General features: G+C 53.5%; 42 protein-coding genes (2 of these 42 only partly in view). 11 read left to right on the top strand and 31 right to left on the bottom strand.

The window, feature by feature from the left end; translation table 11 throughout:
- The 14 genes from AC4G46_RS08175 to AC4G46_RS08110 form a co-directional block, all read right to left on the bottom strand.
- A protein-coding gene (locus AC4G46_RS08175; protein WP_491127492.1) for a carbohydrate ABC transporter permease crosses the window boundary here: on the bottom strand, nucleotides 1–497 show its 5' portion. It extends 385 nt beyond the left edge of the window; the window shows 497 of its 882 coding nt (coding positions 1–497); the start codon lies at nucleotides 495–497; the stop codon falls past the left edge of the window.
- A gap of 27 nt (nucleotides 498–524) precedes the next feature.
- Entirely contained in the window at nucleotides 525–1,478 is a 954-nt protein-coding gene (locus AC4G46_RS08170) for an ABC transporter permease (RefSeq protein ID WP_039871186.1), read from the bottom strand.
- 31 nt (nucleotides 1,479–1,509) lie between these two features.
- Nucleotides 1,510–2,631 (bottom strand): glycoside hydrolase family 5 protein, encoded by a 1,122-nt coding sequence (locus AC4G46_RS08165; protein WP_491127491.1) that lies wholly within the window; start codon nucleotides 2,629–2,631, stop codon nucleotides 1,510–1,512.
- A 54-nt stretch (nucleotides 2,632–2,685) separates the two neighbouring features.
- A complete protein-coding gene (locus AC4G46_RS08160) occupies nucleotides 2,686–2,853 on the bottom strand; it encodes a hypothetical protein (RefSeq protein WP_491127490.1) in 168 nt (55 codons plus the stop codon).
- Nucleotides 2,854–3,153: 300 nt separating this feature from the next.
- Nucleotides 3,154–4,050, bottom strand: a complete 897-nt coding sequence (locus AC4G46_RS08155) for a metallophosphoesterase (protein ID WP_491127489.1) — start codon at nucleotides 4,048–4,050, stop codon at nucleotides 3,154–3,156.
- 115 nt (nucleotides 4,051–4,165) lie between these two features.
- Nucleotides 4,166–4,402 (bottom strand): hypothetical protein, encoded by a 237-nt coding sequence (locus tag AC4G46_RS08150; RefSeq protein WP_491127488.1) that lies wholly within the window; start codon nucleotides 4,400–4,402, stop codon nucleotides 4,166–4,168.
- 47 nt (nucleotides 4,403–4,449) lie between these two features.
- Complete coding sequence (locus AC4G46_RS08145; protein WP_491127487.1) at nucleotides 4,450–5,025, bottom strand: hypothetical protein; 576 nt, start codon at nucleotides 5,023–5,025, stop codon at nucleotides 4,450–4,452.
- Between the two features lie 19 nt (nucleotides 5,026–5,044).
- Nucleotides 5,045–5,725, bottom strand: a complete 681-nt coding sequence (locus AC4G46_RS08140; protein WP_491127486.1) for a hypothetical protein — start codon at nucleotides 5,723–5,725, stop codon at nucleotides 5,045–5,047.
- A 343-nt stretch (nucleotides 5,726–6,068) separates the two neighbouring features.
- Nucleotides 6,069–6,917 (bottom strand): carbohydrate ABC transporter permease, encoded by an 849-nt coding sequence (locus tag AC4G46_RS08135; RefSeq protein ID WP_491127485.1) that lies wholly within the window; start codon nucleotides 6,915–6,917, stop codon nucleotides 6,069–6,071.
- Between the two features lie 16 nt (nucleotides 6,918–6,933).
- Nucleotides 6,934–7,812, bottom strand: coding sequence for a carbohydrate ABC transporter permease (locus AC4G46_RS08130; RefSeq protein WP_068727966.1), 879 nt, complete (start codon nucleotides 7,810–7,812; stop codon nucleotides 6,934–6,936).
- 82 nt (nucleotides 7,813–7,894) lie between these two features.
- Entirely contained in the window at nucleotides 7,895–9,217 is a 1,323-nt protein-coding gene (locus AC4G46_RS08125; RefSeq protein WP_491127484.1) for an ABC transporter substrate-binding protein, read from the bottom strand.
- A gap of 136 nt (nucleotides 9,218–9,353) precedes the next feature.
- The gene (locus AC4G46_RS08120; protein WP_491127483.1) at nucleotides 9,354–10,640 is read right to left on the bottom strand and encodes a hypothetical protein; all 1,287 of its coding nucleotides are present in this window, start codon (nucleotides 10,638–10,640) and stop codon (nucleotides 9,354–9,356) included.
- A gap of 4 nt (nucleotides 10,641–10,644) precedes the next feature.
- The gene (locus AC4G46_RS08115) at nucleotides 10,645–11,751 is read right to left on the bottom strand and encodes a response regulator transcription factor (protein WP_491127482.1); all 1,107 of its coding nucleotides are present in this window, start codon (nucleotides 11,749–11,751) and stop codon (nucleotides 10,645–10,647) included.
- The gene (locus tag AC4G46_RS08110; RefSeq protein ID WP_491127481.1) at nucleotides 11,729–13,561 is read right to left on the bottom strand and encodes a sensor histidine kinase; all 1,833 of its coding nucleotides are present in this window, start codon (nucleotides 13,559–13,561) and stop codon (nucleotides 11,729–11,731) included. Before AC4G46_RS08110 ends, AC4G46_RS08115 begins: the two co-directional genes overlap by 23 nt.
- Nucleotides 13,562–13,759: 198 nt before the next feature.
- On the opposite strand from AC4G46_RS08110, the gene AC4G46_RS08105 reads away from it, so the two are divergent.
- The 3 genes from AC4G46_RS08105 to AC4G46_RS08095 all read left to right on the top strand — a co-directional run bounded on the left by AC4G46_RS08105 (nucleotide 13,760) and on the right by AC4G46_RS08095 (nucleotide 18,993).
- Nucleotides 13,760–14,749: a LacI family DNA-binding transcriptional regulator gene (locus AC4G46_RS08105; protein WP_491127480.1), complete on the top strand. Its 990-nt coding sequence runs from the start codon at nucleotides 13,760–13,762 to the stop codon at nucleotides 14,747–14,749.
- Between the two features lie 35 nt (nucleotides 14,750–14,784).
- Nucleotides 14,785–17,067 carry an alpha-galactosidase gene (locus AC4G46_RS08100; RefSeq protein ID WP_491128818.1) on the top strand — a complete coding sequence of 761 codons (2,283 nt, stop codon included), beginning with the start codon at nucleotides 14,785–14,787 and terminating at the stop codon, nucleotides 17,065–17,067.
- Between the two features lie 213 nt (nucleotides 17,068–17,280).
- Nucleotides 17,281–18,993 carry a methyl-accepting chemotaxis protein gene (locus tag AC4G46_RS08095; protein ID WP_491127479.1) on the top strand — a complete coding sequence of 571 codons (1,713 nt, stop codon included), beginning with the start codon at nucleotides 17,281–17,283 and terminating at the stop codon, nucleotides 18,991–18,993.
- Between the two features lie 88 nt (nucleotides 18,994–19,081).
- Here the strand turns inward: AC4G46_RS08095 and AC4G46_RS08090 are convergent, their stop codons facing one another.
- Nucleotides 19,082–19,573: a pyridoxamine 5'-phosphate oxidase family protein gene (locus AC4G46_RS08090; RefSeq protein ID WP_491127478.1), complete on the bottom strand. Its 492-nt coding sequence runs from the start codon at nucleotides 19,571–19,573 to the stop codon at nucleotides 19,082–19,084.
- A gap of 136 nt (nucleotides 19,574–19,709) precedes the next feature.
- Complete coding sequence (locus AC4G46_RS08085; RefSeq protein ID WP_491127477.1) at nucleotides 19,710–21,230, bottom strand: glycoside hydrolase family 31 protein; 1,521 nt, start codon at nucleotides 21,228–21,230, stop codon at nucleotides 19,710–19,712.
- A 114-nt stretch (nucleotides 21,231–21,344) separates the two neighbouring features.
- Here AC4G46_RS08085 and AC4G46_RS08080 point away from each other — a divergent pair, with 114 nt between their 5' ends.
- From AC4G46_RS08080 to AC4G46_RS08060, 5 genes are all read left to right on the top strand, one after another.
- Nucleotides 21,345–22,214 carry a helix-turn-helix domain-containing protein gene (locus AC4G46_RS08080; protein WP_491127476.1) on the top strand — a complete coding sequence of 290 codons (870 nt, stop codon included), beginning with the start codon at nucleotides 21,345–21,347 and terminating at the stop codon, nucleotides 22,212–22,214.
- A gap of 111 nt (nucleotides 22,215–22,325) precedes the next feature.
- Nucleotides 22,326–24,698 carry a helix-turn-helix domain-containing protein gene (locus tag AC4G46_RS08075; RefSeq protein WP_491127475.1) on the top strand — a complete coding sequence of 791 codons (2,373 nt, stop codon included), beginning with the start codon at nucleotides 22,326–22,328 and terminating at the stop codon, nucleotides 24,696–24,698.
- 260 nt (nucleotides 24,699–24,958) lie between these two features.
- Nucleotides 24,959–26,590 (top strand): extracellular solute-binding protein, encoded by a 1,632-nt coding sequence (locus tag AC4G46_RS08070; protein WP_491127474.1) that lies wholly within the window; start codon nucleotides 24,959–24,961, stop codon nucleotides 26,588–26,590.
- Between the two features lie 76 nt (nucleotides 26,591–26,666).
- On the top strand, nucleotides 26,667–27,626 hold the full coding sequence (locus tag AC4G46_RS08065) for an ABC transporter permease (RefSeq protein ID WP_491127473.1): 960 nt from the start codon (nucleotides 26,667–26,669) through the stop codon (nucleotides 27,624–27,626).
- A gap of 12 nt (nucleotides 27,627–27,638) precedes the next feature.
- On the top strand, nucleotides 27,639–28,520 hold the full coding sequence (locus AC4G46_RS08060; RefSeq protein ID WP_491128817.1) for a carbohydrate ABC transporter permease: 882 nt from the start codon (nucleotides 27,639–27,641) through the stop codon (nucleotides 28,518–28,520).
- A 91-nt stretch (nucleotides 28,521–28,611) separates the two neighbouring features.
- Here AC4G46_RS08060 and AC4G46_RS08055 read toward each other — a convergent pair whose 3' ends face one another.
- From AC4G46_RS08055 to AC4G46_RS08030, 6 genes are all read right to left on the bottom strand, one after another.
- Nucleotides 28,612–29,460 carry a carbohydrate ABC transporter permease gene (locus AC4G46_RS08055; RefSeq protein ID WP_491127472.1) on the bottom strand — a complete coding sequence of 283 codons (849 nt, stop codon included), beginning with the start codon at nucleotides 29,458–29,460 and terminating at the stop codon, nucleotides 28,612–28,614.
- A 5-nt stretch (nucleotides 29,461–29,465) separates the two neighbouring features.
- Nucleotides 29,466–30,368, bottom strand: a complete 903-nt coding sequence (locus AC4G46_RS08050; RefSeq protein WP_039871141.1) for a carbohydrate ABC transporter permease — start codon at nucleotides 30,366–30,368, stop codon at nucleotides 29,466–29,468.
- Between the two features lie 66 nt (nucleotides 30,369–30,434).
- Complete coding sequence (locus AC4G46_RS08045; protein WP_491127471.1) at nucleotides 30,435–31,787, bottom strand: ABC transporter substrate-binding protein; 1,353 nt, start codon at nucleotides 31,785–31,787, stop codon at nucleotides 30,435–30,437.
- A gap of 167 nt (nucleotides 31,788–31,954) precedes the next feature.
- Entirely contained in the window at nucleotides 31,955–33,514 is a 1,560-nt protein-coding gene (locus tag AC4G46_RS08040; protein ID WP_491127470.1) for a response regulator transcription factor, read from the bottom strand.
- The gene (locus tag AC4G46_RS08035) at nucleotides 33,507–35,264 is read right to left on the bottom strand and encodes a cache domain-containing sensor histidine kinase (RefSeq protein WP_491127469.1); all 1,758 of its coding nucleotides are present in this window, start codon (nucleotides 35,262–35,264) and stop codon (nucleotides 33,507–33,509) included. Before AC4G46_RS08035 ends, AC4G46_RS08040 begins: the two co-directional genes overlap by 8 nt.
- Nucleotides 35,265–35,447: 183 nt before the next feature.
- Nucleotides 35,448–36,800, bottom strand: coding sequence for a sodium-dependent transporter (locus AC4G46_RS08030; protein WP_491127468.1), 1,353 nt, complete (start codon nucleotides 36,798–36,800; stop codon nucleotides 35,448–35,450).
- A gap of 267 nt (nucleotides 36,801–37,067) precedes the next feature.
- Here AC4G46_RS08030 and AC4G46_RS08025 point away from each other — a divergent pair, with 267 nt between their 5' ends.
- Complete coding sequence (locus AC4G46_RS08025) at nucleotides 37,068–40,466, top strand: S-layer homology domain-containing protein (RefSeq protein WP_491127467.1); 3,399 nt, start codon at nucleotides 37,068–37,070, stop codon at nucleotides 40,464–40,466.
- 398 nt (nucleotides 40,467–40,864) lie between these two features.
- Here AC4G46_RS08025 and AC4G46_RS08020 read toward each other — a convergent pair whose 3' ends face one another.
- Both AC4G46_RS08020 and AC4G46_RS08015 read right to left on the bottom strand, forming a co-directional pair.
- Complete coding sequence (locus AC4G46_RS08020; RefSeq protein WP_491127466.1) at nucleotides 40,865–41,575, bottom strand: DNA alkylation repair protein; 711 nt, start codon at nucleotides 41,573–41,575, stop codon at nucleotides 40,865–40,867.
- A 372-nt stretch (nucleotides 41,576–41,947) separates the two neighbouring features.
- The gene (locus AC4G46_RS08015) at nucleotides 41,948–42,856 is read right to left on the bottom strand and encodes an ArsR/SmtB family transcription factor (protein WP_491127465.1); all 909 of its coding nucleotides are present in this window, start codon (nucleotides 42,854–42,856) and stop codon (nucleotides 41,948–41,950) included.
- A 171-nt stretch (nucleotides 42,857–43,027) separates the two neighbouring features.
- Between AC4G46_RS08015 and AC4G46_RS08010 the strand changes: the two genes are divergently transcribed.
- On the top strand, nucleotides 43,028–44,524 hold the full coding sequence (locus tag AC4G46_RS08010; RefSeq protein ID WP_491127464.1) for a glycoside hydrolase family 43 protein: 1,497 nt from the start codon (nucleotides 43,028–43,030) through the stop codon (nucleotides 44,522–44,524).
- A 1,164-nt stretch (nucleotides 44,525–45,688) separates the two neighbouring features.
- Here the strand turns inward: AC4G46_RS08010 and AC4G46_RS08005 are convergent.
- From AC4G46_RS08005 to AC4G46_RS07975, 7 genes are all read right to left on the bottom strand, one after another.
- A complete protein-coding gene (locus AC4G46_RS08005; RefSeq protein ID WP_491127463.1) occupies nucleotides 45,689–47,953 on the bottom strand; it encodes a helix-turn-helix domain-containing protein in 2,265 nt (754 codons plus the stop codon).
- Nucleotides 47,954–48,026: 73 nt separating this feature from the next.
- A complete protein-coding gene (locus AC4G46_RS08000; protein WP_491127462.1) occupies nucleotides 48,027–49,664 on the bottom strand; it encodes an extracellular solute-binding protein in 1,638 nt (545 codons plus the stop codon).
- Nucleotides 49,665–49,733: 69 nt separating this feature from the next.
- Nucleotides 49,734–50,630 carry a carbohydrate ABC transporter permease gene (locus AC4G46_RS07995; RefSeq protein WP_491127461.1) on the bottom strand — a complete coding sequence of 299 codons (897 nt, stop codon included), beginning with the start codon at nucleotides 50,628–50,630 and terminating at the stop codon, nucleotides 49,734–49,736.
- On the bottom strand, nucleotides 50,624–51,583 hold the full coding sequence (locus tag AC4G46_RS07990; protein ID WP_491127460.1) for an ABC transporter permease: 960 nt from the start codon (nucleotides 51,581–51,583) through the stop codon (nucleotides 50,624–50,626). Before AC4G46_RS07990 ends, AC4G46_RS07995 begins: the two co-directional genes overlap by 7 nt.
- A gap of 297 nt (nucleotides 51,584–51,880) precedes the next feature.
- The gene (locus AC4G46_RS07985; protein WP_491127459.1) at nucleotides 51,881–53,419 is read right to left on the bottom strand and encodes a glycosyl hydrolase family 28 protein; all 1,539 of its coding nucleotides are present in this window, start codon (nucleotides 53,417–53,419) and stop codon (nucleotides 51,881–51,883) included.
- Complete coding sequence (locus AC4G46_RS07980) at nucleotides 53,400–56,030, bottom strand: exo-rhamnogalacturonan lyase family protein (RefSeq protein ID WP_491127458.1); 2,631 nt, start codon at nucleotides 56,028–56,030, stop codon at nucleotides 53,400–53,402. Before AC4G46_RS07980 ends, AC4G46_RS07985 begins: the two co-directional genes overlap by 20 nt.
- The gene (locus tag AC4G46_RS07975) at nucleotides 56,030–57,088 is read right to left on the bottom strand and encodes a glycoside hydrolase family 88/105 protein (protein ID WP_491127457.1); all 1,059 of its coding nucleotides are present in this window, start codon (nucleotides 57,086–57,088) and stop codon (nucleotides 56,030–56,032) included. The genes AC4G46_RS07980 and AC4G46_RS07975 overlap by 1 nt, the downstream gene beginning before the upstream one ends.
- 149 nt (nucleotides 57,089–57,237) lie before the next feature.
- Between AC4G46_RS07975 and AC4G46_RS07970 the strand changes: the two genes are divergently transcribed.
- Nucleotides 57,238–57,671, top strand: the 5' portion of a protein-coding gene (locus AC4G46_RS07970) for a helix-turn-helix domain-containing protein (protein WP_491127456.1). 430 nt of this gene lie beyond the right edge of the window; only the first 434 of its 864 coding nucleotides appear in the window; its start codon is at nucleotides 57,238–57,240; its stop codon lies off the right edge, out of view.

The raw sequence follows: 57,671 nt of genomic DNA, 5'->3' as shown, positions 1-57,671 counted from the left end.
GGAAGCTGCTGAAAGAAGCTGCGGATAATGATCAGGTTAAAGGCGCTGATCGCACCCGGCAGCAGCAGCGACCAGTACGTATCGAGCATGCCAAGCTCTTTTACGACCAGGAACGTCGGGATCATCCCGCCGCTGAACAGCATCGTAAAGATGATCAGAAGCTGGATCGGCGAGCGGAAATCCATATCCCTGCGGGACAGCGGATAAGCCATTAGGCAGGTTAGCGTAATATTGATCAGCGTGCCGACAACGGTGATGAAGATGGTGACCCCGAGACTGCGCATCAAGGTGCTGGTCGAAAAGATATATTTGTATGCTTCCAGCGAGAATTCGGTCGGGAAGAGAATAAACCCTTTTTCCAGCAGCTCCCGCTGGGTGGCAAATGAGCCTGCAACAACATAGATGAACGGAATAATAGTGACCAGCGCGATTACTGCCAGAACGATGATGTTACAAATATCGAACAGCCGGCTGGCCCATGATGTTTCTTTTACCACAATTCTACCTCCTTTCGGATGATTTGCTTAGAGAATTCCTTCCTCGCCAAAACGTTTGGCTATAAAGTTGGAGCCGAATACCAGCACCAGACCGACCACGGACTTGAACAAGCCGACCGCTGTACTGTAGCTGTACTCTCCCTGCGATATCCCGGTGGTATACACATAGGTATCGAACACTTCACCGACCTCACGGTTGAGCGAGTTCAGCATCAGGAAGATTTGCTCAAACCCCGTATCGAGAAAATTCCCCAGCCGCAGGATCAGCAGAATAATAATGGTGGAGCGGATGGCCGGAAGGGTGATATGCCAGAGCTGGCGCATGCGTCCTGCCCCGTCGATTTTGGCAGCTTCATAGAGCTGTGTATCTACTCCGGCCAGCGCCGCAAGGAAGATAATCGTGCCCCACCCGGTTTCTTTCCACATCACTTCACCCGTTATGAACGTCCGGAACCAGCCGGGACTAAGCAGGAACTGGACCTTTTCCCCGCCCATGGAGGCAATCGCCTCATTGACCAGACCGCCTTCGGTGGTGAAGAACAGATAGGCAATCGAAACGATGACGACCCAGGACATAAAATGCGGGATGTAGACCATCGTCTGAATCCATTTTTTGTAGGCCTGCGAGCGCAGCTCGTTCAGCATCAGCGCCAGAATGATCGGCAGCGGAAAGAAGAACAGGATGTTGTAGGCGGCCAGAATGAACGTATTGCTGAGCAGCTTCCAGAACAGCGGATCCCCGAAAAAGCGGTTAAAATGCTTCAGCCCCACCCACTCACTGTCCACAAAGCCCAGAAAAGGCTGGTAATTCTTAAAGGCGAGCAGCAGGCCGTACATCGGTACATATTTGAAAATAATAAAATACAGCAGCCCGGGCAGAAGCATGATATACAGCCATTTATTGCGGACCATCCGTCTCAGCCTCTGCCTGCGGTACACATTTGTTATTGTCGGCTTGGAAGCCGCGATAGGATTTCCCATGTTCCTTCCCCATTTCCAGCATTGCTAAGGATCAATTGCCGGGATACAGCACCTGATCCTTCAATGCGTTGAATTGCCCGGTCGAGCGGTTATAGATCTGATACCAGCCGTTGTCATCCCATACCGAGAAGGCAAATCCCCCCGAGACCGCTTTACTCGCAATCTGCCGGTAGGAATCTAGCAGCGTATCGGTGATAACACCCCGGTGCTCGTACCCGAATTCGCCCATATATACCGGAATGTCGTGCACGTCTGCGAACTCTCTTTTTACATCGTCTACCCGCTTCAGATGGTCTGCCAGATTCGGATAATACGAGTGGTAGGTGCCGATGACAAAACGGTCCTCTCCCTCACCCGGCAGGTCCAGCGGATTGCGGTACGTATCATACAGGCCCCAAGCGCTGTTGTAGTTGTATCCGCCAAAAATAAGATTTCGCTGAGCGTGCGGCTGCGTGCCGTTAACGGTGAAGCTGCGGATTGCCGCATACGCCCGTTTGTTGAGCTCGATGACACTTGCCTTGGCCGCCGCCCCGGTGTTCATGCTCAGATGCGGCTCATTGAACAGCTCGAACAGCAGCGTCTCCGGCGCATCCTTGAACAGCCCGGCGATTCCCGTCCAGATCGTCTCCAGCCTCTGCATATTGCTCTCAAAAGCAGGCTCCCCCTGCAGCGCGCCCATCGCCCATTCTTCATGATGCGTGTTGATGATCAGGATGATTGGCTGTTTGTTCTGGCTCTGCCGTACGGTATTTACATCATTCAGGACATAATCCACCAGTTGTTTTACCGTTGCTACATTCGGGGCACTGGCTGAGAAATGCCCCTGCTCATCCGCCGTCGAAGCGTATTTCGTTCCCCGTCCGCCCCAGTTCACCGGAATCCGGATGTTCGTGTAGCCCGCAGCGATAAAAGCGTCCACCGTGTTCTTCACATCCTGATAACTCTGGCTGTTCCAGTTCCCTTCGAACGTGTTGCCGAGATTGGTTCCCCTGCCCATCAGGGCCACCATCGGCTTCGCTTCTATAGACTGAAAAGCTACCGTTCCCGGCGTCCCTTCGGCACTTGCCGCACCGCCGCTTATCAATAATGAAAGGAGCAGGCTCGCGCACAGGAACCACATCAGCGCAAGGCGTTTTTTTAGAATAGATACCATTGATACAGCCTCCTTGGATTGGGATTTCACCTCATCATGTACAGGAAAGCGTATTCATTTGAAAGCCGCACAGACAGGATCCTCTTTCTGTACAGCACCTTCGGGCAGCAGCTGCTTGCTCTGCCACCAATATAGTTTAGCTGCGGAATTGCCGTCTATAGTCATCTTACTACCAGTCTGAAACCCTTGCTGCTGCTGGCTTTGCGGTGCAGGATTGTTCATTTCAGACCCTCCGGTTGTCATTTTGGCGGATCGTTAAGGGCACATTGTTTAACCGGAAAAAGCAAAAAAAGCCGCAATCTGAGGTTCTCGTGGATGCAGACTCAGGTACTTTGCGGGAACGCCATTTTCTTCAATAAAAAAAGCCCCGCATCGCGGAGCTTGGGTTCAGTAGATATTGTTAGGTACGTATAGTTCGGCAATTATAGTTCAGTACATATAGTTCGGGACAGATAGTTTGGGACATATAGTTCGGGACATATAGTTCGGGACATATAGATCAGTACATATAGCCGGCCTGCATCATACAGTTACTCTATACGCATCCACTGTGACAGCGGAGCCGTTAATGCTCAGTGTCCCATTGTAATACCCCCGGTCGCCGGTCGGCTTACATTTATAATCGCCGGAGCAGCCGGTCACGAAAAATTTGGTCTTGGTGAAGCCCGGGTAAATATTGCTCAGCTTGCGGAAGAACTTGTGGCCGTGATGGGTGAAAATAGCCAGCACCTTATCCCTCGCTTTATCCGGTATCGCCGCAAAAAATTTCGCCGTCTCCGCGGTGCTAAGCACATGGCTGGGTTCCACTGTAATCCCGCTGATCTGGAGCGGCCAGTGAAAGTCGATTATATAATAGTAGCGGTCGTCCAGGTTTTTGAGCAGATTGATGCTATCGGCCGAAAAGCTCCCCAGCGCGCAATCCAGCCACACATACCGGACCAGCCCCTGAGTTCCCGGAAAATTCATTCTCCCTGTTACCGCTCCCAAATACTTCGTGAACAGCGGACGGGTGCTGGCCTCCCAGTTTCCGATAGATGCTTTGTAGGGAGTGCTGCCGAGTGTAGCGGTGACTGTGTTTTTAAAATCGCTGTAATATGCATCCGCATTATTCCCGTGATTCGCCCCGGCCTGCGTATTATCTCCGCCAAAAATGAAAAACCGTTTATTCCCGCTCCCCGCCGCCTTCGGCAACAAGTCTTTGAAGATAGCTGAGCTGTTCGCATAACCCACATGGCTGTCTCCGATCACGGCAAAATCCACGGTGTAGGCCTTTGCTGTGCGCTTAGGATTTGGCTTGGGTTGTCCGGGCCGTGGAGGAGAGCTGCTCCGTTTCTTTTTTAAGCCGGCGTTTAACCTGGAAATTAACCGTGTCCCCGGCTGCCGGGTACGCCGCTTCCCCGCTGCTGACTTCCGCTTCATTTATACCACCTCTTCAATTGTAGATTGAATATAGTAGCATGGTATTCGGCTCAGCGGCGAAGCTCTTGGACTAGACTGTATTATATAGAAGGAAAAGATTACGGCTTGGCCGGCTTTAGGCCGAATCAAGGGCATTTTTGCCCTTCATTTCGGCATCCGGCCGAGTTTCAGCCGAATCAGAGGCATTTGTGCCTCTCATTTCGGCGTCTGGCCGACTTTTGGCCGAATCAGAGGCATTTGTGCCTCTCATTTCGGCGTCTGGCCGACTTTTGGCCGAATCAAGGGCACTTTTGCCCTTCATTTCGGCGTACGGCCGAGTTTCAGCCGAATCAGAGGCATTTGTGCCTCTCATTTCAGCGTACGGCCGAGTTTCAGCCGAATCAGAGGCATTTGTGCCTCTCATTTCGGCATTTGGCCGACTTTTGGCCGACTTTTGGCCGAATCAGAGGCATTTGTGCCTCTCATTTCGGCATTTGGCCGACTTTTGGCCGAATCAGAGGCATTTGTGCCTCTCATTTCGGCATTTGGCCGACTTTTGGCCGAATCAGAGGCATTTGTGCCTCTCATTTCGGCGTCTGGCCGACTTTTGGCCGAATCAGAGGCATTTGTGCCTCTCATTTCGGCATTTGGCCGACTTTTGGCCGAATCAGAGGCATTTGTGCCTCTCATTTCGGCATTTGGCCGACTTTTGGCCGAATCAGAGGCATTTGTGCCTCTCATTTCGGCGTCCGGCCGACTTTTGGCCGAATCAGAGGCACTTTTGCCCTTCATTTCGGCGTACGGCCGAGTTTCAGCCGAATCAGAGGCATTTGTGCCTCTCATTTCGGCGTCCGGCCGACTTTTGGCCGAATCAGAGGCACTTTTGCCCTTCATTTCGGCGTACGGCCGAGTTTCAGCCGAATCAGAGGCATTTGTGCCTCTCATTTCGTCATCCAGCCGAGTTTCAGCCGAATCAGAGGCATTTGTGCCTCTCACTTTGGCGTCCGGCCTCACTCTACCATATTCCGTTATCCATCATAGAAGGAATGTACTCATATCGGCAGACCCTGCTGCTTCCGCTAGCCGGGACAGGCCTTAGTTTCCCCTTTTCACACAACCGGGTTAAGGATTTACGGACAGTGCGCGGATGAACCCCCAGCCCTCTTACCAGATCTGCAGGACGGATTAGCCCGTCCCAACGTACCGCTATACGCATAATCTCTTTTTCCAGTCGGGTGTATTGATGGTCTAACTCATCAGTATTTATCAGCAGACTTGGAGCCAATAAGGACTTAAACAGCGAGATTGTCAATTCCGGTGCCGATTCTAAATCATCATAGGGAACCGAAACTACCTGATAACCCGCTATCTGCAGATAAGTTTCCCGGTTGAGCTCCTGCCTGTACCTCGTCCGGTCCATTTGCTGCACATGCGGGCCATAGCCTTTTACCTCTATAGCTACCTTGATCTGCCCCCGTTTCCACACAAAATCAACAAAGTACGGCCTTCCCCGCCAGTCCGAGACCTCATACTCAGGATGCAGATCATTCATATGACCAAAAATCGGCCACCATACCTGCTCAACAAACATCTTTTCACCGTGCCCGTGTCCACGCACAAGGCGGTCCAGTCTTTCACCGCTCCTGCCCTTCTTATGAAAATCAATCCATTTTAAATGCTCCTCCGAAAATCCCATTATCCCTTTCTCCTCTCCAACAAAAAAAAATCCCGCACCCCAATAAGCTTGGAGTACGGGACGTTCTTCGACCGTTTGGTTTGATTATAGATTTGGCGTTTCCCGTCGTCAAGGTGATTTTTTGTAGCAAAGGCGATATTCTCTATGACCGGTAGCTTTGGTTGGGATAGGAATTGGTCGGGGGTTGGGGTTGGGGTTGGGGTTGGGGTTGGGGTTGGGGTTGGGGTTGCGTCCAGGGTCAGCAGCAGCGGGGCTTCAACAAAAAAACCGGACCTTAAGATCTCCCAATCTTAAAGTCCGGCTATTAACTTTATAGTCCAGCAACTCTACTCTGCGGGAACAATCAGCCTTTTACCGCCGACCCCACCGTCATCGCCCGCTCCACCTGCTCACTGAGCAGCAGATAGACGAGCACCATTGGAACCGAAGCAATCGTCATGACCGCCCCCATCGCTCCCCAGTCCGTGCTGTAGGAGCCCTGGAAAAAGAGCAGTCCCAGCGGCAGTGTCTTCATATTTTCATCCGAAATAAGAATATACGCCAGGGTAAACTCGTTCCAGTTGTTCAGGAATTGGAAAATCGCAATCGTAGCGATCGCCGGCAGCGCCAGCGGCAGGATGACCTGGCCGAACAGCCGGTAAATACTCGCTCCGTCGATGCAGGCAGCCTCCTCTATTTCCCGGGGAATGCTCACCAGAAACCCGTAGAACACCATTGTTGAGAACGGAAGACCGATAGCAATGTAGGGGATGATAAGCGCCCCATAGGTATTTGTAAGGTGGAAATCACGCACCAGAATGGCCAAAGGAATCATAATAACCTGCAGCGGCATAAACATCCCGACAATCATATACGTTCTTACCGCCGAGCGGAACTTCCACTGCATCCGGGCTACAGCAAATGCGAACATCAGCGCCAGCAGCAGAATGCACAGTGTAGATATAATGGAAACGATGAAGCTGTTCATAAAATAGCGCGGAATATTAAACTGTGTCCAGGCATTAACATAGTTCTCAAACCGGAAATGGGTCGGGAACCCGAACGGGTTGGTAACGAAGATTTCGTCATTATTTTTCAGAGAATAGGAAATCATCCAGAACAGCGGGTACACCGATACGATAAAATACAGCCACAGCGGAATTTGCAGCAGGAAACTGCCGATGGACCGGAATGTTGTTGTTTTTGGGTTCATGTTGTGCTCCTTTCCATTAGGCGTGCTGTCCGCGGTCGAATACTTTGTTGATTACAACCGTCGCCACAAGCGAGATCATCACGAGCAGGACTGATACGGCGCAGGCATAACCATAGTTACTCTCCATAAAAGCATACCGGTAAATCATAAAGGTCAGCGTGTAGTTGGTCGTGCCCGGGCCGCCGTTGGTCATGATCAGCATCTGCACGAACGCGCCGATCCCGGAGGTAATGGCGATGGTGAAGCAGAATTTGAATGTCTCGCGCATCAGCGGAAGGGTAACATGCCAGTGTGCCCGCCATTTACCGCAGCCGTCAATCGTCGCAGCCTCGAAGTAATCCTCAGGAACAGCCTTCACGCCGGCATACAAAAGCGAGAACTGATAGCCCATGAACTGCCAGGCGTTGACAAAAGCGATCGCAATAATCGACTGTGTCGGCGAAACCAGCCAGTTCTGCTGATAAGGGATGCCCAGTACATCGAACAGCTTGTTCACAAGCCCGTTCGTCGGGTCATACATGGCGATCCACAGCTGGCAGACAACGGTAACCGACAGGACCACGGGGATAAAATACGCCGTTTTGAGCAGCTTGCGTCCGCGAACCCGCGGATTCGCGCACACAAGCGCCAGAATGGTGCCGAGTCCAATCTGAAACACAGCCAGTACCAGGGCAAACAAAGCCCCGTTCTTAAGCGAAGTTCCCAGCAGCGGATCACTGAACAGCTCGCGGTAATTCGCCAGGCCAGCAAAGGTAGCAGTACTCAGACCGTCCCAGTCATAAAAGCTGCGGAATACGGTCTGCAGTACAGGATAGATCAGGATAACACTGTATAATAACAGGGCAGGGAGCAGAAAGAGCGCCAATGCCGGTTTATTTCCCAAATACTTATTCATGCGGTTCGTTCCCTCCTTGTTCCGTTACAGCCAGACCCCGGGGCATGGGCCACAGGGTCGGGACTGCATCAGAATAACTAAATTACTGATTTTCTTTGCTAAGCGTCCGGTTCAGGTTGGTGATAAAATCTTCTGCGGTAAATCCGTCTACCAGCAAATTCTGGGTGTTGTCGTTCACTGCGTTCTGGATCTGGGTGTTGCTCAGCAGCTTCGCATATTCTTTGGCATTTGGCAGCAGCTCATCAGCAATCCGCTGCATCATAACCGGCACATCGGACGCGATCGGCTTGTCGGTTTTAGGCGAAACGATCGGGCTGCCCAGCTGGGTATATTTATACTCTGCCGATTTGGCTGCCAGGAAGGCGGCTACCTTTACTGCAGTTTCCTTGTTTTCGCTTGCCGGAGATACTGCATAGCCCTGCGGGGATCCAGCTCCGGCGATGTTGTATTTGGATGCCTCGTAGGTTGCTTCGTCCTTAGCCGGCCAGTACATCCAGTCTACCTGGTCACCGAGCTTTTCAGCCGAGCTGTAGATTTCCCATTGGCCGTTGACGAACATTCCTGCACGCCCCTGGTAGAACTGGGAAGAAGCCTGGTCATAGTTGGTATTCGTTGCGTTGGCGTCAAAGAGTCCGGCCTGCTGCAGCTTTTCCATCTGCTCTGCTGCGGTCACGAATGCCTGCGGCAGCTCCGTGAGCCCCTGCTGATCCAATGCGCCAAATCCGGCAGCATCCTCACGGGTTACGAGACCGTTGTAGAACGCGGAGGTAATCCATTTTTCTTTGGCAAAAATCGACATCGGCACATAGCCCGCTGCCTTCAATTTACCGGCTGCAGCAGCCAGCTCATCGTAGGTCTTGATCGGAGTGGCAATGCCTACTTCATCAAAGATGGTTTTGTTGTAATAGATCACCTGGAACTCGATGCCGGTGTCAGGATACGCGTACACATGTCCGTCCGGGGCAATCAGGCGGGATTCCACGCCCGGGTTCAGGCTGTTTTTGTATTCGGTGGTGGCTTCGTAATCATCCAGAACTTCTACATTTTGGGATTTGGCAAAAGTCTGCAGTGTCGCCCAATCCGTGAAGTAAATATCAGGCATGTTGCCGGTTGCGGCATAGGTCTTCAGCTTCTGGTTGCCGTCCTGCACCGCCGGATCCAGCTCGATCTCCACCTCCGGCATTTCCTTCTTCAGCTCTGCTACTGCATAGTCAAACGGACCCTTTGTATCATCGTCAAAATGCTGGGCGTATACCTTCAGTTTTACTGCGCCGCCCTCAGCAGGCGTATTGGCAGCGGCATTGTTTTCAGAAGCTGTATTGTTGCCTCCTCCGCAGGCTGAAAGCACCAGTGTCATGGAAAGCGTTATCATTAGTGCACTTAAACCTTTGCGCTGTTTGTTCATAGTTGAATCCCCCTCGTACGAATATATGTCTTGAGGCTATCCTGTCTTTGCCACATTCACATTATAGCCCCGGACCCCGGCCGATCTTAAGGCACTAAACGGGCCTAACCCGTAAAAAACGGGACAAAAAAGAAAGTCACCCCTGTGAGGGTGACGGAATGCAATGCTTGTAAAGGTTGAGCGCACATACTGTGCCTATCATCTCGCCTACTTGCCCGCTTTCAGCAAAATCAAGGGCATTTTTGCCTCTCATTTCGCACGTTTGCCCGCTTCCGGCGAAATCAAAGGCTTTTTTGCCTCTCATTTTGCCCGTTTGCCCGCTTACGGCAAAATCAAAGGCATTTTTGCCTCTCATTTTGCCCGTTTGCCCACTTCCGGCGAAATCAAAGGCATTTTTGCCTCTCATTTTGCCCGTTTGCCCGCTTCCGGCGAAATCAAAGGCATTTTTGCCTTTCATTTCGCCTACTTGCCCGCTTTCGGCGAAATCAAAGGCATTTTTGCCTTTCATCTCGCCTACTTGCCCGCTTCCGGCGAAATCAAAGGCATTTTTGCCTCTCATTTCGCCCATTTGCCCGCTTTCGGCAAAATCAAAGGCATTTTTGCCTTTCATCTCGCCTACTTGCCCGCTTCCGGCGAAATCAAAGGCATTTTTGCCTCTCATTTCGCACGTTTGCCCGCTTACGGCGAAATCAAAGGCATTTTTGCCTCTCATTTCGCACGTTTGCCCACTTCCGGCGAAATCAAAGGCATTTTTGCCTCTCATTTCGCACGTTTGCCCGCTTCCGGCGAAATCAAAGGCATTTTTGCCTCTCATTTCGCCCATTTGCCCGCTTCCGGCGAAATCAAAGACATTTTTACCTCTCATTTCGCACGTTTGCCCGCTTCCGGCGAAATCAAAGGCATTTTTGCCTTTCATTTCGCCCATTTGCCCACTTCCGGCGAAATCAAAGGCATTTTTGCCTCTCATTTTGCCACTGGCACCAGGCTCTACAATCACTTTGTCCCTGTCACAGCTCCGGCCGGATTCATAGGTCCCCTCCCCCCCCAGTCTCCGTGCCCGCAAGCTCCCCAGCCAGCCCGCTTGCCTACCGAATGACCAGACAACTAATCTGCCGCTTTCATCGCCTGCCTGCCGTCCGGCCAGACAACGCACCCGCCGCTGCCATCGCCTGCCTGCCGTCCGGCCAGACAACGCACCCGCCGCTGCCACCGCCTGCCGTCCGGCCAGACAACGCACCCGCCGCTGCCACCGCCTGCCAACCCGGCCAGACAACGCACTCGCCGCTGCCACTGCCTGCCAACCCGGCCAGACAACGCCCCCGCCGCTGCCACCGCCTGCCTGCCAACCCAGCCAGACAACGCACCCGCTGCTGCCATCGCTTGCCTGCCAACCCGGCCAGTAGATGCACCCGCCGCACCGCACAAGGCTATTTCCTCACCAGCTGCTCATATTCGGTCGGCGTCACGCCGAAGCGCTTTTTGAAGCTTTTGCTGAAATAGTTAGGGTCCGCGTAGCCGACACTCTCAGAGATATCAGCCAATCGGCGGTTGCCTTCCAGCAGCAGGGCCCGTGCTTTTTTCATGCGGATATGGGTGATGTGGTCAACAATGGAGTGGCCGGATTCCTTGCGGAAGATGCGGCGCAGATAGCTGGAATCGACATAGACGCCGCCCGCCACCTGTTCGGCTGATAAGTCTGCATCCGCATAATGCTGCTCGATATACCGGATAGCAGCGCTGAACAGGCTGGACGCCTTCGTCGGCTTCACATCCTCCGTCAGCTGGATCACCCTGCGGTACAGGGCGATCAGCCAATCCTCTGCCTCGTCCCAGGTTGCACAGGCCTTCAACCTGTCATACGGCGCCTGATCTTCCCCGCTGTCCCACACCCGGCTGTACGCAAAGCCGCGTTCCCCCGCAAACGTTAACGCCAGCGACAGCAGCCCCATCATCATCGCATCCGCATATTCGCCTCCCCAGGTGCTGCTCCGCAGCCGGCCTACGGCTTTGCGCACCTCATCCAGCACGTCAGCATCCTTCATTCGCAGCCCAAGCACGATTGCGTCGCGTACCGCGCCTAGCTCCTGCGCCTCCTGTCCGGTACGGCCCTCCGTCCCGCTGTCCTCTACTTGCGGGCCGGCCTCGCGGCCGCCGGACAAGCGCGGCAGCTTCGGCCGGATGCGCTCCAGCATCTCGGTCATCTCCGCTTCGTTGAACGGCTTGAGCAGATAATCCTGCACGCCGGTGCGTACCGCCTTCTGCACATACTCAAACTCATTGTGCCCCGAAATGAACACAATCACGATCCGCTCAAAGCGGTCCTTCAGCTTGACCGCCAGCTCAATGCCGTCCATAAACGGCATATTGATATCTACCAGCGCCAGGTGCGGCTGATGCTTCTCCGCTTCCGCCAAAGCCTCCTGCCCGTTCCTCGCTTCACAGCATACCTGGAAGCCGTGGCGCTGCCAGTCCATTTTGAGCCTGAGAAAATCGCGGAACAGCGGCTCGTCATCAACAATCATCACCTTGTACATCGTGCACATCCCTCTTTTCGTTTCCAAGCAGCGGCAGCGACAGCTCCACTACCGTTCCTTCACCCGCAGTGCTGCGCACCGTCAGCCCGTACTCCTCGCCGAAATACAGGCTCAGCCGCTGCCGTACGCTGTAAGTTCCGATCGACCGGGTCTCCTCTTCAGGAGAATGCCCGGACATGATCGCCTCGATCCGCTCTTCATTCATGCCCACCCCGTTGTCTGTTACCTGAACAACCACCTTCCCTCCGGCAACACCGGCCTGAATCCGGATGAAGCCTTTGCTGCCTTTCTTTTTCAGCCCGTGATAGATCGCATTCTCCACCAGCGGCTGCAGCGACAGCTTCGGAACCGGCGTGCCTGACAGCTCGGGCGGAATGTCGATTTCATAGCGGAATACGTCAGGGTAGCGGATCTGCATAATCGCCAGATAATCGTCGGTGATCTGGGCCTCTTTTTCCAGAATAATCAGCTCTCTGCCCTTGTTGAGCACCATCCGGTAAAAATCCGCCAGCGCCTTGGTCGTATCCCGCGCCTCCTCATTGCGGTCCAGCTCATTCAGCACATAAATGGTATCCAGTGTGTTATACAAAAAATGCGGCTTAATCTGTGCGCTGATCAGCGCCAGCTCATACTCCCGCTTGCGGTTCTGCTCCTCCGTCACCGTGACCAGCAGCTCGCCGACCCGGCCGACCATAAAATTAAACGCCTCAGCAATCGTCCCGATCTCATCCTCTGTTCTCGCTGCAGCAACCGGCCGCAGATCACCGCTCACCACCTGCCGCATGGCCCGGGTCAGGCGCTCCAGCGGACCAGCCACCATCCGGGAGAGCAAATTGGCCCCGAACAGGGAAAAAATCAGACAAAGTGCACCGACCAGCGCAGTCAGCCGTACATTCTGCTGCACATCTGCCGTCAGCAGCTTCAGCGATACGACATTGATCAGCTCCCAGTCCATCCGGCCGTAAGGGCTGACAGTAACCAGATTGCCGCCCTCCTGATAGGAAAAGCTCGCTTCCCCGTCCGATCCGCCGGCTTCTGCGATTTTGGCAGCCACTGCAGGCTCTGCCGGCTGTAGCAGGCTGTCCTTATCCGCTGCAGCCACGATGCGCCCGCGCTCATCCACGAAGTAATAGGCTTTGGGTGCTGCCGGATCACTCGACTGCAAATAAGCTGACAGCTGCTCCTCCCTGATCATTAAAAATAGAGTGCCCAGCGTCTCGCCGCTGTCGATATTTATGACCATTTTGCCAAGTGTCAGGACCGGGGCCGCCGGGTCGGGAGTCAGAAAATTGCGCTGTTCCATCCCGAACCAGCGGGACACGCCGTAGCTGCCGGAAGCCTGTACCTTCTCCAGCATACCGCTTGCAGCAATTCCTGCTTCCTCACCGCCGGAGGCATAGGACGGGTAGACCGTACCGTCTTTGCCGACGAAGACCGCGGCATCCACCTCCCGGAAAATGGACAGGTCTGTAGACAGCCGGCTCTGCATCAGATTGGCAAAACGCACCTCCTCCAGCGGAAGCGTCCGGGCAGCGGGATAGGATTCATATAGCCGGTTGATATTCGTGACCATAATATTGGCCGCAGTCTCTGCACTGCGCAAAATATAATCTGTGCGCGATAGGATCAGCTGGGATTCGTCCGCAACATTGCGCGTCGTCCGCTCAATCAGCGAGCGGCTGAATAAATGGCTGGACAATACGCCCAGAATAAGCAGAGACAAAATCAGCAGGGGCAGAAAAATCGCAATCACCTTGCTTTTAAAGCGGAGCCGTCCAAACCAATTACCGATAAATACTGGAATTCTCAAGCCAGTTCTCCTCCGCCCTCCAATGAATATTCAACATGGTAACATAATCCCCCAGGCTTTAGAAGCTGTCAGCGTAGCAGGCCTGTCTCCCCATTCTCCGCGAAAAGTCTGCTTGAAAGTTCATCGTCCGGGTGATAGGATAAAAGCGTAATTATTATTTAGTAAATTTATTAACTAAAACAAGAAGGCGGGAGCAGCTTGGCCACGATTAAAGATATCGCCCGTGAAGCGGGAGTATCCGCAGCTACAGTATCGCGGGTATTAAATAACGACCTGACCCTGGCTGTCAGCGAGGATACGCGGACCCGGATCTTTGCCGTCGCGGAGCAGCTTGACTACAAGCCTGCCCGGCTGAAGCAGCTGAAGAGGGACAACGAGCTCGGCAGCAAAACTGTCTCACTCCTGCTCTGGTGCTCCCCCGAGGAAGAACGGGATGACCCGTATTACGGCTCCATCCGCCGCGGAGTGGAGCTGCGCTGTGAGGAACTGGGCATGCGGCTCGGCCAGACGCTGCGCGGCCGGGCGCCGCAGCATCTGCTCCGGCCCGGCGACGGCCTAATCGTTGTCGGCGGCTTCGATCTCAAAGACATCGAAGGGCTGCATGCCGATCCCGACACTATAGTGCTGGTTGACCAGTACCGGGAACGCTCTGACTATGATTCTGTGCGGACGCATTTCCGGCAGGCGGTGGACCAGGCACTCAGCCACCTGTTTGCCCTCGGCCACAGGGATATTGCCTTTATCGGCGGGGGTGACAGCGGGGAACGCCGGGCTCATCATTTCGGGCGGGTTATGCAGCAGCAGGGCTGTTACGATCCCGCGCTGCTCCGCACCGGCAGCTGGAGCAGCGCCGATGGCTACCGGATGATGGACGAGCTGCTGGCGGGCACAAAGCGGCCGACTGCCTGCTTCGCGGCCAGCGACCCGCTCGCGGTCGGGGCCCTGCGCGCCCTGCATGAGCACGGGGTCCAGGTGCCGCAGGAAATGGCTATCATCGGCTTCGATGATATCGAGATGGCGGCTTATGTCCAGCCGCCGCTGACCACAATCCGCGCTTATCCCGAGCAGATGGGCAAGGCTGCCGTTCAGCTGCTTGCCGAACGGTTCGAGGGCCGCGAAGCACCGTCGCATACGATTATCGGCACGAAGCTGATCGTCCGCGGAACGTGCGGAGCGGCAGCAGATTAATCTTACATTGACAAGGAGAGAATTAAGGTATGAGCATGAACATTTACGTTGACGAATCGCTTGGCCTGTTCCATCTTCAATCCAAAGGTACCAGCTATATTATCCAACTCATCGAAGGCTATCCTTCCCACGTTTACTGGGGATCACGCCTCCGCCATGACAGCACCCTGACCGATGCGCTCCAGATCCGCGAGCGTTCATCGTTTTCTCCGAATCCGGTGCCGGGCAAACCGTCCCTTTCGCTGGATGCCCTGCCTCAGGAGTATCCGCAGTACGGCACAAGTGATTTCCGCCGTCCCGCTTACCAGGCCCAGCTTGCCGACGGCAGCCGGATTACAGAACTGAAATATGCAGGTTATGCTATTACTTCCGGCAAGCCGGTTCTTGAAGGACTTCCCGCTGTCTATACTGAGAGCGATGATGAAGCACAGACGCTGGAGCTTACCCTGAAGGATGACTACGCGGGGCTTACCGTTAAGCTGCTGTACACCGTTTTCGCTGATCACAGCGCGATTGCCCGTTCCGTACACTTCGAGCATGGCGGCTCGGAGCCGCTGCGGCTGGAGCAGGCGCTGAGCGCCTCGGTTGATTTTGCCGACTCCGCCTATGATACCCTTCACCTCAGCGGAGCCTGGGTAAGAGAGCGTCACATCCAGCGCCGTGCACTTGTGCCGGGCGCCGCAGTAGCGCTGGAGAGCCGCCGCGGCTCAAGCAGCCATCAGGTTAACCCGTTCATGGCCCTGCTGCGCCACGGAGCGGATGAAGACCACGGTGATGTATACGGCTTCAGCCTGGTCTACAGCGGCAGCTTCGCTGCTGTTGCCGAGGTGGAGCAGTTCGGCACAACCCGTGTGAACATCGGGATTAACCCGTTTGATTTCTCCTGGCTGCTGGAGCCGGGCCAGACCTTCCAGACGCCGGAAGCGGTACTGGTCTATTCCGGCGAAGGGCTCGGCGGCATGTCTCGCACCTATCACCGCCTGTACCGGACCCGTCTGAGCCGCGGCGTTCACCGCGACAAAGCCCGTCCGATCCTGGTCAACAACTGGGAAGCCACATATTTTAACTTTGACGCCGATAAAATCACCGCCATCGCCAAAGAAGCCGGTCCGCTCGGCATCGAGCTGTTCGTGCTCGACGACGGCTGGTTTGGCAAGCGCGACAACGACGACAGCTCGCTCGGCGACTGGTTCGAACACAGCCGCAAGCTGCCCGGCGGTCTTGCTGACCTGGCCGGCCGCGTAAATGCAGAAGGCCTGCAGTTTGGCCTGTGGGTGGAGCCGGAGATGGTCTCGCCGGACAGCGAGCTGTACCGCAAGCACCCGGACTGGTGTCTGCATGCTGAAGGGCGCCGCCGTACCGAGGCGCGCAACCAGCTGATTCTTGATCTTTCACGTCCGGAGGTCTGCGAATACCTGTATGAAACCTTGAGCGCAGTTTTCGCCAGCGCACCGATTACGTATGTCAAGTGGGATATGAACCGCAACATGACCGAGATTGTCTCTGCTGCGGCAGCTCCTGAGCGGCAGAAGGAAACCGCCCACCGCTACATGCTCGGTCTCTATAATCTGATGGAGCGCCTGACCTCGCGCTTCCCTGAAATCCTGTTCGAGAGCTGCTCCGGCGGTGGCGGCCGGTTCGATCCGGGCATGCTGTTCTACATGCCGCAGACCTGGACCAGTGACGATACCGATGCCATCGAGCGTCTGGCGATCCAGTACGGCACAAGCATTGTGTACCCGGCCAGCAGCATGGGCGCACATGTCTCCGCTGTGCCGAACCATCAGGTTGAGCGCACAACCTCGCTTGCGATCCGCGGCGACGTGGCGATGAGCGGCAACTTCGGCTACGAGCTGGATCTGACTGCCTTCACCGAAGCAGAAAAGAACCTGGCTGCCAAGCAGATAGCCCAATATAAAGAGATCCGTACACTTGTCCAGCAAGGGGATATGTACCGGCTGATGAGCCCGTTCGAGGGCAGCGGCGATACAGCCTGGATGTTTGTCAGCGAAGACAAGACAGAAGCATTCGTAGCGTACTTCCGTGTACTCGCCAAGCCTAATGCTCCAATAGCACGGCTTGTGCTTAAGGGACTTAATCCTGAGCTGGATTATGTGCTGGAGACCGGGGCAGCCGACAATACAGACAGCCATGGAGGTGCGGCTACAGTAGCAGCCGACAGCACAGCCCCGTTCCAGCCGGCCTTCGGCGGAACGCCTTACGGCGGCGACCGCCTGATGCGCATCGGGCTCGTCGTCTCCGATCTGCGCGGCGATTTCTCCAGCTGCACCTACCGCCTGAGAGCGGTAAAGCGTTAAGGTTTCTTGCAGCAGCCAGTCTTCTAATGCAGCTATAGCAGCACTCAAGAAACGGGTATTCATCTCCGCCCGGGGGATGGATACCCGTTCTCTTTTTATCCACTACAGAAGCCCCGGAATTCTCCTCTATCTGCTCAACAATCAGCTGTAATCTGACGATATATATTTTGTTAAAATAATTGACATTATAGAGAAACAAAGGGGACATCCTGTATGAGACTGTTAAAAAACCTGGGTATTGCAAAAAAGCTTATGATTCTCATCCTGGTGAGTGCAGCATCTCTGCTTACCATCGGAACAATCGGGCAGGTCTACACGAATATAATGGCCGATAAATCTACATTAATGTACGAGGAGAATCTTATCCCGCTCAAAACCGTTATGCAGATCCGGATCAACGCCAGAGCAAGTGATGCCTATACACTTGAGCTGCTGACAACCAAAAATACTGACCGTATAAAAGAATTAAATGAAGAAATTATTTCCGCTTGGGCTGAAATTAATGACATGATCGGCGAGATTGAAGCGACACATCTCCGGGAAGCGGAGCGTCAGCTTATAACCCAGTATCATGAGCAGGCAGCAGCACTGGAAGCTTCGAGACTTCAGGTCATTGAATTAGCCTCACAGAATAAAAATGAGCTGGCCTATATAGTCTATACAGAAGAGGTGGAATCTCAGCGCAAGCTGGTCAATGATACACTAAAAGCCCTGCAGCAATCCAAGGTTGAAGGAGCCGGGGCAATTAATGCTGAGAATCAGAGCCGTGCCACCCGGATTACGGTTATAGCCTCATCCGTCATGATGGCTACACTCCTGCTGCTTGTTTTCCTCGGCCTGCTGATTTCGCGCATGATTGTCAGACCGGTCAAAGAGGTAAGAAGCCTGCTGCTGCAAGCCGAGCATGGTGACTTTACCGTAAAAAGCAGCTATGTCTCCAAAGACGAGATCGGCGGGCTATCCGCCTCCTTTAATGAAATGACCGGCAAGCTGCAGTCTATTTTCAGCACCGTTCAGGAATCCTCCCATTTTGTCGCCTCAACCTCCGAAGAGCTCAGTGCAAGCGCAGAACAGAACAGCCATGCAAGCGGGCATATCGCGGAGACGGTTCAGGAGCTTGTATCCGGTACCGAGAAACAGGCAGATATTGTCGGGGACACCTCGGTATCTATTTCAGACATGACAGGCTACACCCGGACCATTGCTGATCATACGGAACAAATGAAGCAGGATGCACTGCATGCCTCCAGGATGTCGCTGGAAGGTAATCAGGCTATCACAGAGGTTACGTCGCAGATGAATTCGATCTCCACGAACGTAACCAGCCTATTTGAAGCGGTTAACAGCCTTAATAGCCGCTCTGTTGAAATCGGGGAGATCATTAGTGTCATCTCCGGAATTTCAGCCCAGACCAATCTGCTCGCGCTGAATGCATCGATTGAAGCAGCCAGAGCAGGAGAGCATGGCCGAGGCTTCGCGGTCGTAGCCGGTGAAGTACGCAAGCTGGCCGAGCAGTCGAACAAATCAACTGAGCAGGTTACGCAGCTTATCCATCTCATCCAGCAGGATACAGAAACAACCCTGCATACGATGGATACCGCTTCAAAAGAAGTGCATGCCGGGCTAAACGTCGTAAATGATGCCGGCAGCTCCTTCCGGAAGATTGATGAGGCGGTTAGCCGGTTCGTTGACCAGATCGGAGACATTTCCGAGGCTCTGCAGAAGCTGGCCGGCGGTGCCGTGAACGTGAATACCTCTATTGAAGAGGTTAGCAGCGTGGCCAAGGATTCTGCTTCCCTCTCGCAGAACATCTCTGCTGCAACTGAAGAGCAGCTGGCTTCCATGCAGGAAATTTCTTCATCAGCCCAGGCATTAGCCAGTCTGGCTGATGATCTCCAAAAGATCGTGAATCAATTCAAAATCTGAGACGGATAAAGTATACCGTCCCGAACCAAACAGAAGGAGCCCCGCTGCGAAAGCGGAGCTCCTTCTTGTCATGCTGTCCTGTTCAGTGCTATTCCAGTTCAACGGTCTGGTTGAGGTTAGAATGTTCAGTGTCCTGATTGGTTATTCTTTTGAACATATAGGTTACTTTCTCAGCCAGGTTGCCGCTCTTCCAATACTCTGCCGCTTCCGCATGCACCTGAATCAGAATGACCTCCGGATCATCATAGCTCGTCTTCAAAAAGGCTTCATAGCCCGGATTCCAGTACTCCTTCTTCTTCGCTACATCCGTTACAATCCGGGCTACACCGCGGATGGAGACATAGGATTTATCAGCGTATACGACGTTAACCCGCGGGTCGTGCAGGATCTCATCAAACTTGCTGGTATCCCGCTTGGTCAGAAACCACAGATCCCCGTCAAACTCTACCTCCTGCGTCTTCATCGGCCGGGACACCAGACCTTCAGGTGAAATCGTGGTGAACATCGCCGTATCAATGTCCTTAATCAGCTTGCGGACCGTCTCGACGGCCTCCTGATGGCTATTGTTCAAAGTTGACATGCTTATCGCCTCATTTCCTCCGTGTTAGGTAATAGGTTGTCCAAAGACATACCATTTATTAACCAAACCACACGGGCGGCTATCTGTGAATTGTTCTACGGTCATTTACAGCTGCTGCGCAGCAGCCCGGGAAGAGTCAGCCCCTCCGGTAATAAGGCAGCCGGCTGAGCGGCACGTCGATTTCCAGCTCGGCCGGGCCGGTAACGATGCTGCCGTCATCTCCTGTCCAGGTGCCCTCCGGGAATATTACACGGCGCTGTCTGCCTCCCTTTTGGATGACCGGGGCAACCAGTACAGAGCTGCCAAGCATGAACTGGTTCTTAACGGCCTCCAGGCCCTGGCCCGGGAATTCATACGCCATGTGGCGCATAATCGGCTCGCCCGTGACGGAGGCGTGCCGGGCCAGCTCCAGAATTTCGCCGCCGAACTGAGTATGCAGCCTTGCTGCCTCTACACAGATGGCCAGATGCTCCTCATCCAGCACCCGCCACGGGGCAGCGGAATACTGCATCATCGGGAACAGCGCAGAGCACTGGGCATACCGGACGAATAATTCGGGATCGATCATGGCTGAGGTCAGGCTGCCGATTTCCCCTCCGCCGATCATATCGGGGCAGGTGTACGCATAGCCCAGCAGGCCTTGGGCCAGCCCGTCCGGAATCAGTGCGCCCAGCCCGTTCCCGTCCCAGTCATGGCCCTTATCCTTCAGCCGCTGAACCAGCGGCTGTCCGGCCAGCTTCCAGCAGGCCCGGTACTCGTTCAGCCTGTATTTCAGGCCGGCTCTGGCCCAGGCCTCGCTGTGTCCGCTGCGTGTGGACGGAACAAAAGCCTGATCATCCGGCTCATAGAACTCGGTGTCGCCGGCATCCAGCTTGAACCCGTCGATTCCGTACTCCCGCTGCAGGGTATCCAGCTGCTCCTGAATCCATTTCACCGCATCAGGATTTGTACAATCCAGAACCGCACTATAGCCGTTCCACCATTTCCGCAGGGCAGTCTTGCCTTCCCGGTCCTTCAGCAGAATGCCGGCAGGCTCAAGCTGGCGGAATGTGCGCGAATCCGGGCTGATGAACGGGCAGACCCACAGCATGACTTTGAAGCCAAGGTCATGAAGCTCCCGGGCCATCCTGCCCGGATCAGGGAACCTTCCGGAATGAAAGGTCCAGGTGCCGTAAGGCTCATGCCAGTTGTCATCGATCATGATGACACCCGGCGGCAGTCCGTGCTCGAGCACCTTGCGGGCATACTGCAGCACCTTTTCCTGGGTCGGCTCGTACAGCAGCTCGATCCACAGATTATATTGCGGAGCGGTGAACAGCAGCTCTTCGGGGATGCCGGCGGCTGGCGGAAAATAGCTGCGGGATACATGCTCAAACGCCCCTTTTAAGCTGCCGCAGCCCTCTCCGGCTATCAGCTCCCCCTTCCCGGTTACCGTTACAGACCCGTCCTCAAATAGAAATTCAAAGGGTTCTTCACTCCAGATATATCTCCCCAGGCTTGAGAGCAGCAGCGGGCTGGCCTGGTTTCCGTAATGATGCTCATCCAGATCCGCCCGGAACAGCTCAGTCCCGTAAGGCATGCTTTTACCGTCTGCGGCACGTCCGCCCCACCAGTATTCACCCGGAAGCAGCCTGATAAGCTGTTCATGCGTTGACATTGAAATCACTCCTTTTTCTAATCCGATCTTACCTGCGGGGCTGGCCTGAGACAATCTAAAAGTTGTGCGCTATAATATAACAAAATTGACTTTTTTGGTTTAGGAGGACGAATGATGAATGAGCCTTCAGCATTTGCATTTCATAATGACGATACCTCAATCTTGATGCTAAGCTCTATCGGATGGCAGAGAATCCGCAACGCTGAATACAGCTTTGACGGCAATGAGCGCCCGGACTCGGGGCATGTCATTTTTCAATATACGCTCAGCGGTCAGGGCTGGATTGAGGCGGACCAGAAGCTTATTCCCCTCACCAAAGGCTCGGGCTTCCTGATCAAGGTTCCCGGCAATTATCGCTACTTTTACACACCGGACAGCCAGCCCTGGGAAATTCTCTGGCTGAATATAAGAGGGGCTGAAGCAGCCCGGATCTGGGATATGGTTATCGCCCAGGAGGGCCATGTCATCCGCAGAGAGCCGGATTCCCCGCTGATCACAGCGTTATGGGGGCTGCTGCGGGCCATCGGCGAGGACAAGGTGACCGACAAATATCTGCTCTCCGCCCAGGTCTACAGCTGGCTGCTGACTCTGATCCGGACGAGCGGTGAGAGCACCAAGGATATCAGCGCGGCTACCAGCTCGATTATTCTAAAGGCCAAAAAATACATGAGGGCGCACTACGCCGAGCCGCTGACTCTGGACCTGCTTGCAGAGCATTGCGGGGTCAACAAGCATCATCTGTGCCGGCTGTTCCAGAAATCGGAGCAGACCTCCCCGCTCGCCTATCTTAGGGAACGGCGGGTGGAGGCGGCCGTCTCCCTGCTCCGTACCACCGATCACTCTATACAGGAAATCGGCCGTGAGTGCGGCTTTGACAGTCCCAGCTATTTCGGCAAGGTATTCCGCGAATATATGTCCATGACCCCGAAGGATTACCGGCTGAAAAAGCTGGAATTTCCATATGATGCGATTTATTATGAGTGAACCTTGCCTGCACTCCGGCAGAATTGCCTACAGAATGTCAATTGTAATCAGCCGGATGTCCCTGTACAATAAACCGTGTCAAAGAATGGAAGCACCGACAGGAGAATGCTGATGGGGACTACACAAAAAAAACGGTGGTGGGGCAGCCGGAGCGTGCTGCTCACCTGGACTTTATCTTATCTGGCCGTGCTGCTGCTGCCGGTCGCGCTGAGCTCAATCGTCTATTACCAGTCCAGCAAGATGCTGGCTGACGAGATCCATCTGGCCAACAATTCCTTGCTCAGGCAATTAAGAGAGCTGATGGACAAGCAGATTGAAGCGGTTAACCGGCTCGATTTCGAGCTGAACTGGAATACCAAATTCCGGGAGCTGGTCGATCAGCACAAGTACGCTATTTTTCCTGAAGAATATATGTATGACCTTTACGATGCCACCAAGGACATGTCCCTCTATCAGTCGGCTTACGGCGAGACCGACCTGTTCTATATCTATCTGGCGGCCAGGGATACCGTCCTGCTTCCCGGTGTATACCGGAGTGCAAGGTTTGCCTACAATGAGCATCATAGTTCCAGTATGCTCAGCTTTGAGGAATGGACGGATATTCTGCAGCGCCAAAAGTTCAAGGGCTTCGTGCCCGTAAAGCGCAACAATGAGAACGGGGTTTCCGTGGATGCGCTCGCCTATGTAAGCACCTATGATTACGAGGAGGGCAAGCCTTCAGGTGCCAATGTTATCCTGATCGACAAATCCAATATCCTTACCTCCCTGCTTAACATCGAGGCTTTCAGCAAGGGGCATGTACTGATTGCAGACGCCGATAACAATGTGCTGGTATCCAGCTCAAGTGAGGAGCTTCCCGCCAGGCTTCCCTTCGATACCCAGTCCGGCGGTATGTTCATCTGGGAGTCGGGAGGCCGGCAGTACGAGGTGTTTTCCATCCAGTCTGCGGTATCCAGCCTCAAATATATATCTATCGTTCCCAGTGAGGTGTATTGGAAAAAGGCGGAGCTTGTCCGCAAGCTCACTTATATCAGCATTTTGGCCAGCCTGCTCGGCGGCGGATGCCTGACCTACATCTTTCTGCGTAAAAACTACAATCCACTGCGGAAAATTGTACACGCTTTCAATAATAAAGCGGCTCTCCGGGAGAAAGGAACGAACGAATTTCACTTTATCCAGCAGGCCGTAGACAGCACACTGAACGACTTGGACAACATGATGCTGGAAATGAAAAAGCAGCATTACAGCCTCCGCTCGAATTACATCATGAAATTGCTCAAGGGTAAGCAGGACCGGGAGCTTCCGCTGGCCGAAGCCCTTTCCGCTTTTGATATGGAGCTGCTCTCTGCGGATTTCGGGATTCTGCTGTTCTACATGGAGGATGTGGATATTTTTCTGGAAAGAGTTCAGGGAAAGACGGCTGAGGAAAAGCTGCGGCTGCTGCATTTTATCGTGCGCAACGTTGTGGAGGAGCTGGTCAATGTCCGGCACCGCGGCTACCTGGTTGAAAATGATGAGGCTATGCCCTGTTTAGTCAGTCTGTCTGAAGGTTCCCCGGAAAATCAGGCGGAGGATCTGCTCCAGGCGGCCCGCTCCGCCCAGGAGTTTCTTGCACAAACATACAGCATTTATATTACGGTATCCGTCAGCCGGGTTCACCATGGTCTGGAGCATATTCCCCAGGCCTATCAGGAAGTGCTTGAAGCCATGGAATATAAGCTGGTGATGGGCAAGCAGGAGATTCTCGCCTACGAGGATATTCAGCGGTACAGCATCCAGGCCGACACGGATTCCGGCTATTATTACCCGCTGCAGAGTGAACAGCAGCTGATTAACCACGTCAAGGTCGGGGATTTCCCGGCTGCCAAAGCCGCGCTGGATGAGATCATACGGACCAACTTCTCCGCCCATCCGGTCAGGCTGCCGCTGGCCCGCTGTCTGATTCTCGACCTGGCCGGTACGCTGATCAAGAGTATGGGAGAACTCGGAGCCGGGCGGGATAACATCCTGATCCAGAACCCCAAAATGATCGACAGGCTCTCCTCCTCCGAGACGCTCTCGGAAATGCAGGAGCAGCTGGAGAGTATGCTGAGGGAGGTCTGTGATTACGCTGCAGCCAGACGCCTGCAGAATGTGCAGGAGAACCGCCAGCGGGCATTGATGGAGCTGATCGGCGAGGTATCCGCTTTTATCGATAACCATTATAAGGATCCCGGCTTGAACGTTTCTCTGCTCGGACAGCAGTTTGATATGAAGCCCACTTACCTGTCGCGGCTGTTCAAGGAGCAGTCCGGTGAAGGGCTGCTCGATACGATCAACAAGAAACGGATTGACTGGTCCAAGCAGCTGATCGCAGATAAACGGCTGACCGTCCAGGAGGCGGCGGAGCAATCCGGGTTCAATGATGTCGGCACTTATATCCGTACCTTCAAGAAGCACGAGGGCATCACCCCCGGCAAATATAAAGAGACGATCGATGGTTAACGCCTCCCTTCCCTGCCTGCCATCCTGTATGGCGGGCGGGGATTTTTTATACTGTTTTAGGCGGAAAAAGGCCCCAGAACCCCATTCGCCTATCCATTTGTCTATTTTGCCGATGCTGAACCTGCAGGTTTCAATCCCATTGGATATACTGCGCATGTACACTTACGCCGGGCGGACCTTATAGTTAGGGCATGAGCCGCCGCTGCACGGCAGGTTCAGAAAGATAAGCTCAGAAAGCACATTCAGGGAGGTTAACAAGAATGAGAAGAGCAAGCAGAAGGATCATGTTTTCGCTCATGACATTCCTCTTGGCGGGTAGCGCGCTTACAGGATGCTCTGGCAACAACCGGAACAAGGAGGCAGCCCCATCCACGGACTCGTCTACAGAAGCTGCGGCAGTGACGTACCCGATTGAGACAGATAAGACGCTTACGTATTGGGGAGCACTGCCGAATGCGCTGACCGGGGTAAGATCAGAGCATGCTGAGGTTCCCTTCTATCAGGAATGGCAAAAGCAGACGGGGATCAAAGTAGATTTCACTGCCCCTCCAACCAACCAGATCGATGAATCCTTTAACGTCATGCTGGCATCGGGTGAGCTGCCGGATATGCTGGAATATAACTTTTTCGGCTTCCCCGGCGGACCGGAGAAAGCAATCAAGGACGGCTACATTCTGGAGCTGAATGACCTGATTGACAAATATGCTCCGAATTACAAAAAGTATCTGCAGGAGCATCCCGAGGTTGAGAAAATGGTCAAAACCGATAACGGAAGCTATTATGCCTTTCCTTTTATCCGCGGGGATGAATCCCTCCTGACCTTCCAGGGCCCGGTCATCCGCAAGGACTGGCTGGATGAGCTGGGTCTGCCTGTGCCAGAAACGATCGATGAATGGACAGCAACCTTGAAAGCGTTTAAAGAGAAAAAGGGGGCAGCCGCACCGATCTCCTTCGTCGGCAAGCCGCGTGTATTCAATGAACTGGGCAACGGCGCTTTTGTAGGTGCGTTCGGCGTTACCCGTGACTTCTATTTGGAGGACGGAAAGGTTAAATTCGGCCCTGCCGAGCCGGGCTATAAGGATTTCTTGAGCCTGTTCCGCCAGTGGTATGCCGAGGGGCTGCTGGATAAAGATGTGGCTACAGTAGATTCCAAGGTGATGGATGCGAATATTACATCGGGTGCAACCGGGGCTACCTGGGGCAACTCCGGCGGCGGCATCGGCAAATGGACCCCGATCCTCAAAGAAAAGGACTCTAAGGCTTCAATTATTGCAGCGCCGTATCCGGTGCTCGAAAAAGGAACAACGCCTAAATTTGGACAAAGAGACTACTTCATGTCCACCGGCGGTATGGTAGCGATCTCGGCCACCTCCAAGAATGCTGAGCTTGCAGTAAAGCTGCTGGATTACGGCTACAGCGAAGCTGGCAGTATGCTGTTTAACTTCGGAACCGAAGGCGTCAGCTATACCCTTGAAAACGGCGAGCCGGTCTTTACTGATCTGCTGATGAACAATCCTGAGAAGCTGGCTCCGGCTCAGGCGATGTCGCTCTATATCCGGGGCAATACCATGGGGCCTTTTGTTTCTGACAAGCGGGTCTCCGAGCAGTATCTGAACCTGCCTGAGCAGCAGGAAGCAGTAGCAACGTGGCAAAAAACGGATATGGCCAAATACCAGATTCCGCTCGTTACCCCAACCCCGGAGGAAAGTGCAGAATTCGCCAACATTATGGCCGATGTAAACACCCTTGTAGATGAAATGACCCTGAAAATCATTCTGGGGACTGAACCGCTGGAAGCTTATAACGGGTATCTGGATAAGCTGAATTCCGTTAAGCTATCCCGGGCAATCGAAATTAAACAGGCGGCGCTGGAGCGGTATTTGCAGCGTTAGACCAAAGAAGGTACAAAACGGAGCAGGCGGGAGATATCCTCTCCCTGCTTCCTTTAAGGAGGAGGAGCAGAAAACCATGTCTAAACTGGCACCGATGAGCGGATACCAAACCAAGGATTCGCATAACAACTTTAGACAGCGCTTTATTCGCGATTTTAAGCTGAACAAGCTGCTGTATTTTATGATGATACCTGTCTTGCTTTACTATGTTATTTTCCACTATGCACCGATGTACGGGGCAGTAATCGCCTTTAAGGATTTTTCACCGATGAAAGGAATTATGGGCAGTGAATGGGTCGGGCTCCAGCATTTCCGCGACTTTTTCTCCAGCTATTATTTCTGGCGCATTCTGAAGAATACGGTGGTCATCAGCTTGTATTCCATCATCTTCATGTTTCCGGCTCCGATTATTCTTGCGCTGCTGATCAATGAAGTCAGAAACCAGGCCTTCAAACGGGTCGTTCAGACCGTTTCCTATATGCCTTATTTTATCTCCCTTGTTGTTATCTGCGGTATGATTACCGATTTCACCAACAGCATCGGAATCATCAACTCCCTCTTCTCCCTGTTCGGCTATGACGGAGCCGCCATGCTGCAGAAGCCGGGCCTGTTCCGTCCGGTCTATATCCTGTCCGAAATCTGGCAGAAGATCGGCTGGGAATCCATTATCTACATCGCCGCACTGGCGGGCATCGACCAGGAGCAATATGAGGCCGCCCGGATCGACGGGGCCAGCCGTCTGAAGCAGATGCTGTACATCACGCTGCCGGGGATTCTGCCTACGATCACCATCATGTTCATTCTGCGGATGGGCAATATGCTTAACGTCGGTTTTGAAAAAATCATTCTGCTATACAGTCCTGTAACCTATGAAACCGCTGATGTTATCTCCTCCTTTGTCTATCGCAAAGGTCTGCTGGAATTCGGCTGGAGCTACAGCTCGGCAGTCGGCCTGTTCAACTCGCTTGTGAATCTGATTCTGCTCATCTCGGCCAACTATATCAGCCGTAAGGTCAACAAGAGCAGCTTATGGTAGGAGGAAAATATGATGCAAGCCGAAAACGGCCTGAAAAATAAAGCTTTTGACTGGATTATCAACACCGCACTTATTCTGCTGGTCATCGTTACCCTGTATCCGCTGCTGTACGTCACCTTCGCTTCCTTCAGTGAGTCCTCGCAGCTGGTTGCCAATAAAGGATTTCTGTTTAAACCGCTGGGCTTCAGCCTTGAAGCTTATAAGAGTGTATTCAGTAATCCCGGCATCATCAAGGGGTATGGAAATACGCTGTTCATTCTCGTTGTCGGGGTTACGCTTAACCTGTTCCTGACTGCGGTCGCAGCCTACGTATTATCCAGACGGAACGTGATGTGGAACAATCTGTTCACCTTCCTGATTATCTTCACCATGTTCTTTCATGGCGGACTGATTCCGCTCTACCTGATCGTCAAAAATGTCGGCCTGATCGACTCCCTGTGGGCCACCATTGTTCCATTCGCTGTCAGCACCTTCAACCTGATCATCATGCGCACCTCCTTCTCGGCCATCCCCGAGAGCCTGGAGGAATCGGCAAAGATTGACGGGGCCAACCATTTGACGATCCTGTTCCGGATTATCCTGCCGCTGTCCAAGCCGGTAGTTGCCGTTATGATCCTCTATTATGCAGTAGAGAAATGGAATGCATGGTTCTATGCCTCCATCTTCCTGAAGGACCGGAACCTGTTCCCGCTGCAGCTGGTGCTCCGCGAAATTCTCATCGCCAACTCCACCGACAATATGTCCACCGGAGCCAGCTCTGCCGACCAGTTCATGATCGGGGAGACCATTAAATACGCTACAATTATCGTAGCAACGGTGCCGATCCTGGTTGTATATCCTTTTGTGCAGAAGTATTTCGAGAAGGGTGTCATGATCGGTGCGGTGAAGGGGTAACCGGTTGCCGGATACTCCGTTAAAAAGCAAAACATGCGGTACGCTGTTATCGGCGCACCGCATGTTTATTGTGCTGCCGGAGCAGCCGGGCTTATCCTTTTAATCCGGTAGTGCTGATTCCTTCAACAATATAGCGCTGGAAGATGAAGAAGACCAGAATGGGCGGGATGAGCGACAAGGTAGCCATCGCGAACATCGCGGACCAGTCCGTGCCTGAGCTCGGGTCGGCGAACAGCCGGAGGGCTACACTGAGCGTGTACAGCTGAGGTCTGCCCAGATAGATCAGTGCGCCGAAGAAGTTATCCCAGGCCCAGTAAAATTCAAAGATGGCTGCGGTGACCAGCGCCGGCTTGATCAGCGGCAGTATAACCCGGTAGAAAATGCCGAACCGGCTGCAGCCGTCAATTTTGGCCGCTTCATCAAGCTCATAGGGAATGCTGCGGATAAACTGCAGCAGGAGGAAGATAAAGAACGCTGAACCGAAAAAGGCCGGAACAATCAAAGGCAGGAACGTGTTAACCCAGCCTATTTTATAAAAAATAATATACTGCGGAATCTGCACAATCTGCCCCGGCAGCAGCAGCGTCAGCATGACGGTTGCGAACCAGAAGCCCTTCAGCCTGAACGGTATTCTGGCGAAGCCGTAAGCAATCAGGGAGCAGGAGACGAGCGTCCCTGCCACAACTGAGCAGACAATAATAACGGTATTCTTGAAAAAGGTTCCGAAGGTAATCCCGGCAAACCCGCGCCAGCCGCTGGCATAGCTGCTGAAGTCCCAGCTGCTTGGAATCAGCGAATGCGCACTCACAAACACCTGGGAGCTTTCTTTAAAGGAGCTCGCGACCATCCAGACAAGCGGATACAGCGAGACGATTCCGATCAGGAGGCATACCAGGTGAATCATCAGCCTGCCGGTATTCTTTTTAGGTTTTGACATCATAGCGGCTATCCTTTCGACTCGTAATGTACCCATGCGGAGGATGACTTAAAGACAAGCGCGGTCAGTACGGCAACAATAAGCAGCAGGAAGCAGGATAAGGCCGCCGCATAGCCCATGTCCAGAAACTCAAAGCCCTGCCGGTATACATACAGCTGATAGAATAAGGTCCGGTCCAGCGGTCCGCCTGACGTAATAATAAGCCCCTGGGTAAAGGTCATGAAGCCGCCGATAATCTGCATTACCAGATTGAACAGGATGACCGGGGTCAGCAGGGGAAGTGTGATTTTGACAAACCGGTGGAACCCGTTCGCCCCGTCTACAACCGCTGCTTCATAATAGGAATCCGGTATATTTTTGAGCCCGGCCAGAAAAATGATCATCGGTGAGCCGAACTGCCAGACCGCCATCAGGATCAGGGTCCACAGCGCCGTATCCGGATTGGCAATCCATGAGGTATTGGGGCTGGTGCCGGTGAACAGGCCGATGATTCCGTTAACGGCCCCGTTCAGGCCAAACAGCTGGCCCCACATGACCGCCACCGCTACACTGCCTCCGATGATGGAGGGAATGTAGAAGGCCGTCCGGTATAAGCCGACAAACCTGATCTTCATGTTCAGCAGCATGGCAATGAATAAAGCAAAGATAAGCCGGAGCGGGATGGCCGTCAGCACATAGAAGAAGGTAACCTTCAGGCTGGTCAGGAATTTCTCATCTACCGTGAACATGCGGATAAAGTTATCCAGCCCGACCCAGCCGGGTGATGACAAGAGATCGTAATCAGTAAAGGCGAAATAGAATAAAGCCACAAACGGTATGAGCGTAAATGCGGTAAAGCCTATAATCCACGGTAAAATAAACAGATAGCCGGTCCGGTTCTCATAACCTGCTTTGACGGCCTTTTGTGTCATTAGCTTCATCACACCTGTCTGCGGCCGGCTGCTTCACCGTAATCAGGAGCCGGCCGCTGTTGTATGTTACTCCTTGTTTCTGGCTACAATCGCCGCCGCTTCCTGCGTCAGCTTCGCATAGGCATCCTTGATCGAGGTCTGCTCGTACATAATCTGCTGCTCCAGATCCACCATAAGCTTATCAATTTCAGTCGCTCCTGCCGGGGCAGGCGGATCAAGCGGGCCGCTATGCTCTGCTACGACTTCCATATAATCCGCTACCGCCTTCATTTCAGGCTCGAATTGCTCCATAAGGGCAGCGCGCACTGCGCTTGAGACCGGCATGCCGCGGTTGGCATTCAGGATTTTGTTCGCTTCCACATCGTTGACGAAATAGCTGATAAATTTGGCAGCCGCCTCTTTTTGAGTGGAATTGACCGAGATGGAGAAATGCATCCCCGGCCGTACATCCATCGCCTTATCCGAATCCGGACCAGGCATCAGAATCATCTGCAGCGGTCTGCCCGCAGCCTTGACAATACCCGGATACTGGTTCGTGTAGGCGACCATGACCGCAGACTGGCCTTTTACCAGGAAGGATTCCTCCGGGTTCTTGACTGACAGGGAGGCATCCATTTTGGGAATCAGCCCCTCCTTGGACCATCCCTGCCGGTAAGTAAAGAAATCCGTGTACAGCTTCTCGTCAAAGCCGATTCCCGTCTCCTCGGCTGCGATCGTCTGGCCAAACTGGCGGGCATAATAAGCAAGCGTAAAATTGATGTTGAACAGATCGTCTGCACCATAGGCACCGGTAACTTCCTTCAGCTTGCCCAGATCGTCATGTAGCGCTTCCCAGGTTGCATATCCGTTCTCCGGAATGGTCAGGCCGGCTTTTTCGTACGCTGCCGGATCGACGATCATCACTCTGGCATTAACGCCAAGCGGTATCCCGTACAGCTTGCCGTCAGCGCCTCTTCCGCCGGACAATGTATTTTCCCCGATGTCCGCAACGTCAATGATACCGTTTTCAACATATTGATCCAACGGCTCCAGCAGCCCTTTATCCAGGAACTGGTTCGAATCGCTGGAGCCCACATAAAAGTTAACGACATCAGGCATATTGTTGGAGGCCGCGAGCAGCGTAAGCTTTTGGAAATACCCGTCAAAGCCCTGATATTCCGGTGTGAAGGTAGTCCCCGGGTTAGTCTTGGAGTAGAGATCGAGCACCTTGGACGTCAAATCATGCCGTTCCTGGTTGCCCCACCAGATGATCCGGAGATTGCCGCCGCCCGCATCCGGTGTACTGCTGCCTGCCGTTTGACCGGCAGGCTGCGCGGTTCCATCCGGCTCTGCCGTATTTGAATTACCTCCTGAACACCCGGTCAGCGCAAGGATACCGGCAACAGCCGTAATCATCATACTGGAAAAACATCTCTTCATTGGTTAGCGCCCCTCTATTGTTGTTATTTGTAACCTGAACGTATCGGTGTTGTCCGGGCCCGGATGTATGCAATACGTTTCTATATCTAAAATACACCGCTTCGTAATTCTCCAACATGTAAAAAACAGAGGTTGTTCCTGAAAAAAATCGGGTTCTTTCCTGGAGGCTACTGCTTCTGCGGCTCACTTCCGCGCATATATTCCGTCGGCGTCATGCCGGTATATTTCTTGAACAGCTTGGCGAAATATTGGGCGTCCTCCGGATATCCCAGCATGACCGCAATATCATAAATTCTCAGCTCCCGCTCCTGCTCCATCAGCCTTTTGGCCGATTCCATCCGCTGCTGCAGCAGATAAGAGGAGAATTTACTGCCGGTTTTCCTGGTGAACATTTTCCCGAGATAATCGACATTCACATAGAGCAGCTCGCTGCCAATCCACTTCAGCGACAGATCAGGATTGCCGAGATTATCCTGCACAATCTGCAGCACCGAGTCGATCAGATCGTTCTGCCGTTTGGCGGTCCGGCCGGAATTGCGCGCAGCCAGCTCCAGCGCTGTTTCCTCCAGCAGCTCAAAAGCTCCGCGCAGGGACGGCATATTATACAGCTGGGGAATTGCGTTCACGTACTCATCCAGGCCCCCTTCACTCTGCCGGATCACCGCCAGAAACAGCTCCAGGCATAATTTCCGCGCAGCCGCAGCATCATGCACACCGCTTCCCAGCAGTCCGCCCGCTTCGTTAATCGTCTCCCTTATCACAGCCGCATTGCCGGCGCGGACGGCCAGCACCAGCCGTTCCGATACATTGGCGGCATCTACAGGCAGTTCCTTTTCGGCATCCGGCACATCCTGCGGGGTCACGATAAAGCTCTCCTGAAAGGGCAGCCCAAAGCTAAGGCAGCGTCTAACTGTATCGTACATGGAGCGGATCGAAGTGAAGCCTCCTTCATTGCTGACAGCAACAAAGCATTCAAGCTTGTAATAAGCTTTATAAATCCGCTGAACCTGCTTGACCTTTGCCGAGATCTGCCCGAAATCAACGGCCTTTACAAGCAGGAGCACCTGGTCCCGCACCACTGTCGTTAAATAGGCACCCTCGTCCCTGAACACATCTCCGGCAATATTCCTGAGCGCAAATTTGTGGATATATTCCGTCTCCCCGTGGAGGCCAAACAGCACCAGCTTGAACAGCTGCTGCTCGATCATGAACAGATCCATGAAATAATCGCAGTCCTGCTTGTTGTACATGCCGGTGAGCACAATATCGCGCAGCAGCTGTTCTTTTACATGGGGCAGCACCTTCTTAAAATCATTCTGCAGACGCTCCACAAACTCCGCATGCTCCAAACGGCTTTTCAGCTCAGCCGCAACAGTATGGAGAACTTCAAGGATCTTCGTCTCATTGCTCGGCTTCAGCAGATAATGCTTCACTCCCTGGGCCATCGCTTCGCTTGTATAGTCGTATTCACCGTAGCCGGACAGCACAATATACTCCGTATGCGGAGACTCTGCCCTGAGCTGCCGGATCAGGTCCAGCCCGTTCATCAGCGGCATCCGGATATCTGTAATGACGATGTCGGCCGGTTCCCGGCGGAACCGCTCCAGCGCCTCCGCTCCGTTATAAGCCGGCTCAAGCAGCCGGAACCCGTTCTTCTCCCAGGGAATCAGGCTGGAAATCCCCTGCACCACCAGCTCCTCATCATCAACAAGCAGTACTTTATACATCGCCGCTGCCTCCTTTAGGTATCTTTATCCGCACACAGGTTCCTTTGCCGGGCCCGCTCTCAATGCCAATGCCATATTCCCCGCCAAAAGCCAGCTGCAGCCGCTCATGGATATTCCGCAGACCGATTCCCGTCCCTTTAGCCTCATAGTCCAGACTCTGCAGACGCTCCAGATAATCCGCGCCGATGCCGGGCCCGTCATCACTGACGGCAAAGACCAGATCACGGCCGTTATTAACGGTTTCAGAATGAATGGTAATATGGCATACCCCGGCTGTCTGGTCTACGGCATGGTACACCGCATTTTCAACGATTGGCTGCAGTGCGAACTTGGGAATCAGACTGTCCATTGCCCCGCTCTCCACCTCTGTGCTGAAATCAATCCGCTTGCCGTAGCGCACCTTCTGGATATACATATAGCTTCTAATCAGCTCAAGCTCCTCGCGCACGGTCACCATGGTACGCTTGTTATCCATCGCCCCCCGGAGCAGCTGGCTGAGGGACTCCACCATGGTTGAGATGACCTCATCGCTGCGCATCCGGGCCATCCAGTTGATCGAATTCAGCGTATTGTAGAGAAAATGCGGATTGATCTGTGCCTGCAGCGCCCGGTACTCCGTATCCTTGATTACTATCTGTTTCTTATAATTGTCATCGATGAGCTGCTCAATATTACGGATCATGCTGTTGAACCTTTTGTGCAGATAACCGATCTCGTCCATTTGTGCGGCAGCACGGATGTCCAGCAGGGAAGCGCTGAAATCTCCTTTTTCCGCGCTGCGCATCTGTCTGGCCAGCTGGTCGATCGGGCGGGTGAAGCCTTTGGCGAACAGATAGCTGATAGTGCAGGCGATTATAAGGAGGGCTCCGGCAATCCGCAGAATGGTGTTCCGCAGCACTTTTTTCTCCTGGAATACTTCGTCGTAGGGAATTACGCTGATATAGGTCCATCCCGTCGCCGGGGATTGCTTATATGCGAGAAAATAAGACTTACCGTCAATATGCTGCAAAAGGGAGCCTGTGCTTTCGGTCAGCCTGATTTTTTCTATATCCAAGTGATGCAGGCTCTCCGCCGCCGGCTGGTACAGCATACGCGACCCGGATAAAACGAACAGCTCTGTTGCCGTACCGGATTCCGGCTTAAAGTGGCTCTCCACCAGCCTTTGGTAATCAATCTGAAAAATCAGCGTACCCAGCGGCTCCAGAATCGGCTCAAAAATCGAACGGACCTCCCGGGCCAGCGTCAGCCCCTCCTCCGACTGCTGCGGTTCAATCCATACGCCTGACCCCTGCCGTTCATGTGCGGTCCGGACAATTCCGTCCACATCCTCCTCCTGATTCATCACTCTGTTCTGTCCGACCAGAAAGTCATAGCCGCTCGTATTCAGGAACCGGATGGAAGCGATGCTCTCCTCGGAGAACATGTATTGTGCAATTTTATTCTTGAAATCCGTTGTCCGGACCGTGCGCTCGTAGGCGGAGATTCCCCCCTGTATGCTGACCAGCTGCTCCTGGATTCTGGAATCCAGCGCCATGTTCATCGACAGCTCCTCGATATTGCTGATTTCATTCTCAATGCCGGAGACAGACAGGTTCATAGCACGGGAGGCCTGCTCGTAGAGCATTTCATCATAGGTTTTAAAAGAAAGCGTCGTGACCGCCAGGAATCCGGCACATACCAGCAGGATCAGCAGCAGCATAAAAAACACCAGCCGGTGGAAAATCTTCATCCGTTTGATTAGTCCAAGCATAGGTTAGCTCCTTTACGTCTGGCGTTGGTTAACGCTTACATAAAAGCAGGTCAGCCTGCCCTGAATTGATTATTAAGTATGTGAAGTGCTATGTGCTTTGTCAAGAAAAATGGGGATTCAGAGGATGGAGACAGCAAAAAGCCCCCGGGACTTGTCCCGGGGGCTTACATGTGTTAATCCGGCTTAAAATTTGATAATTCCCGACGTGTGCAGCAGCACCAGGAATACAAGCACCGGAGCCACATAACGCAGGGTGAACAGCCAGATGCGGAACCAGCGGGCATTCAGTCCGGCTGCCTCAGCCGCATTCTTCCAGAAGTACCCGGCAAAGATCGTAATCAGCAGGCCGCCGAGCGGCAGCATGATGTTCGAGGTGATAAAGTCCATCCAGTCAAACAGCGCTTTTCCGCCGAACGTAAGCTCAGGGAACATGCCCAGCGACATGGCTGACGGAATACCGACCAGGAAGCAGACCAGCGACAGAATCCAGACGGCACGCGGACGGCTCCAGTTCCAGCGTTCCATTGCATAGGATACGGGAACCTCAAGCAGCGATACGGCCGAAGTCAGGGCGGCGATTGCCAACAGGATGAAGAACAGACCGCCGAAAAAAGCACCGAAAGGCATTGCCGAGAATGCCGCAGGCAGCGCGATAAAGATAAGAGAAGGTCCCTGGTCAGGAGCAATCCCGAACGAGAACGTGGTCGGGAAAATAATCAGGCCGGCAATGAACGCATATAGCAGATCGCCTGCACCGATAGCCAGTGTGGCAGTGCCGAGTGACTGGTTTTTGTCCACATACGATCCGTAAGTCAGCAAGATCCCCATCCCGAGTGACAGGGAGAAGAAGGCATGTCCCAGAGCGACCAGTGCGGATTCCGCTGTCAGCACCGAGAAGTCCGGTTTAAGGAAGAAGGATACGCCGGCAGAAGAACCAGGCAGTGTAACGGCACGGATCATCAGTACGATCAGCAGCACAACCAGACCGGGAATCAGGACCTTGTTGAATTTCTCGATCCCGCCGGATACGCCAAGAATAACGACAGCAGCCGTGATCAGCATGGCTGCGCCCTGCCAGACAATCGGCATATAACCGGAAATAAACGAACCGAACTCGCCGGCATAATCGGTATTGTTGAACAGCTGTCCGTTAAAAGAAACCACCGCGTATTGCAATGTCCAGCCGGCAACGATGACGTAGAACGAGAGAATCAGAAAGGGTGCAATGACCTGCAAAATACCGGCAGCCTTCCAGCCTTTGCCGCCGCCTGCACGGATGAACGAGGTTGCGGCGCTTCCGCGTCCGCTCCGCCCGATCGCCAGCTCAGCCAGCAGAACCGGCAAGCCGATCAGCACGAGGCAGACAATAAAGAGCAGGAAGAAGGCCGCTCCCCCGTTTTCCCCTGTTATATAAGGAAATTTCCACATATTCCCCAGACCCACCGAGCTGCCGATGGCTGCAAAAATAAAGCCGCTGTTCGAGAAACGTTCTTTTTTCTCCGTCAGCAGGCTTTGTTGACCTTTTTGTTGATTCATGTACTGACCCCATTTTTTTGTTTTTTATGCCCCATTATAGCTTATATAACGCATACGTGTCATATATTTTTTTAATTCATTGCCGCGCTAAAATATGGCAGGGTAAATTAATGAAATGAATATTTTAAATCTTCTTTATAACATTTTTAGGTACAAAGGCCGATAAATGCTTTATATCTTTAATACATACCATCGCTAAAGGAGGCAGGCGAGTTTAGCTGACTGGAAAAGCGCTTCCAAACATTCAAAAAACCAACATCAAGGGAGATGAACACACTGAAGACCAAATCATTATCGTCCAAGCTTTCTGTATTGTTTCTGGCAGCAGCAATGCTTGTCAATCTTAGCGGACTTACGGCCTACACTTCGGCAGCCGAAGCGCCCGATCTGCTCCATAAGGCTTATATTACCAGCTTTAACACAGGCGTAGTGGATGTTGTTAATCTTGAAAATAATACCGTTGAAAAAGGAAAAATCAAGGTCGGGAGCTCGCCTAACAGCGCAGGCTTCAACCCCAACGGCAAACAGGTTTATGTTACAAACCGCAGCAGCTCCAGTGTATCCGTTATTGATCCGGTAACCGATGCTGTAATCAAAACAATCACAGTGGGAGTAGACCCGCACGGCGTTGCTTTTAATGCCAGCGGCAGTAAGGCGTATGTCGCTAACCGCAGCAGCGGAACAATCAGTGTTATTGATACCGCAACGCTCGAAGTAACGAATACAATTAATGTAGCTACCACACCGACTGTTATTGTCGTTGTAGGAGGCAAGCTGTTCGTTACCACCCAAACTGCTAACTCGGTTACGGTTGTAGATCTGGCCCAGGAAAAGATGGTATCCAGTATCGCTGTTCCTAACGGTCCATACGGACTGTCCGTCAACCCGGCCGGCACCAAGCTGTACACGGCAAACCAGAATGGCGGCTCAGTGACAGTCATCAATGTTGCTGACAACACAGTTGAGGCAACGATTACAGTCGGCAGTGCTCCTCATGCTACAGAATCTTCTCCCGACGGCAGCCGCGTCTATGTGGCAAATGCCTCGTCCAACAATGTGTCCGTTATTGATACTGCAACGAACACTGTAATCAAGACCGTATCTGTCGGCGGCAGCCCTTATGTTGTCGGCGCCTCTGCAGATGGAAAACATGCTTATACCATTAACTACACTGGCAGCAGCATGTCTGTCATTGATACGGACACTCTGACTGTAACGGCTACGATTCCGCTTAGCAACGGGCCGTTTATGGTCGGTACGTTTATGGTTTCCACTGCCGCCGCCGCGAATCCGGCCGTACCGCAGGTAGCTGCCCCTGCAGCCAGCCCTGCAGCAGGCGCTGTTCCTTCCGGTACAGAAGTAACTTTAACAACAGCAACGGAAGATGCATTGATCTACTATACAACGGATGGCAGCGATCCTGCTTCCGGCAGCCAGCTCTATACCGGACCGGTCGCCATAACGCAGGCGTTGACGCTGAAGGCAATTGCCGTTAAGGCAGACATGAAGGACAGTGAAATTATGAGTCAGGACTACACACTGACTGCTCCGGAGAACAGCATTATCGAGCCGGACACAGCTGTCTTTGACAAACGCACCGGTGCACAGGCTGATATAGCTGTAAGCATGACTCTGAAGGGCAACACCCTGACCAGCATTGAATATGCAGGTACACCGCTGACGGAGGGAACAGACTACACCGTTTCCGGTACTACCGTTACCCTCTCTGCTGCTTATCTGGCGAAGCAGCCGGTCGGAACACTGCAGCTCACCTTTATTTTCAGTGCCGGAGCACCGCAGGCTCTGACAATAGCAGTGTCCGATACGACGCAAATTCCGGGCGCTCCGGTTCTGCAATCGGCTGTTCCCGGCAATGGACAGGTCCAATTGACCTGGGCTCCTGTTGAGGGGTCTGCCGCCTACAAGATCTATCAGAGTGTAAGCTCGGCAACCTACGGCGAGGAACTGGCTACGGTCTCTTCATCCGTATACACCTACACTGCTTCCGGTTTGACTAACGGCACAGCTTATTATTATGCAGTCCAGGCCGTCAACTCAGCCGGAGACAGTCCGGTATCCAACCAGGCAAGCGCAACGCCAATTACAGTTCCGGGCGCACCGCTGTCAGTCAGTGCAGCAGCAGGTGACAAATTAGCTGTCATTCAGTTCACCACGCCGACAGACAACGGAGGCAGTGCGGTAACAGGCTATGAGATCAGCTCGGCTGAGGGCGGCATCAAGGTAAGCGCCGCTTCAAGCCCGGTAATTATCACAGGACTTCAGAATGGAACCACCTATACGTTCACTGTAAAAGCGATTAATGCTGCAGGTACAGGTACTGCAGCTGCCACAAATGCTGTAACTCCTGCCCCTGCTGTGATTACAGCTCCGGCTCCGACAGTAGCCCCGGTGCCAGCTGTTAAAGAAACAGCAGTGCTTGTCAACGGACAGCTGCAGACAATCGGACAGTCCACTGTTACACAATCCGGCGGCCAGAAGGTTACCACTCTGACCCTTGATGAAACCAAGCTTCAGGAACAGCTGAATGCCGTAGGCAACGGTGCCGTCATTACACTGCCTTTCACAGAAGCTTCCGATGTATTCGTAGGTGAGCTGAACGGGCAGATGGTGGGCAGCCTGGAACAGAAGCAGGGTGTGATCAAAATCCAGACCCCGCAGGCCAGCTACACACTGCCTGCCGAGCTTCTGCGGATAAGCAGTCTCTCGCAGCAGCTGGAGCAGGCTTCGGCACTGCAGCAAATCGCACTGCAAATCCGGATCGCAGCACCGGCCGCAACCCAGCTGCAAATCATTAATAGTGTTGCGACTTCAAGCAACTTCACCCTGGCAGCCGCACCGCTGGAATTCACGATTACAGCAACAAGCGGCGGTAAAACAATCGATGTAAATACGTTCAACAGCTACGTTGAAAGAAGCATCAAGCTGCCAAGCGGCACAGATGCAAGCAGAATCACAACCGCGATTGTTATTGAACCTGACGGTTCCGTCCGTCATGTCCCGACCAAGGTAATTACTGAGGACGGCGGACAGGTCGCCCGGATCAACAGCTTGACCAACAGCACCTATGCTGTAGTGTACAACCCGGTTGCCTTTGCAGATGTGGCGGGTCACTGGTCACAGTCTGTAGTTAATGACCTCGCATCGCGTATGGTCCTAAACGGAACCGAGGACGGTGCATTCCATCCCGGCCAGGATATGACCCGCGCCGAATTCGCTGCAACGCTCGTAAGAGCGCTGGGACTTAGACTGGAAAGCGGCACCTCCTCCTTCACGGATGTCCAGTCTTCCGCATGGTACAGCCAGGCTGTCCAGACAGCAGTAAGCCATAATCTGATTCAGGGCTTTGAAGATCAGACCTTCCGTCCGCTGGAGCAGATCACCCGAGAACAGGCAATGACCATCCTTGCCAAGGCTCTTGCCTACAGCCCTGCTGTACAGGCTGACGGAAGCCAGTCCGCCGCACTCAGCTCCTTTAAAGATGCCGGACAGGTATCCGCCTGGGCAGCTGCAGGTGTCAGCGAAGCACTGAAATCCGGTATTGTTTCCGGCCGCAATGAGAGCACGCTGGCTCCAAAAGCCAACGTCACCCGTGCTGAGGTAGCCGCATTGATCCACCGCTTCCTCGAAAAATCCGGTCTGATCTAAATCATCTGTAAACAGATTAAGCTATAAGTGTACAGCTTCATTCATTGCAACAAAAAACTCCCCGGACCGGGGAGTTTTTTGTTATTTTATTACATCATCTGTTAAGATCCGGTCACCAGCTCCATAACATCGCTGCAGTCCTTCATTTTCGGCTACAACCCTGTGTTATTGCACCGTCAATGTCTTCGTCTGTGTTCCGGAGAATGGGACCGGGATGTAGTGAGCAGCATTTCTTTAAATCCATTCTCCTGTACCAGAAATTCCTCATCATCGATTATCACTGACAATGAACCCTCTAACAGATACAACAGCTCGGCATCGCTGTGCTGATTGCTCCACTTGCCTGGACTTGCTGAACTGGCAGGCTGGCAGTCGGTCATTCTTCAGGTACATTTGCTTTAGCATCTCACATGCCTGCGCTTAAACCCGATCTTCTGCCCTTTATCCAGCGCCTTCTCAATATTCGCATAGGCATGAATGTACTTGCTTTTCCCCTTGCCGTCCGCGACTTCTACCGGCCCTACCTCCTTGGCCGTTGCGGCAGCCTGCTCATGAAGCGGTACATAGGATATGCTCACTGTGTAGAGGAAGTTATTCATGGAATATTTGGTCCGTTCAGGCGCATCGTGAATCGTATTCTTCACCAGCTCCAGCATACCGGCCAGCTTGTCTGCATCAAATTCCGAATCCTTCCGGCTGCCGAGCAGCCAGCAGTAACAGCTCCAGCCTGCCGACCTCCGCAGGTCCTCACCGCTGGCAATCCACTTATCAGCCACCTGCTGGGCAATATCCGCCTCCGCCAGGGTCACCGCCACTACAAAATCGGACAGCATATAGAAGTAGGCGCCATCCATCCACCGGTCATAATCAGCTTCGGACATGCCATTCGGATCGGCAATAATCCCGGCAAAATACATCGCGTCATAGTTGCCTGTTGCATACAGCTGCCCGGCCAGCTCCTGATTAATCCCGGTCTGCTTGAAAATCGGCTTCATCGCCCCGGTCGCCACGCCGAACAGCGGCTCCTGTGCACCGTTTGAGCAGTACATTTTCTTCGTGCGCTCCTTGCCGAGGGCTTCGAGCTCCTGCATTACCGTTTCTGCATTCATCCATAACACGTCCTTAGCTCAAGATACTGAAAGTGTACTTCACAGCTGCCCTTGCCGCAAGTGAGCGTGGCCGTTAGTGGAGCAGGCTTTTGTCTGTTGGTTACCGGCGGTAAATCTGCAGGGCTGGTCACCACGATTAGTTGGATTTTCGCCACCTAACTTCACTATTTATCAGGATTTTGGATGTCTGGTTGGAAAATCGCCACTTAGTTTTGCCTCATAAGCTCATTCGGAGCAAAAAGAGCATTATTAAGCTGCCTTTTTCCACCTAATTATCTTTTCCCGGTAGATTCTCCGAAAATAGATGGCGATTTTCCACTTAGTTTAGATTTCGCTTAGTTCCACAAGACACATCCAGCACTCTCAGCACTTTCAGCCCTCCAGCTGCACACGGATTACAATATCCTGGTCGTGATTGCCGAACCCGGCGCCGTACAGTGTCAGCCCGCCGACATGGGCAGCCTGCTCGTCGACCGCAAAACGCAGTGTCCAGAACGGCTCCTCCAGCCGGACGTCCCGGACGGTCACCTCCGACATCCACTCCCCGTCGATCCAGGTGCCTGAAGCATCGATGCGGATCGTCTTGAGCAGCCCGTACTGGTTCACATTGCGGTGCCACCAGGACGGCGTGTATTTGCCGCGAGCGGCCCGGCCGAAGTCTGCCGGACTGGTCCAGGTGCCGAGCGGGATGCCGTTGAAGGTAAAGGTGATATCTGACGGCCAGTCATCCTTCAGGCCCGGCGCCTCCGAGGCCAGCTCCACCGAAATTTCAAGCGCTTCGACCTTCTGGCCGGGGAGCAGATAATTTGGGGTTTTATACTCCACATACCCTTTGCCGAACCACAGAATGGTCGCATTCACCCGCTCGGGATCATAGAAGTAACGCGGATCATCCCACACACCGATCTCCATCTCACGTGTGCCCAGCCCGCAGGTCGGATGCACCTCAAAGGAGGTATAGTGGCCGACGGAAATGCTCTGCTCCCTGATTCTCGCATTGCGGTATGCCGACGGCAGTTCGACCTCGATGTGCTTTTCCTTGAGAAAACACATCTTGTGTGTCCCACCGTTCAGCCGTACTCTGCGGCTCCCCAGCAGCCCGGCCTGCTCCAGCTTGCGGATATGCATTGTAACTATCGATGGGCTGAGCTCCAGCCTGGAGGCAATCTCCTTCATGTTCATCTCCTGCCCGGCTAGCAGGCTCATAATCCGCCATCTCACCTCGCTTGCCAGCGCTTCATACAGCGGCAGATATTTCGGTTCCCCGTTTGCCCTGATCATTGGTGTCATCCATCCTCTGCAAATGAATTCATATATATATTAATTTAATTGATTTAATATTTCCGAACAACCCTAATCCATTGCAAGATTACTGGCGATATTGTTTAATTTCATTAGTTAGCGCTCACCCTTGATTCATATAAATAAGAATTCATAAACGAGGTGGATATTATGATATACAACAATCCGGTCATCAAAGGCTTTTATCCAGATCCCAGTGTCTGCCGGGCAGGAGATACGTATTATCTGGTCTGCAGCTCCTTTCAATTTTTTCCCGGTGTTCCGCTGTTTGAGAGCAAGGATCTGATCAACTGGACGCAAATCGGCCACTGCCTGACCCGGAACAGCCAGGTTCAGCTTAGTGAAGTAGGCAGCTCCGGCGGGGTATTTGCCCCTACAATCCGCTACAACGAGGGACGCTTCTATATGACAACAACCAATGATTCGCTGCGCCAGAACTTCTATGTATGGACTGACGATATTTACGGGGAATGGTCGGAGCCGATCTTTGTGGATCAGGGCGGGATCGATCCGGATCTGTATTTTGAAGAAGGCCGGGCTTACTTTATGAGCAACGGCCAGGACGACAACGGTGTTGGCGGAGTTGTCCAATGTGAGATCGACATCGCTACCGGCCGCAAGCTGTCCCCAAGCCGGACGATCTGGCAGGGTACCGGCGGACGGTATCTGGAAAGTCCGCATATGTACCTTATCAACGGTCGTTATTATCTGATGGCGGCTGAAGGCGGCACCGAGTATGGCCACATGGTTGTTTATGCGCGCGGTGAGCAGCTGTCCGGCCCGTTTGAGTCCTATCCGCACAATCCGGTGCTGACCAACCGCAATCTGGGCGGCTATGAGCTGCAGGGCGTCGGACACGGTGATCTTATCCAGGACCCTGAGGGTAACTGGTGGATGCTGCACCTGGGCTTCCGCCAGACCGGCCGCTGGCTGACCTTCCATCACCTGGGGCGCGAGGTGTTCCTCACCCCTGTAACATTTGATGAGGACGGCTGGTTCACCGCAGGACATAACGGCACTACACTGAGCAGCTTCGAGACAGACCGTTTTCCGGAAAATACAGTCCAGGAGGACAAGAAGCGCTATACCTTCGGCAACACGGACTGGAACCTCGACTGGTGTTATATGCGTCATCCGGCAGCGGAAAATTATGTGCTGGAGCCTGAAAAGGCAGTTTTGATAGGAACCGGGGTTACATTGGATATTCCTGCTTCCCCGAGCTTTATCGGCATCCGGCAGAGAGACTTCGATGGGGTCATTTCCTGCAAAGTGAAGCTCACCGGCAACGGTGAGGCAGGCCTCACACTTTACATGGATGAGCTGCATCACTATGATCTGGCAATAGTCCAGGATGAGGAAGGCTACCGGGTGATTGAGCGGCTGAATATCGGGGATGTCAAATCGGTTGAGCATACCGCTAAGCTGAATGATCAGCAGGAAGCAACGCTGATTATCAAATCTGCATCTGAACGCTACAGCTTCTTCCTTCAACAGGCGGACGGTACAGAGCTGCCGCTCGGCACAGCGCATACCAAATACCTCTCCTCCGAGGTGGCCGGCGGCTTTACCGGCGTGCTGATCGGACTGTATGCCTGCGGCGGGGGCTCATCCGCTGAATTCACAGAATTCGTGTGCGAGTACAAGTAGAATAATGCAATGTATGGCATAAAATCCCCTCGCCAAAGTGGCGCCTTAGCATTAAAGCTGACTGAAGTCCTTTACAGGGGAGCAAAAACATATACTTTCTTAGCCTTTTTAGAGAAGCCCCGCCTTGAGCATCATGCTGAATGGCGGGGCTTCTTATAATAGAAAGTAGTTTAATCTAATCCAACTGCTGATTAACTGCTAATCTAATGCTACTCCACTGCTACTGCTACTCAACTGCTACTCAACGGCTAATTCACTGCTACTCTACTGCTAATTCACTGTTACTCTAATGCTTATCCACCGCTACTCAACTTCTAATCCAACTTACATCATTTAATAGTTTCGCTTCTCTTATTTCGCACATTGGCTCAGCAATTAACAATCGCCCCCCCTCGGGTAACAATTAAGCGAATTGAACCAAGGGCACTTTTGCTCTTCATTCGCCGATTTAGCCGAAGACGGCATATTCAAAGGCATTTTCGCCCTTCATTTGCCTCATTTAGCGAAATACGGCATATTCAAAGGCATTTTTGCCCTTCATTCGGCCGATTTAGCCGAAGACGGCATATTCAAAGGCACTTTTGCTCTTCATTCGCCAATTTAGCCTTACAGGGCATATTCAAAGGCATTTTTGCCCTTCATTCGGCCGATTTAGCCGAAGACGGCATATTCAAAGGCATTTTTGCCCTTCATTCGGCCGATTTAGCCGAAGACGGCATATTCAAAGGCACTTTTGCCCTTCATTCGGCCGATTTAGCGAATTGAACCAAAGGCACTTTTGCTCTTCATTCGCCCGCTTTAGCCTTACAGGGCAAATTCAAAGGCATTTTTGCCCTTCATTCGCCTCATTTAGCGAAATAGGGCAAATTCAAAGGCATTTTTGCCCTTCATTCGGCCGATTTAGCCGAAGACGGCATATTCAAAGGCATTTTTGCCCTTCATTCGGCCGATTTAGCCGAAGACGGCATATTCAAAGGCATTTTTGCCCTTCATTCGGCCGATTTAGCCGAAGACGGCATATTCAAAGGCACTTTTGCCCTTCATTCGGCTCATTTAGCGAAATAGGGCATATTCAAAGGCACTTTTGCCCTTCATTCGCTTTTGCCCTTCATTCGGCACATTCTGCCGGACAGCGCATTGCCCTACCCGCTCCCGCAGCCTCCGCTACTCCTCCCCGTCTTTCCCGTAAGCTGCCGTGCCTGCCTGAAGCTCCCGGTACTGGCCCGGCGAGATGCCGGTGATTTTTTTGAACACGCGGATGAAGGAGGTCGCGCCCGCATAGCCAAGCAGATGTGAAATGTCCTGAACCGTGGCTTCCGTATCGCGCAGCAGCTGCTTGGCATGTTCAATCCGCAGCCCGATCAGGAAGTCGCTGAAGTTCTGGCCGATGCTCTCTTTGAACAGCTGACTCAAATATTTGGGGCTGATCTGAAACTTGTCGCTAAGCAGCGTAAGCGACAGATCGGGGTCCAGAAAATGCGCAGCAACATAATCGCGGATCTCCTTCATCTGCGTGTTATACCGCCGGCTCTGGGACAGCTCCCCCATCACGCCTGATAACCGGGTGATGACATCTGTGAAATCCCGCTCCAGCTGGGCCAGCGTATCTGACTGCTCCACTGAAGCCAGCAGCCCCGGCTTGGCCTCCTCCTGCCAGCTTCCGCTGATTTCCGGCAGCGTGCGTTCCAGCTCATATTCCAGATGGAAAATGAAGTAATGCAGCAGCCGCTCGACATCCTCCTTGCGCAGACGGTTGACGCCCATTTCGCCAAACAGCCGGTTCAGCTCGTTTAACCAGCCGGATTCGGCCATCCGCAGCTGGCGGACCACCGAGCGGATCATTTCCAGGTACACAAACCATTCGCCGTCCTTGTTCTCTTTAACCTCAACGGAGTCGATGACCCGGTTGAGGCCAAGCGACACTTTGCGGCTGACGGCGGCGGAGGCCTCCTCGAACGACACGGCTATTTCCGGCTCATTGTCCACCGCTGTCCCGATTCCGATCGTAACGGTAAAATCCAGATGGTTCTCCACCCAGGCCCGGATCTGCTCCGCTATCTGCAGCATCGCCTGCTCCAGCATACCGCCTGTCTCATCCGCCAGCAGCAGAACCAGCTGGTTCTTTGTAATCCATTCGACAACAATCCGCCTGCCGCTCTGTCCTGACACCTCACTAGCGACACTGCTCGTAATAAATTTGAACAGGGACTGGTCATTCTGGCTGTATTTCAGACAGAAGTCCACATAATGGTCCAGCTCCAGCAGCCCGACGATATAATGGCCTCCGGTCAGGCCGAAATGCTGCCGCTCCTGCTCCCAGGCTTCCCGGTCGTCCTCGTACTCCCCTTTTAACAGCGTCTGCAGGAACTGCTGCCTGCGGATCACCAGATGCTCCTGCTGCTGCTCCTGAAAAGCCATATTGTTCGTAATCAGCCGTTCAATCGCCTGGTCAATGAAGGCGAACTCGTTCGCGCCACCCTTGGAATCAGATGTTTTAACTGCCTGTGAAAACCGCTCGATCCGGTGCAGAATCATTTCAATCGGCCTGTAATTCCTTCGGGTCACATAGAAGGTCGTGCCGATGGCAAAAGCGATTGCCCCCAAGCCAAGCAGCACCCAAACCGTACTCCCGTGAAACAGCACATCCAGCAGCTGGCCGCCGCGGATGCCGACCCGGTAGGTCCAGCCTGTATAATCGGATTCAATATCCACACTCAGCCTGTTCTTCCCGGGAAGCGTCTCATCCTCCCCGAAAAAAGCCCGCCTGGCCGCATCATACAGCTCAGCTTCTGTAATGGAATAGTCAACCGCCTGGCCGATATACGAGCGGAGCGATGAGGTTTTGACGTTGATGACCAGATAGCCGAGGCTGCCGGAATTGCGGGGAATTTTGAAGCCCAGAGAGGTTACCTTATCCTGCACTGCTCCCCGGATACCCGCACTCTCCTTCAGGCGCGGCGAGGACCAGACTCCGGTATAGGCCTGCTCCAGCGCGGTGCGGACATACGCCTGGTCAGGAAACTGCTCCAAGGGGCGGATCGTGCTTTGATCAAGCACAGCCCCGTCCCTCGCCCGGTACAGATAGACCGAATCAATCAGTCCGTAGCGGACCATCATGCTGCTCAGAATGTTCGAGGCATCGAAATCCAGCGCCCCGTCGGACGGGGCATCCAGAAACTGCTGCAGCGTACCGCCTGTATCGATAGCCTGCTGTGCCTCGAACGAAATGCCCTTGAGCGTCGTATCGGTCATATTAACCACATATTTAGCCGTCAGCCGGTTGGCCTGAAGCGCATTGTTCACATTGAACTGATTCATGATCGAGAAGAAAATGAAAGTCAGAATGCTGACGGTGATAAACAGAATAGGCAGGTAGGTTAATAGCATTCTCATAATGTAATTGTTGCTTACCTTCACTTTCTTCCCCATCCTTTATACGTGAAAATACCGGCTGGCAGACCCCTTAGATTAATATGGGGCCTGCTGCTGCCGGAAACCGGTATTATTTTTTCATTTCGGCATAAGCCGCCTTGCGTTCATCATGCACCTGCTGTCCGCCGATTTTGAGGAATTCCTTCACATACGCGTCATAGGTTTCACTGAACTTCTCCGGCTTGGCTACGATTGATTTTACAATCGCCTCTGTAGCCTTAGCCTTGATGGTATCGCCATACTTGATCTCCGATTCAATCGGCCGTTCAAACCGGACCAGCGTGTAGCCGTCCTTCAGCGCATTCAGAATCGTCTGCTTGGAGAGCTCTTTATAGTCCGGCGTCTGGAGCGCGGCTGCTTCGATATTTTTTTCCTCGGAGCCGAAATCCTTACCGTTGGAGATAATGGCGATATCGCTGTTATTATAGAAGGTCTTTTTCGCTTCATCCGTTGTGATGGCTACCGGGAAGCCGTTCTCAAGATTATAATGCTCACCTTCGTTGCCGTTCTGGAGCGTAAAGAGCACATCTGCCTGGGACATCCAGTCCAGATATTTCACGGCTTCAGCCGCGTGCTTGCTTGTCTTCGGAATCAGAATATGCATGCCTACCGGATCATACAGCGATTTTGGCGTTTTTCCTTCCTCGTCCGTGAACGGGTCCATAGCCACATATTCCGCACCGGGAACATTCTGCTTCAGGGTATCAAACACCTTGCCCGGCCCCATCAGGCTGGCATGCGCAGCCAGTGCGGTGAAGGCGCCGACATAACCGTTGGCGACATCGCTTTCGAACTGCTTGCCGTCCTTATCCAGCGCAAAGTCCGGGTTGATCAGGCCTTCCGCATTCATCTTGTTCAGGAACTGGACGCCATCCTTATATCCGGGCTTGGAAATTTCCGGGATATAGCTGGTCGAGGTGTACATGTATTCTTCTTCTTCAGACAGCTTTTTGACAAAAGAGTTGACCAGTACCATCGGGCTTGTATAGGTAGTCCCGTCGATGGCACTGAAATCGTAGGCGATCAGCTTATTGCCCGCCTGTCCGGGATCCTGCTCTTTAAACGCTTTCATAGTTTCGTAGAATTGTTCTGTGGTTGTTGGAACCGGCAAGCCCAGCTTATCCAGCCAATCCTTGCGGATGTAGGAGGACTGGGTATACTGCAGCGGCCGCTTGGCCGGAATCGTATACTGCTTGCCGTCGAATACCCCGTAAGCCAGCACATCGTCACCGAGGAAGGTTTTAAGATTCGGGCCGTATTCGTCGATCAGGGCACCGACCTCTGTTAAGCCGCCGTCTTTGACATAGTTGTAGATCGTATTCATGTCATAGGTAAAGACCAGATCCGGGGCGTCACCGGTCGCCATCAGTACATTCAGCTTATCGACCTCCTGATTGCGCGGAACCGGCACGAACTCCATCTTGATGTTGTTCGGATCGCCGAAATTCTTCTGAATCCACTGAGTCCAGTAGTTGTCGGTAACCGGACCTGCACCTGCTGGTGCATTGCCGCGGTCAAATACTTCGACTCTCAGCGTAACGGGATCTTTGGACTTGGTGCTGCCGGCTTCTCCCCCTGAAGCCGGTGAAGAAGCGGCGGAGGAAGCGCCCTCATTCGAATTCGCATTACCGGAGCAGCCTGACAGGACACCCGCCAGAACCAGAGCCGCCGCTGATGCCGTGAACCATTTCTTTTGCTTTGTTTTCACGTATATACTCCCCTTTGTCTTGATATTGTGCAATATGTCTTTCAATTCCGCAAGCGCGGAATGATCAACCTACTCTTTGACCGCCCCGATCATCGTCCCGGATACGAAGTACCGCTGCAGCCACGGATACACGATCAGAATCGGCACGGTCGCGAACATAATGCTGGCCGCCTTGATTCCTTCAGCTACGACTTCGGTCTGAATAGCACCTTCCTGCGCCGTCAGGTCCGTAACCATACTGTTCATAACCACCTGATAGAGCTTCAGCTGAATCGGATACAGCTCCGAATTGGTAATGTAGAAAAGCGCGTCCATATACGTGTTCCATCTCGATACCGCATAGAACAGGCTAAGCGTCGCCAGGACCGGCAGTGACAGCGGCAGCACAATCCGCAGCAGGGTGCCGATATGGGAGCTGCCGTCCAGATAGGCGGACTCCTCCAGGCTTTTCGGTATAGAGGTAAAGAACGTACGCAGAATAATCAGATTGAAGGCGCTGATCATGCCCGGAACAATGAGCGAGGTCAGACTGTCCAGCATGCCGAGCTGCTTCACCAGCAGATACTCGGGAATCATCCCGCCGCTGAAGAACATGGTGAAGATAATCAGCATCGAGAAAAAGGATCTGCCTTTCAGATGCTCCTTGGTCAGCGGATAAGCCGCACAGATACTCATCACCATACTGAGCAGGGTATAGACCAGCGTCAGAAAGATGGTAATGCCCATCGACTTCAGCATCCGCACATCCTCAAACACCAGCTTGTAGGATTCCAGATTGAAGCCGACCGGAAAAATCGTCACTTTATCGGAAATGATCGCTTCCTTCGAGCTAAAGGATACCGCAATGATATTCAGAAACGGCAGGATGCTGAGCAGAACGGTCAGTCCGATGAAAATCATGATGAGTACGTCTGACACCCGGGTCGTCCGCTGAATTTTGTTGTTTACTGCCAGGCTTCTTACCATAGTCCCTGTTCCCCCATCCTCTTCGCGATCGCATTGGACCCGACGACAAAGACCAGCCCGACCAGTGCCTGGAACAGTCCCATCGCGGTTGCCAGCGAGAACTGTGCCGACTGCAGACCCACCTTGTAGACAAAGGTACTGATAACCTCCGCATAATCCATGACGAGCGCATTGCCCATCACAAACGGCCGCTCAAATCCGATCGTCATAATTTTGCCGAGCGCCATGATCAGCATGACCACAATCGTCGGGCGGATACCCGGCAGCGTGATATTCCACATTTTCCGCCATCTTCCGGCTCCGTCCACTTCCGCCGCTTCGTACAGCTCTTTATTAATGCCTGTCAGCGCCGCCAGATAGATAATGGTCCCCCAGCCGGCACTCTGCCACACCCCGGTTCCCAGGTAGACGAGCAGCCAGTGATTTTTCTCCGTCAGAAAAGGCACGGATTCGAACCCCAGCGAGGTAATCAGGTTATTCACCAGACCGCCGTTGTTCGAGAAAATCTGATAAACCAGCCCTCCGATAATAATCCAGGAGATAAAATGCGGCAGGTAAAGGATCGTCTGCGACAGCTTCTTGAACCAGACCGTACTGAGCTCATGCAGCAGCAGGGCCAGAATAATCGGCGCCGGAAACGACACGATCAGATCCAGCAGGTTCAGCAGCAGCGTGTTGCGCACAACCGTATAAAACTGGCTCATGGCGAACAGCTCTTTGAAGTTATCGAATCCGATCCATTCGCTGCCGCCTACTCCTTTAAAAATGCTGTAGTCCTGAAACGCAATTGCTGCGCCGTACATCGGCACGTACTTGAAAATAATGAAATAGGCAATCGGAAGAAACAGCAGCAGGTATAACTGATAATCCTTCCAAAAGCCCCTGGCCATCCGCTTCTGCTTAACGGGCCGCGATATTGCCTGTGTTCTGCGCTCTGCAAAACTCCGGTCCATGTGTACATCCCTTCCCTTACGTATAGGCTTGACAGATCTGTCTGCGCTCTTCCCGTAAGCCGCTGCCGGCCCCGGGTTGAATACCCACACTATACCCGGCTGCCGATTAAGGGCACAATAGACTCATTTCTGCGGCATTATCCTCATTCCGATCCCTTATGCGGCGGGCTTTTCCTGCTGTTTTCGGCCACAGAAAAAGAGCGCTGCCCGTAACCGGACAGCGCTCCCCTGTAAGCATAAAGTACAGTATATGGTTCATCAGCGGAATTTAGTTAGTCCCCCGGAAACCCGCATACCTCACTTGGCGTTAAAAAAATAATAAGGCTCATCCAGCCTCGACAGCACGGATACATTATTCATGGTCAAACCTTCAATATTGTAGGCTTTCAGTCCGTATTTACCGATAGCCGACACATTCTCCAGTACGATATTCTGCAGCGGCTGCTCCGGGAGCCCGGCCATGAATACAGCGTTGCCGGCCTGCGTGTCGAGCACGATGTTGCGGAAGGTTATGTTACGGATGATTCCGGTACCCTCAGTCACTTCTTCAGCACGGTCCGGCTCATACTGCTTATGTCCGTAGAACTGGTCAATATTGATAGCGCCTCTGAACCACTGGCAATCCTCATGCTCCAGACTATAATTGCGAAGTGTGCAGTCCTCATACACGATGTTCTCGATCACCGCTCCCCGGCCTCTGGGTGCCTTCACCGTTCCGATGCTGTACACATCTTCAAAGGTACAGTCTCTGACCGTGACATTTCGGACGCCGCCGGACATCTCGCTGCCGACGGCTACGCCGAACCCGCTTTTGAACCGGCAGTTCGTAATCCGGATATTCTCCGATGGAATGCCGACGCGCCTGCCCTCCTCATCCCGGCCGGATTTGATGGCTATGCAGTCATCCTGGCTGGCGATCAGTGAATTGAAGATATGGATGTTGCTGGAGGAGTCGGGATTCAGCCCGTCGCCGTTAAAAACATCTGTATATCTGCGTCCATACTCATCATTCTTGGTGTAAATGCTGACGTTGTTTGCAGTCACCTGATTGCAGTAGATCAGATGCACGCACCAGGCAGGTGACTGGCGGACGGTAATGTCCTTCAGGTACACATCATCCGTGCTCCGCAGGCAGACCGCCCGGCCCCGGAAGCCTTTTTTCTCAGCCATTTCGGCTTTGAATAAGGCTGCACCGTTCGCGTCAATCTTACCCCTCCCGGCAATCGTAATATCCTTAAGCCGCCCGCCGCCGCTGCACTCCTGCGTATTCACCAGGCTCGCATAGCAGAGCTGCTCCCGCCCTTCCCAGCGGTAGGTCATCAGCGGATAATCCGCCGGCTCCGCGCTGCCCAGCAGTACCCCGCCCTGCTCAATGAACAGGGTCATGCTGCTTTTCAGGAAGATGGCCCCGCTTAAAAATGTGCCTGCAGGCACGTATACCGTGCCGCCGGGTGTACAGGCATCAATGGCCGCCTGGATGGCGGCTGTGTTAAGCACCTCCCCGCCCTCTACCGCACCGAACCCGGTAATATCGAACAACTCCCCTTCCGGCTTTGTAGACACCATAATCAGATTACTTGGCGGAGACACTTCTCCGGCTGCAGTTACCGCACACACATACACTTTATATTCCTGTGCAGGCGCAAGCCCAGTTACTGTATAGTCCGCTGTCGTGCATATGCCGTGAACGGCATCATTCACATATACCCGGTAACAGGCGACATCTCCGGCTGCCTCCGGTTTATCCCAGACCACCGCAATGCTTCCGGACGTCCGGGCGGCCGGCGGAGATACAAGATTAAGCGGTGTTAACAGGTTAGTGTCCGTTGTTTGCATTGCCATCCCCTCCGTTTTCCTTCATTAATTCCAGCAGTCTGGCCGTCTCCATATAATTGAGGCTCCACTGCGAAATCCCGTTGGTGTTGGCATACGGAACCTCCCGGACCGGACGGATATATTCCGCTTCCGCCACATTTACATACACCGGATTGCCGTCCGGATCTATCTGGCCGGGGGTGTTCGAGCTGTGATCCGCACCGGCATTCAGCATATCCAGCGCCTGCTGCATCCGTTCAGGCTTCCCTAAGCGGTAACCCGTATAAGCCGGCATGCGGATACCGAACCGCAGCCCATCCCAGGCATTGTCGTTACTCTCATTAAACAAGCCGCCGGACGATATCTTCCGCTCTTCCGGTGTCATGGCGAAATAGTCTCCGAACTGGGCCAGCATATCCCTCAGCTCTTCATCACCGGTCAGCTCCGCCAGCTCAAACCAGATTTCCGGCCCGCCGAAGCAGATGACCATATGATACTGGTAATTGCCCTCGCTTAAATATCCCATTTCTCCGGTATCCGGGTTATACCGGAAATGGGAACCGGAGGCCAGCCGGTTCGGTGCCTGTTTGATTGAATCAAGGCCGGTCAGGATTTTGTCCCGGTACTTTGTATCCTGGAATCTCTCCCACCGGGTCATCCAGTTGGAGACATACGAGGACCAGTCCGGACCGGTCCGCACCTGATAGCAGCCGTCTGCGTCTGCGCTCTGATCAATCCGCGGGGCATAGTCGGCATCCTTTACAAAATCCATAATATCGCCGATCCGCTCATCCCCCGTCAAATAATAGAAGAACCGGTGATGCCCGGCCATGGAAATCCGCGGCTCCTTCCATTTGCAGCCCCAGTGGCGCACATTGTGGCGGCTGCCCAGCATCGCATATTCACCGAGATGATACATGTCCACCTCGCTCGTATGCCGCGTCATCGCCCGGGCGAACCGGAAGATATCATAATCTCCGGTGCGCAGGAACAGCAGCCAGTTCACGTAAGTATTGCACAGCTCCGTATTCTGCCAGGCAAAGCCGCCGACATCATAACGCCAGTTGTGGCGCACAGGGTCATAGGTGTGCATCACATCCCCGTAGTCCCAGAAGCCGTACCATCTCCGCTGCTCTACCTCTTTGATGTAAAAATCCATAAAGCCGAGCAGCGCCCGTTCATGCGCAGCTGACTGGTGCTGCTCCTGCCCCGGCGGATGCCAGTAGGTGCCGAACACCCTGGTGTCCGCGTATACTTCCGGGGCGGCAACCAGCAGCGCATCACCCTGCACATCTGCGGCAAAATCCAGCACAGCCTGCTTGCCCGGCATATGGTCAAACAGCTTGATCGTAAGCTCGTTGGTGTTGGCAATTCCCTGCGGATGGTTATTCATATCCCCGTAGGAGAAGGCATGGGATTCCGTGTCATACGCCCGGAAATCATAGGCTTCAGCGTACCGGCTCCAGAGCCAGACGCTCAGGCAGGGGTTGTCTTCCCTGGCGCCGGTAATCTCCAGCGCCATCGGGCTTTTCTGCCAGAAATCCTTGACCGCTGCCGCCATGATTCCGCTCTCGCTGCCGAAAAAGACGGCTCCGCTGGAACGGTTGCCCTGCGCCGCCGGAATATAGGCGCAGCGGCGGGCGGTGCTTTTGACAATGCTGTAGTGGTCGCAGGAGTCCTGCTGCAGCCGGAAGTTGCTCCAGGCCGCATTGTCGCGCACATTATCCAGCAGCGCCGGTTCGGCATCCGGGTCGATGTGGACGAATTGGCCGTCCGTCTGCTGCCGCTCGTAGAGCGGATGAATGCTGCTGTTATAGGTATACAGCGGCTGTACGGCTTCATAGAACATGCCCGTATCCCCGGTGAAGCCAGCATGGCGGTTCCACAGCTCCCCCGCAGCCTGCATCTGAAAATGTACGGCCAGCCCCTTCAGATAATCACGGTTCTCATCCGCATCGAACACAAAGCTGTGCACAATCCGGACTTCGCCGCTTTCCGCAAAGAAGTAGAGCCGGATGACGAACGGAAAACGCCGCTCACTGCTGTTCATATAGCGGTGGCTGCCTTCAAGCTTGACGACTGCCCGCAGTGGCCCCGCTTCCTCCAGTGTTATAGCGTTTGTATATCCGATCAGCTTATGGATGGAAACGGTCTCAAGACCTTCCTGCTCCTGGCGGTTCTCAATCAGCGCAGTTAATTGTGCAGATACGGGCTGCTGCCCGCTCTGTCTGCGGAGTAGAGATGAAATTAGCTGGCCGCCCGGGCGGATTGTGCAGGAGAGCAGCCCGCTTTCGATCTGGACAGAGCCGTCTGCCGCCCGGGCTGCGGTAATGCGGGCTCCCGGAGCAGCGCCTTCCCCTTTCTGCATAACATAAGCTGCCTTGGTATCCAGCACCCCGCTGTGCAGCAGCCACTTCACTGAGCCGTCCGGCCAGTAAGCGTTAATCTTCGTCTGAACGGGGACGCCATTTCCGGCCTCGTCCTGCAGCGACACGGGTTCCCCGGGCTGCAGTGCCCCCTGGCTCCACGGCGTACCGAAGCTTACCGGGGTACGCCCGGCCCGTTGTGCTGTCAGCCAGTTTAAACGCAGTATAGACATGCTTTTTTGCACCTCCAGATCATGTTGTTCCATTAACAGTGATGAACCAGCGCTTCACTGAAGAGCATCAGCGCAATTCCGGTATTGTACGGTCTGGGAGCGTAAGGCACCTGCAGATAGCCCGCCTTGTCCTGACAGTCTGTGCCGCCGGAAGCATGCAGCACCGTTCCGTCCTCCGCCAGATGCTCAGCCAGTATATTCCCCGTAACCTGCTTGCCCCAGTCTCTGAAGCGCCCATCCAGCAGGCCGAGCCGGAAGCCTTTGAGTGCGGCATAGGCGAACAATGCGGAGGCGCTTGTCTCCATATAGGCTTCCTCCACATCCAGCAGCGTCCGCAGCATGCCGTCTTCCATGCGCAGTTCATACGCTTTTTCCATATGCCGCTTGAACAGTTCCCCGAACCGTGCAGTATCATACGGCTGTCCCTGCAGCAGATCCAGCAGTTCCACCACACTTACAGCTGCCCAGCCGTTGCCGCGCCCCCAATGCTCGCCAAGCCTGATTTCCTGCAGGCAGTGGTAGCCGTGGGCATACAGGCCGCTTTCCGGGTCAAACTGGCAGCCGGTATGAATATCGAACTGGCGCAGCGCCTCCGTAATACAAGCCTCATTGTCTTTAGCGGTGCCGAACCGCAGCATAAACAGACCCGCCATAAACAGCGTGTCAATCCACAGCTGGTTATTGTAATCCTCAAGTCCGCCGGCTCCCGGGCCCCATACATGCGCGAAGCCGCCGTTCGATGTCCGCAGCGCCCCGTTTACACACCAGTCCGCTACCTCCCGGCAGCTTTCCAGATAACGCGCATTCCCCGTCTCCCTGTATACACTAAGCAGCGCACTCGCAGGCGCAACCCAGTTCACTGAGCCGTGCCGCAGCTTATCGCAGTTGTCCTCACACCACTTTTGCAAAAAGCTGAAATACCGCTCCTGCCCGGTCTCCTCATAAGCCTTGATGACCCCGTACAGCGCTACCCCCTGCACCCATTCCCACACATCCAGATTGTCATGTTCCTCCCGGCCGTGCAGCTTGTTCCAGAGCTTATCCAGACCCTGCATTAGCTTATCCCTTTGCATAATCACATCAGTCCCCATATCGTCCTCCCGCATGGAATGCTTAAGAATCGTAATCAGACTAACACAATAAAAATGGGATTACTCCGCATTTAAGCGCATAAAACTTCGTTATTCCATTTATTTTGCTATAATAAAAGAATCATGTTGCCTGAGGAAAGGAGTTCCGCATGTCTGCCCCGATCTATCCCGATATCATGCGTTTCGGTACTGACTACGACCTCTTTAAACTGGAATTCGACCGGCGCACCGGCCCGTATTCAATGAATAACAATCACTACCACTTTCAATATGAGGTCTTCTATCTGTTCCAGGGTGAACGGAATTATTTCGTCAAAGACACCGCCTACCATATCCGGCCCGGCGACCTTGTAATGGTCGATTCCAACGCCCTGCACAAAACATCCGAGTCAGGCAGGCCGAACCATGAACGGATTGTCGTCTATTATTCACCCGGCTTTTTCGATACGCTGCGGCCGGACGAGCAGGAGCTGCTGCTTGCCCCGTTTACCCGGAACACTCCGGTAATCCGGCTGAATCTGCAGGAGCAGATGCAGGTAGAGCAGCTGCTGTATGCCATGCTGGATGAAATGAAGGAGCAGGC

The organism is Paenibacillus sp. fava2, from assembly GCF_058313675.1.
Note: the sequence above shows the minus strand (reverse complement) of the source record. Positions and strands in the feature narration are given on the sequence as shown.

Excerpts from the sequence above, each read along its gene's own strand:
- AC4G46_RS08170 (WP_039871186.1), bottom strand. The coding sequence starts at position 1,478 with ATGGGAAATCCTATCGCGGCTTCCAAGCCGACAATAACAAATGTGTAC.
- AC4G46_RS08165 (WP_491127491.1), bottom strand. The coding sequence starts at position 2,631 with ATGGTATCTATTCTAAAAAAACGCCTTGCGCTGATGTGGTTCCTGTGC.
- AC4G46_RS08160 (WP_491127490.1), bottom strand. The coding sequence starts at position 2,853 with ATGAACAATCCTGCACCGCAAAGCCAGCAGCAGCAAGGGTTTCAGACT.
- AC4G46_RS08155 (WP_491127489.1), bottom strand. The coding sequence starts at position 4,050 with ATGAAGCGGAAGTCAGCAGCGGGGAAGCGGCGTACCCGGCAGCCGGGG.
- AC4G46_RS08150 (WP_491127488.1), bottom strand. The coding sequence starts at position 4,402 with ATGAGAGGCACAAATGCCTCTGATTCGGCTGAAACTCGGCCGTACGCC.
- AC4G46_RS08140 (WP_491127486.1), bottom strand. The coding sequence starts at position 5,725 with ATGGGATTTTCGGAGGAGCATTTAAAATGGATTGATTTTCATAAGAAG.
- AC4G46_RS08135 (WP_491127485.1), bottom strand. The coding sequence starts at position 6,917 with ATGAACCCAAAAACAACAACATTCCGGTCCATCGGCAGTTTCCTGCTG.
- AC4G46_RS08130 (WP_068727966.1), bottom strand. The coding sequence starts at position 7,812 with ATGAATAAGTATTTGGGAAATAAACCGGCATTGGCGCTCTTTCTGCTC.
- AC4G46_RS08125 (WP_491127484.1), bottom strand. The coding sequence starts at position 9,217 with ATGAACAAACAGCGCAAAGGTTTAAGTGCACTAATGATAACGCTTTCC.
- AC4G46_RS08115 (WP_491127482.1), bottom strand. The coding sequence starts at position 11,751 with ATGTACAAGGTGATGATTGTTGATGACGAGCCGCTGTTCCGCGATTTT.
- AC4G46_RS08100 (WP_491128818.1), top strand. The coding sequence starts at position 14,785 with ATGAACATTTACGTTGACGAATCGCTTGGCCTGTTCCATCTTCAATCC.
- AC4G46_RS08095 (WP_491127479.1), top strand. The coding sequence starts at position 17,281 with ATGAGACTGTTAAAAAACCTGGGTATTGCAAAAAAGCTTATGATTCTC.
- AC4G46_RS08090 (WP_491127478.1), bottom strand. The coding sequence starts at position 19,573 with ATGTCAACTTTGAACAATAGCCATCAGGAGGCCGTCGAGACGGTCCGC.
- AC4G46_RS08085 (WP_491127477.1), bottom strand. The coding sequence starts at position 21,230 with ATGTCAACGCATGAACAGCTTATCAGGCTGCTTCCGGGTGAATACTGG.
- AC4G46_RS08080 (WP_491127476.1), top strand. The coding sequence starts at position 21,345 with ATGAATGAGCCTTCAGCATTTGCATTTCATAATGACGATACCTCAATC.
- AC4G46_RS08075 (WP_491127475.1), top strand. The coding sequence starts at position 22,326 with ATGGGGACTACACAAAAAAAACGGTGGTGGGGCAGCCGGAGCGTGCTG.
- AC4G46_RS08070 (WP_491127474.1), top strand. The coding sequence starts at position 24,959 with ATGAGAAGAGCAAGCAGAAGGATCATGTTTTCGCTCATGACATTCCTC.
- AC4G46_RS08065 (WP_491127473.1), top strand. The coding sequence starts at position 26,667 with ATGTCTAAACTGGCACCGATGAGCGGATACCAAACCAAGGATTCGCAT.
- AC4G46_RS08060 (WP_491128817.1), top strand. The coding sequence starts at position 27,639 with ATGCAAGCCGAAAACGGCCTGAAAAATAAAGCTTTTGACTGGATTATC.
- AC4G46_RS08055 (WP_491127472.1), bottom strand. The coding sequence starts at position 29,460 with ATGATGTCAAAACCTAAAAAGAATACCGGCAGGCTGATGATTCACCTG.
- AC4G46_RS08050 (WP_039871141.1), bottom strand. The coding sequence starts at position 30,368 with ATGACACAAAAGGCCGTCAAAGCAGGTTATGAGAACCGGACCGGCTAT.
- AC4G46_RS08045 (WP_491127471.1), bottom strand. The coding sequence starts at position 31,787 with ATGAAGAGATGTTTTTCCAGTATGATGATTACGGCTGTTGCCGGTATC.
- AC4G46_RS08040 (WP_491127470.1), bottom strand. The coding sequence starts at position 33,514 with ATGTATAAAGTACTGCTTGTTGATGATGAGGAGCTGGTGGTGCAGGGG.
- AC4G46_RS08035 (WP_491127469.1), bottom strand. The coding sequence starts at position 35,264 with ATGCTTGGACTAATCAAACGGATGAAGATTTTCCACCGGCTGGTGTTT.
- AC4G46_RS08030 (WP_491127468.1), bottom strand. The coding sequence starts at position 36,800 with ATGAATCAACAAAAAGGTCAACAAAGCCTGCTGACGGAGAAAAAAGAA.
- AC4G46_RS08025 (WP_491127467.1), top strand. The coding sequence starts at position 37,068 with ATGAACACACTGAAGACCAAATCATTATCGTCCAAGCTTTCTGTATTG.
- AC4G46_RS08020 (WP_491127466.1), bottom strand. The coding sequence starts at position 41,575 with ATGAATGCAGAAACGGTAATGCAGGAGCTCGAAGCCCTCGGCAAGGAG.
- AC4G46_RS08015 (WP_491127465.1), bottom strand. The coding sequence starts at position 42,856 with ATGATCAGGGCAAACGGGGAACCGAAATATCTGCCGCTGTATGAAGCG.
- AC4G46_RS08010 (WP_491127464.1), top strand. The coding sequence starts at position 43,028 with ATGATATACAACAATCCGGTCATCAAAGGCTTTTATCCAGATCCCAGT.
- AC4G46_RS08005 (WP_491127463.1), bottom strand. The coding sequence starts at position 47,953 with ATGGGGAAGAAAGTGAAGGTAAGCAACAATTACATTATGAGAATGCTA.
- AC4G46_RS07995 (WP_491127461.1), bottom strand. The coding sequence starts at position 50,630 with ATGGTAAGAAGCCTGGCAGTAAACAACAAAATTCAGCGGACGACCCGG.
- AC4G46_RS07990 (WP_491127460.1), bottom strand. The coding sequence starts at position 51,583 with ATGGACCGGAGTTTTGCAGAGCGCAGAACACAGGCAATATCGCGGCCC.
- AC4G46_RS07985 (WP_491127459.1), bottom strand. The coding sequence starts at position 53,419 with ATGCAAACAACGGACACTAACCTGTTAACACCGCTTAATCTTGTATCT.
- AC4G46_RS07980 (WP_491127458.1), bottom strand. The coding sequence starts at position 56,030 with ATGGAACAACATGATCTGGAGGTGCAAAAAAGCATGTCTATACTGCGT.
- AC4G46_RS07975 (WP_491127457.1), bottom strand. The coding sequence starts at position 57,088 with ATGGGGACTGATGTGATTATGCAAAGGGATAAGCTAATGCAGGGTCTG.